Annotated in this window: 56 protein-coding genes (1 of these 56 cut by a window edge); 42 read left to right on the forward strand and 14 right to left on the reverse strand. The window is 38.8% G+C overall.

Annotated elements, in window-relative coordinates:
* Both A6E03_RS04030 and A6E03_RS04035 read left to right on the forward strand, forming a co-directional pair.
* Nucleotides 1–220, forward strand: the 3' portion of a protein-coding gene (locus A6E03_RS04030) for a type VI secretion system PAAR protein (RefSeq protein WP_065593863.1). It extends 65 nt beyond the left edge of the window; 220 of the gene's 285 nt are visible here — the last part of the coding sequence; its start codon lies beyond the left edge, outside the window; the stop codon is at nt 218–220.
* A gap of 165 nt (nt 221–385) precedes the next feature.
* Nucleotides 386–667, forward strand: coding sequence for a helix-turn-helix domain-containing protein (locus A6E03_RS04035; protein ID WP_060991618.1), 282 nt, complete (start codon nt 386–388; stop codon nt 665–667).
* Nucleotides 668–747: 80 nt separating this feature from the next.
* On the opposite strand, the gene A6E03_RS04040 is transcribed toward A6E03_RS04035, so the two are convergent.
* Genes A6E03_RS04040 through narQ form a run of 3 tightly spaced genes read right to left on the reverse strand, consistent with a single transcriptional unit; the run spans nt 748 to nt 3,399 of the window.
* A complete protein-coding gene (locus tag A6E03_RS04040; RefSeq protein WP_065593862.1) occupies nt 748–1,077 on the reverse strand; it encodes a DUF4156 domain-containing protein in 330 nt (109 codons plus the stop codon).
* A 1-nt stretch (nt 1,078) separates the two neighbouring features.
* Nucleotides 1,079–1,690: a response regulator gene (locus A6E03_RS04045; protein WP_065593861.1), complete on the reverse strand. Its 612-nt coding sequence runs from the start codon at nt 1,688–1,690 to the stop codon at nt 1,079–1,081.
* A gap of 17 nt (nt 1,691–1,707) precedes the next feature.
* Entirely contained in the window at nt 1,708–3,399 is a 1,692-nt protein-coding gene (narQ, locus tag A6E03_RS04050; RefSeq protein WP_065593860.1) for a nitrate/nitrite two-component system sensor histidine kinase NarQ, read from the reverse strand.
* 188 nt (nt 3,400–3,587) lie between these two features.
* On the opposite strand from narQ, the gene napF reads away from it, so the two are divergent.
* From napF to A6E03_RS04080, 6 genes are all read left to right on the forward strand, one after another.
* Nucleotides 3,588–4,106, forward strand: a complete 519-nt coding sequence (gene napF, locus A6E03_RS04055; protein ID WP_065593859.1) for a ferredoxin-type protein NapF — start codon at nt 3,588–3,590, stop codon at nt 4,104–4,106.
* A complete protein-coding gene (locus A6E03_RS04060; RefSeq protein WP_065593858.1) occupies nt 4,106–4,390 on the forward strand; it encodes a chaperone NapD in 285 nt (94 codons plus the stop codon). The genes napF and A6E03_RS04060 overlap by 1 nt, the downstream gene beginning before the upstream one ends.
* Nucleotides 4,387–6,876 (forward strand): periplasmic nitrate reductase subunit alpha, encoded by a 2,490-nt coding sequence (gene napA, locus A6E03_RS04065; protein WP_065600215.1) that lies wholly within the window; start codon nt 4,387–4,389, stop codon nt 6,874–6,876. The genes A6E03_RS04060 and napA overlap by 4 nt, the downstream gene beginning before the upstream one ends.
* Before the next feature lie 70 nt (nt 6,877–6,946).
* On the forward strand, nt 6,947–7,435 hold the full coding sequence (locus tag A6E03_RS04070) for a nitrate reductase cytochrome c-type subunit (RefSeq protein WP_065593856.1): 489 nt from the start codon (nt 6,947–6,949) through the stop codon (nt 7,433–7,435).
* 32 nt (nt 7,436–7,467) lie between these two features.
* On the forward strand, nt 7,468–8,043 hold the full coding sequence (locus tag A6E03_RS04075; protein ID WP_060991610.1) for a NapC/NirT family cytochrome c: 576 nt from the start codon (nt 7,468–7,470) through the stop codon (nt 8,041–8,043).
* 10 nt (nt 8,044–8,053) lie between these two features.
* Nucleotides 8,054–8,185, forward strand: coding sequence for a TIGR02808 family protein (locus tag A6E03_RS04080; RefSeq protein ID WP_065593855.1), 132 nt, complete (start codon nt 8,054–8,056; stop codon nt 8,183–8,185).
* 65 nt (nt 8,186–8,250) lie between these two features.
* On the opposite strand, the gene A6E03_RS04085 is transcribed toward A6E03_RS04080, so the two are convergent.
* Complete coding sequence (locus A6E03_RS04085) at nt 8,251–8,610, reverse strand: DUF2956 domain-containing protein (protein WP_065600216.1); 360 nt, start codon at nt 8,608–8,610, stop codon at nt 8,251–8,253.
* Nucleotides 8,611–8,813: 203 nt separating this feature from the next.
* Between A6E03_RS04085 and A6E03_RS04090 the strand changes: the two genes are divergently transcribed.
* The 3 genes from A6E03_RS04090 to A6E03_RS04100 all read left to right on the forward strand — a co-directional run bounded on the left by A6E03_RS04090 (nt 8,814) and on the right by A6E03_RS04100 (nt 10,657).
* A complete protein-coding gene (locus A6E03_RS04090; protein ID WP_065593853.1) occupies nt 8,814–9,263 on the forward strand; it encodes a DUF2919 domain-containing protein in 450 nt (149 codons plus the stop codon).
* 13 nt (nt 9,264–9,276) lie between these two features.
* Nucleotides 9,277–9,669 (forward strand): hypothetical protein, encoded by a 393-nt coding sequence (locus tag A6E03_RS04095; RefSeq protein WP_065593852.1) that lies wholly within the window; start codon nt 9,277–9,279, stop codon nt 9,667–9,669.
* Between the two features lie 82 nt (nt 9,670–9,751).
* Nucleotides 9,752–10,657, forward strand: a complete 906-nt coding sequence (locus A6E03_RS04100; RefSeq protein WP_065593851.1) for a Dyp-type peroxidase — start codon at nt 9,752–9,754, stop codon at nt 10,655–10,657.
* Between the two features lie 329 nt (nt 10,658–10,986).
* Here A6E03_RS04100 and crr read toward each other — a convergent pair whose 3' ends face one another.
* The 5 genes from crr to cysZ form a co-directional block, all read right to left on the reverse strand.
* A complete protein-coding gene (crr, locus tag A6E03_RS04105) occupies nt 10,987–11,496 on the reverse strand; it encodes a PTS glucose transporter subunit IIA (RefSeq protein ID WP_065593850.1) in 510 nt (169 codons plus the stop codon).
* Nucleotides 11,497–11,572: 76 nt separating this feature from the next.
* Nucleotides 11,573–13,297 carry a phosphoenolpyruvate-protein phosphotransferase PtsI gene (gene ptsI / locus A6E03_RS04110; protein WP_065600217.1) on the reverse strand — a complete coding sequence of 575 codons (1,725 nt, stop codon included), beginning with the start codon at nt 13,295–13,297 and terminating at the stop codon, nt 11,573–11,575.
* Between the two features lie 57 nt (nt 13,298–13,354).
* The gene (gene ptsH / locus A6E03_RS04115; RefSeq protein ID WP_005420435.1) at nt 13,355–13,612 is read right to left on the reverse strand and encodes a phosphocarrier protein Hpr; all 258 of its coding nucleotides are present in this window, start codon (nt 13,610–13,612) and stop codon (nt 13,355–13,357) included.
* 319 nt (nt 13,613–13,931) lie between these two features.
* Nucleotides 13,932–14,900, reverse strand: coding sequence for a cysteine synthase A (gene cysK / locus A6E03_RS04120; protein WP_065593848.1), 969 nt, complete (start codon nt 14,898–14,900; stop codon nt 13,932–13,934).
* 163 nt (nt 14,901–15,063) lie between these two features.
* Nucleotides 15,064–15,816 carry a sulfate transporter CysZ gene (cysZ, locus tag A6E03_RS04125; RefSeq protein WP_065600218.1) on the reverse strand — a complete coding sequence of 251 codons (753 nt, stop codon included), beginning with the start codon at nt 15,814–15,816 and terminating at the stop codon, nt 15,064–15,066.
* A gap of 283 nt (nt 15,817–16,099) precedes the next feature.
* Between cysZ and zipA the strand changes: the two genes are divergently transcribed.
* The 7 genes from zipA to gltX all read left to right on the forward strand — a co-directional run bounded on the left by zipA (nt 16,100) and on the right by gltX (nt 25,196).
* Nucleotides 16,100–17,023, forward strand: coding sequence for a cell division protein ZipA (gene zipA, locus A6E03_RS04130; protein WP_065593846.1), 924 nt, complete (start codon nt 16,100–16,102; stop codon nt 17,021–17,023).
* A gap of 88 nt (nt 17,024–17,111) precedes the next feature.
* The gene (gene ligA / locus A6E03_RS04135) at nt 17,112–19,118 is read left to right on the forward strand and encodes an NAD-dependent DNA ligase LigA (RefSeq protein WP_065593845.1); all 2,007 of its coding nucleotides are present in this window, start codon (nt 17,112–17,114) and stop codon (nt 19,116–19,118) included.
* Nucleotides 19,119–19,643: 525 nt separating this feature from the next.
* Complete coding sequence (locus A6E03_RS04145) at nt 19,644–21,041, forward strand: multidrug transporter (protein ID WP_065600220.1); 1,398 nt, start codon at nt 19,644–19,646, stop codon at nt 21,039–21,041.
* A 69-nt stretch (nt 21,042–21,110) separates the two neighbouring features.
* Nucleotides 21,111–21,467 carry a DUF2799 domain-containing protein gene (locus tag A6E03_RS04150; RefSeq protein ID WP_065593843.1) on the forward strand — a complete coding sequence of 119 codons (357 nt, stop codon included), beginning with the start codon at nt 21,111–21,113 and terminating at the stop codon, nt 21,465–21,467.
* A gap of 365 nt (nt 21,468–21,832) precedes the next feature.
* Complete coding sequence (locus A6E03_RS04155) at nt 21,833–22,948, forward strand: porin (protein ID WP_065600221.1); 1,116 nt, start codon at nt 21,833–21,835, stop codon at nt 22,946–22,948.
* Between the two features lie 119 nt (nt 22,949–23,067).
* Nucleotides 23,068–23,673, forward strand: coding sequence for a DUF2057 domain-containing protein (locus A6E03_RS04160; protein ID WP_255310578.1), 606 nt, complete (start codon nt 23,068–23,070; stop codon nt 23,671–23,673).
* Nucleotides 23,674–23,768: 95 nt separating this feature from the next.
* A complete protein-coding gene (gene gltX, locus A6E03_RS04165) occupies nt 23,769–25,196 on the forward strand; it encodes a glutamate--tRNA ligase (RefSeq protein ID WP_065600222.1) in 1,428 nt (475 codons plus the stop codon).
* A gap of 95 nt (nt 25,197–25,291) precedes the next feature.
* On the opposite strand, the gene A6E03_RS04170 is transcribed toward gltX, so the two are convergent.
* Together A6E03_RS04170 and A6E03_RS04175 are read right to left on the reverse strand one after the other, a co-directional pair.
* Nucleotides 25,292–27,157, reverse strand: coding sequence for a GGDEF domain-containing protein (locus A6E03_RS04170; RefSeq protein ID WP_065600223.1), 1,866 nt, complete (start codon nt 27,155–27,157; stop codon nt 25,292–25,294).
* 218 nt (nt 27,158–27,375) lie between these two features.
* Nucleotides 27,376–28,512, reverse strand: a complete 1,137-nt coding sequence (locus A6E03_RS04175) for a flagellar assembly protein FlgT (protein WP_065600224.1) — start codon at nt 28,510–28,512, stop codon at nt 27,376–27,378.
* Between the two features lie 168 nt (nt 28,513–28,680).
* On the opposite strand from A6E03_RS04175, the gene A6E03_RS04180 reads away from it, so the two are divergent.
* Nucleotides 28,681–29,316, forward strand: coding sequence for a FlgO family outer membrane protein (locus tag A6E03_RS04180; RefSeq protein WP_065593837.1), 636 nt, complete (start codon nt 28,681–28,683; stop codon nt 29,314–29,316).
* Nucleotides 29,317–29,324: 8 nt separating this feature from the next.
* Complete coding sequence (locus tag A6E03_RS04185) at nt 29,325–29,759, forward strand: LPP20 family lipoprotein (RefSeq protein WP_065600225.1); 435 nt, start codon at nt 29,325–29,327, stop codon at nt 29,757–29,759.
* Nucleotides 29,760–29,983: 224 nt separating this feature from the next.
* Here the strand turns inward: A6E03_RS04185 and A6E03_RS04190 are convergent, their stop codons facing one another.
* The 3 genes from A6E03_RS04190 to flgA form a co-directional block, all read right to left on the reverse strand.
* Nucleotides 29,984–30,412 (reverse strand): flagella synthesis protein FlgN, encoded by a 429-nt coding sequence (locus A6E03_RS04190; RefSeq protein ID WP_065593835.1) that lies wholly within the window; start codon nt 30,410–30,412, stop codon nt 29,984–29,986.
* Nucleotides 30,413–30,461: 49 nt separating this feature from the next.
* Entirely contained in the window at nt 30,462–30,773 is a 312-nt protein-coding gene (gene flgM / locus A6E03_RS04195) for a flagellar biosynthesis anti-sigma factor FlgM (RefSeq protein WP_065593834.1), read from the reverse strand.
* 218 nt (nt 30,774–30,991) lie between these two features.
* Nucleotides 30,992–31,735: a flagellar basal body P-ring formation chaperone FlgA gene (flgA, locus tag A6E03_RS04200; RefSeq protein ID WP_083190366.1), complete on the reverse strand. Its 744-nt coding sequence runs from the start codon at nt 31,733–31,735 to the stop codon at nt 30,992–30,994.
* A gap of 74 nt (nt 31,736–31,809) precedes the next feature.
* Between flgA and A6E03_RS04205 the strand changes: the two genes are divergently transcribed.
* From A6E03_RS04205 to fliS, 22 genes are all read left to right on the forward strand, one after another.
* Nucleotides 31,810–32,730, forward strand: coding sequence for a chemotaxis protein CheV (locus tag A6E03_RS04205; protein WP_065593833.1), 921 nt, complete (start codon nt 31,810–31,812; stop codon nt 32,728–32,730).
* 68 nt (nt 32,731–32,798) lie between these two features.
* Nucleotides 32,799–33,626, forward strand: coding sequence for a protein-glutamate O-methyltransferase CheR (locus tag A6E03_RS04210; RefSeq protein ID WP_065600226.1), 828 nt, complete (start codon nt 32,799–32,801; stop codon nt 33,624–33,626).
* 193 nt (nt 33,627–33,819) lie between these two features.
* Complete coding sequence (flgB, locus tag A6E03_RS04215; RefSeq protein WP_065593831.1) at nt 33,820–34,215, forward strand: flagellar basal body rod protein FlgB; 396 nt, start codon at nt 33,820–33,822, stop codon at nt 34,213–34,215.
* Between the two features lie 2 nt (nt 34,216–34,217).
* Entirely contained in the window at nt 34,218–34,634 is a 417-nt protein-coding gene (gene flgC, locus A6E03_RS04220; protein WP_065593830.1) for a flagellar basal body rod protein FlgC, read from the forward strand.
* Between the two features lie 15 nt (nt 34,635–34,649).
* Nucleotides 34,650–35,360, forward strand: coding sequence for a flagellar hook assembly protein FlgD (flgD, locus tag A6E03_RS04225; protein ID WP_065593829.1), 711 nt, complete (start codon nt 34,650–34,652; stop codon nt 35,358–35,360).
* Between the two features lie 157 nt (nt 35,361–35,517).
* Nucleotides 35,518–36,816 carry a flagellar hook protein FlgE gene (gene flgE / locus A6E03_RS04230; RefSeq protein WP_065600227.1) on the forward strand — a complete coding sequence of 433 codons (1,299 nt, stop codon included), beginning with the start codon at nt 35,518–35,520 and terminating at the stop codon, nt 36,814–36,816.
* A gap of 213 nt (nt 36,817–37,029) precedes the next feature.
* On the forward strand, nt 37,030–37,779 hold the full coding sequence (locus A6E03_RS04235) for a flagellar basal body rod protein FlgF (RefSeq protein WP_065600228.1): 750 nt from the start codon (nt 37,030–37,032) through the stop codon (nt 37,777–37,779).
* Between the two features lie 54 nt (nt 37,780–37,833).
* Nucleotides 37,834–38,622 carry a flagellar basal-body rod protein FlgG gene (gene flgG, locus A6E03_RS04240; protein WP_065593826.1) on the forward strand — a complete coding sequence of 263 codons (789 nt, stop codon included), beginning with the start codon at nt 37,834–37,836 and terminating at the stop codon, nt 38,620–38,622.
* A 12-nt stretch (nt 38,623–38,634) separates the two neighbouring features.
* The gene (gene flgH / locus A6E03_RS04245; RefSeq protein WP_065593825.1) at nt 38,635–39,426 is read left to right on the forward strand and encodes a flagellar basal body L-ring protein FlgH; all 792 of its coding nucleotides are present in this window, start codon (nt 38,635–38,637) and stop codon (nt 39,424–39,426) included.
* 2 nt (nt 39,427–39,428) lie between these two features.
* Nucleotides 39,429–40,550 (forward strand): flagellar basal body P-ring protein FlgI, encoded by a 1,122-nt coding sequence (locus A6E03_RS04250; RefSeq protein ID WP_065593824.1) that lies wholly within the window; start codon nt 39,429–39,431, stop codon nt 40,548–40,550.
* A 136-nt stretch (nt 40,551–40,686) separates the two neighbouring features.
* Entirely contained in the window at nt 40,687–41,691 is a 1,005-nt protein-coding gene (gene flgJ / locus A6E03_RS04255) for a flagellar assembly peptidoglycan hydrolase FlgJ (RefSeq protein ID WP_065593823.1), read from the forward strand.
* 250 nt (nt 41,692–41,941) lie between these two features.
* Nucleotides 41,942–43,822 carry a flagellar hook-associated protein FlgK gene (gene flgK, locus A6E03_RS04265; RefSeq protein WP_065593821.1) on the forward strand — a complete coding sequence of 627 codons (1,881 nt, stop codon included), beginning with the start codon at nt 41,942–41,944 and terminating at the stop codon, nt 43,820–43,822.
* A gap of 16 nt (nt 43,823–43,838) precedes the next feature.
* The gene (gene flgL / locus A6E03_RS04270) at nt 43,839–45,032 is read left to right on the forward strand and encodes a flagellar hook-associated protein FlgL (RefSeq protein ID WP_065593820.1); all 1,194 of its coding nucleotides are present in this window, start codon (nt 43,839–43,841) and stop codon (nt 45,030–45,032) included.
* A gap of 582 nt (nt 45,033–45,614) precedes the next feature.
* On the forward strand, nt 45,615–46,754 hold the full coding sequence (locus A6E03_RS04275; RefSeq protein ID WP_065593819.1) for a flagellin: 1,140 nt from the start codon (nt 45,615–45,617) through the stop codon (nt 46,752–46,754).
* A gap of 337 nt (nt 46,755–47,091) precedes the next feature.
* On the forward strand, nt 47,092–48,225 hold the full coding sequence (locus tag A6E03_RS04280) for a flagellin (protein ID WP_065593818.1): 1,134 nt from the start codon (nt 47,092–47,094) through the stop codon (nt 48,223–48,225).
* A gap of 384 nt (nt 48,226–48,609) precedes the next feature.
* A complete protein-coding gene (locus A6E03_RS04285; protein WP_065600229.1) occupies nt 48,610–49,743 on the forward strand; it encodes a flagellin in 1,134 nt (377 codons plus the stop codon).
* A gap of 435 nt (nt 49,744–50,178) precedes the next feature.
* Nucleotides 50,179–51,306 (forward strand): flagellin, encoded by a 1,128-nt coding sequence (locus tag A6E03_RS04290; RefSeq protein ID WP_065600230.1) that lies wholly within the window; start codon nt 50,179–50,181, stop codon nt 51,304–51,306.
* 245 nt (nt 51,307–51,551) lie between these two features.
* Nucleotides 51,552–52,688, forward strand: coding sequence for a flagellin (locus tag A6E03_RS04295; protein ID WP_065593815.1), 1,137 nt, complete (start codon nt 51,552–51,554; stop codon nt 52,686–52,688).
* A gap of 124 nt (nt 52,689–52,812) precedes the next feature.
* Nucleotides 52,813–53,232, forward strand: a complete 420-nt coding sequence (locus tag A6E03_RS04300; RefSeq protein ID WP_065593814.1) for a flagellar protein FlaG — start codon at nt 52,813–52,815, stop codon at nt 53,230–53,232.
* A gap of 24 nt (nt 53,233–53,256) precedes the next feature.
* On the forward strand, nt 53,257–55,224 hold the full coding sequence (fliD, locus tag A6E03_RS04305; RefSeq protein WP_065600231.1) for a flagellar filament capping protein FliD: 1,968 nt from the start codon (nt 53,257–53,259) through the stop codon (nt 55,222–55,224).
* Between the two features lie 36 nt (nt 55,225–55,260).
* On the forward strand, nt 55,261–55,548 hold the full coding sequence (locus A6E03_RS04310; protein ID WP_255310579.1) for a hypothetical protein: 288 nt from the start codon (nt 55,261–55,263) through the stop codon (nt 55,546–55,548).
* 15 nt (nt 55,549–55,563) lie between these two features.
* Complete coding sequence (gene fliS, locus A6E03_RS04315) at nt 55,564–55,974, forward strand: flagellar export chaperone FliS (protein WP_065600232.1); 411 nt, start codon at nt 55,564–55,566, stop codon at nt 55,972–55,974.
* The last annotated feature ends 21 nt before the right edge of the window (nt 55,975–55,995 follow it).

The raw sequence follows: 55,995 nt of genomic DNA on the forward strand, positions 1-55,995 counted from the left end.
ATTGGCGGGCTCAGCGACAGTTAAAGTTGATGGTATTCCGGCGGTAAGAAAAGGCGATCCTTTAGCGCCTCATGTGAAGCCAAAGCATCCTCCTCATCCTAGATTTATTTCTGGTGGCTCAAGTAGTGTTTTTATTGATGGACAGCCGGCCGCTCGTGATGGAGATAAAATCGGATGTGGTGGCACAGTTAAAGGTGGTGGTACGGTTAATATTGGCTAATTATTTATATTTCACTAATGATACTTGTGAAAATTAATTACAAAAAATGCATTTTTATGTGTTTTTTAATGTAATTATGCGATTATTTTCGTAATTAGTTGATCAATCTCAACATCATAAATACTGAATGATTAATAATTGTTGTTATTAAATCAGGAGGTACCAATGGAGTTGAATCCAGTGTTCGCCAGACGCTTATATTTAGCGTTGTTGGTGCATAATTTAGAAAGACCTAATGTACCGAAGCTTGTCGAGTTAACTGGATGGCCTCGTCGTACGATTCAAGATGTATTGAAAGCATTACCTGGCATTGGTATTGAGTTGATGTTTATTCAAGATGGCCGTCGCCATAATGATGGCTATTATCGTCTTTCAGATTGGGGACCTTATGATCCTGAATGGGTGTGCTCAAGAGAAGATGAAATTGCATCTACTTTGTATCATTAGCATTACTATTCTGACGAAATTTAAATAAAACCGCCAACAAATATGTTGGCGGTTTTTTATTGCTTGGTGTAAAGGTGCGATTACGGGCAAGAATAGGCAGTACCAAGTAGGGTTATTGATGTGTTAAATGCAACTGGATCTTGAACAATAACGGTATTTGCCCCCAAAGCGTAAGCTTCGTTTTTTATATCATTTACCGCTGAAACCATTAACTCTTTGTTGGGTATAAAAAAGAAGGTATACCAATGCCCCTCGCTACCTGTCACTGTTCCTAATTCAGAGCACTGTTTGCTTCCACTATCATTATAATGAAGAGCGACTGAACTTGAATCATTATCTAGAGGCTGGTTTGTTGATATACAGCCACTTAATAAAAATAAGCTTAGGGTTGCGGTGAGCAATCTTTTCATATTAAGAGTCCAAGTAAAGTAAGGTAGCTGCAACTCGTGATTTTACATTTAGTTTTTTTAATAAACTTTTCATGTGTACTTTTACCGTCGCCTCAGAAATAAATAGCTTATCGGCAACTTGTTTGTTTCTCATGCCCTTTGCTACGTTTTGTAAAATCTCTAGTTCACGAGCAGTTAAGCTTGATAGTGAATCATCGCCATTATTATCTTGTTCTAAACATAGTTTAACTTGTTCAGAATAGGCTTTTCCGCCTCTCATTGCTTCTTTTAATAATGTAATTAGCTCATCAGGTTCACTGTCTTTTAAAAGGTAACCATCAGCACCAGCTTTAACTAATGTTTTTATATCTTGTTTATTATCAGAAACGGTTAAAATTACGATAGGGCAAGTTACCCCTTCATTACGCAGTGCGTGTAATGTATCGAGTCCTGACATTCCTTTCATATTTAGGTCAAGCAAGACTAAGTCAGGCTCATTTTGGGAAATAAGAGCGACAGCATCAGTGCCATTACTTGCTTCGCCTGTTAGGGTGAACTCATCATCAAAAGAGAGTAATTGGCCAATGCCTCGGCGCATTAACGGATGATCATCAACGATAACAACATTCCACATAATTTTTACCTTCTATTTTATTGGTTTAGTGGAAACGTAACGTTCACTGTACAACCGTGTTCAAATTCAGAGGATATAGATAAAGTGCCATGAACGCAGTTAGCGCGTTCCTGCATTATTCTTAATCCATAGTGATTGATCTTTTCTTCTGTAGGATCAAATCCTACTCCATCGTCTTCAATGTTAATGCAGCCTTGCTCACTGTCTTGAAAACACGTAATGATAATATTATCAGCTTTTGAGTGTTTGATGGCATTTAATGTCGCTTCACGTATTAATTGCAATAAATGGACGTGCTGTTGGGCATTGATAGGTAGAGAAGGCAGTTCATTATTTACTCTAATATTTATGTTGGTTTGCGCTGCCAATGTGGTTGTGATTTCTTGTAGAGCCTCTCCAAAATGAGCTTTATTGATGGTTAATCTAAAAGTATTAAGTAATCCTCTTAATTGAGTATAGGCACTTTTAAGTCCTTCATCTAATTCAATTAACGTATTGCCTGTATTTTTACAGTCACACTTCACAAGCTGACGCTTTAATAGGGTCGTTTGAATTTTTAAATAAGATAGCGATTGAGCTAAAGAATCATGAAGTTCACGAGCAATAGCGGATCGCTCTTCTAACAAAATTAACTGATGGGTTTGTTTTTGGGTTTGATTATAAAAAATGCCACGGGCAAGGATATTTGAGATATTAATAATGAGTTTTTGATCAGGGCAAGGTAAAGAGAATTGCCACATTAAATAACCAAGTTGCTCACCATCAATACTCAGTTCTTGTAGGCTCCACGGAGAATCGTTGGATTCGCCACTGGTTATTTCCCAATCACCACCAGAGGCTTCTTCTACTATCAGGCGAGCACTCGTGACGCCTTCAATATGAATGAATATATCAAGAATATTTTTAAAGGTTTGCTCGTCTAGTTGTGATGCTGATAATTGTTGTGAGCATTTATATAACGTAGTCAATGAGCGATTCGCTTGGCTTAATTTCTTCGTTTTATCCTCAACTCTATTTTCTAATTCTCGGTAGTTAAAGTGAATTTGTTTTGCCATATGGTTAAACGAATCACTTAATAGCCCTAATTCATTATCACTTTTTAAGTCTACTTGGACCGAATAATTGCCTTTTGTCATAGCTTTACTCGCTTGGACAAGTCGATGTAATGGACTAACGATTTGTCGTTGAGTAAAAAAGATAATAAAAACACTTAAAAAAACGATTAAAGATAATCCAAGAGCCCCGATAATCGATAGTGTGATTAATTTTCGTTCTGAAAATTGTTGTAACCTGAAAACAAAGTGATCGATTTGATCTACAAATAAAGACACTTTATTTAAATAAATTTGTTTGTTGTCACTGAGTAATGCTGGCTTTAAGGAGTGCCATTGTAAACGAATGTCTTGATAAGAAAGTTCAATATCATCAGGAACAAACCACTGCTCTAATGCTTGAAAAGAGGGGGAGTCAATAGAGTCAGAAAACTTATTTAAATGACTGACTATTTCTGGGGAATTAGTTTCAATATCATAGGCTAACCGATAACTTTGCATACGTAGTGAGCCAGATATATTAACCGCCTCAGCATCTTTCAAACTAGAAGATAAAGTCATTAAAGCAAAGCTAGTAGTGATGATAGAAATAAGGACTATCCACAACATTACTTGAGCAATGGTTTTTGTTAGTATTGAGGTCTTTGTTTGTTTCATCTTTGTTAAATCTGACCTATAGTTAATTAGAGTTAAATAAACTCTATTTTGTTGTTTTTATTTGTTTTAAAAATTGATCTAAAACAAATACACCCCTCGTTTAGCCATTATGGGGTATATCAATAAATATAACAAAATTTAAAATCCAACGTATAAAATTGTGAATAAACGATGGGAGTTGTGAATAGATGAGTCAAAATAATCTAATTGATCATTCTAAGCGTGGTATTTTTCATCGTTTTTCAAGTAAGAATAAGATACATCCTTTAATACAACAACGATTACCTTGGGTTAATAACGAAGCTGATTTCGTGTCTAAATGTACTCAATGTGAAAAGTGTATTAAAGCGTGCGAAGAAAATATAATTGTTAAAGGCGATGGTGGTTTTCCTATTGTCGATTTTACTAAAGGGGAGTGCACTTTTTGCGAAGGATGTGCACAAAATTGCCCTGAAAACCTATTTGATTTAACTATTGTGCCAACTTTCTCTCATAAAATATCTATAAATGAAAGTTGTTTAGCAAAGCACTCAGTTGAATGTCGTAGTTGTAGTGATATGTGTGAAACACAAGCTATCCGCTTTCAACTTGTGCTGGGTAACGTTGCTCAGCCTCAAATTAACTTAGATGTTTGTAATGGATGTGGAGGCTGCGTAGCCGTTTGCCCTACTTCTGCTATCAGCATGACACTGGAAGAGCAAAAATAATGCTAGAAAATTTGCCTGAGAACGAAGTTCATATTTCAAGTTTAGTGGTTCATGTTAAACCTGAATTTTTAAAGCAGACAAAAGAAAAAATACTGGCACTACCGAATACGGAAATCCATGGAGAAAGTGAAGAGGGCAAGTTAATTGTTGTACTTGAAACTGAGAATCAAGGATATATCACCGATTCAATCGATAAAATAAATGACTTCGAAGGAATTCTAAATGTCGCTTTAGTTTTCCACCAAATCGAGCACTTTGATTCGCAATGTGAGGATGAATCATGAAAATGACAAGACGTGCGTTTGTTAAAGCAAACGCCGCAGCATCAGCTGCAGCTGTTGCAGGTATTACATTGCCTGCATCTGCAACTAATTTAATCGTTAGTTCTGACGAAACAAAAATTAAATGGGATAAAGCGCCTTGTCGTTTTTGTGGTACTGGCTGTTCTGTACTTGTGGGCACTCAAAATGGTCGTGTTGTTGCGACTCAAGGTGATCCAGAAGCGCCAGTAAATAAAGGTCTTAACTGTATTAAAGGTTATTTCCTTTCTAAAATTATGTACGGGAAAGATCGTCTTCAAACGCCAATGTTGCGTATGACTGATGGTCAATACGATAAAGAAGGTGATTTTGCTCCTGTATCTTGGGATGTTGCGTTCGATACAATGGCAGAAAAATGGAAAGCGGCTCTGAAAAAACACGGTCCAACAGGTGTTGGTATGTTTGGTTCAGGTCAGTGGACTGTAATGGAAGGTTATGCCGCGGTTAAGCTGATGAAAGCCGGTTTCCGTTCAAATAACATCGACCCGAACGCTCGTCACTGTATGGCTTCTGCGGTAGGTGCGTTTATGCGTACTTTTGGTATTGATGAGCCAATGGGTTGTTACGATGATTTTGAACACGCAGATTCTTTTGTATTGTGGGGCTCAAATATGGCTGAAATGCACCCAGTATTATGGACTCGTATTTCAGATCGTCGTTTAAGTAATCCACACGTTAAAGTGAACGTATTATCGACTTACTACCATCGTTCATTTGAATTAGCAGACAAAGGGTACATTTTTGAACCTCAATCTGACCTTGCAATTGCTAACTTCATCGCTAACTACATCATTCAAAACGATGCAGTGAACTGGGATTTCGTTAATAAACATACGAACTTCAAGCAAGCAACGACTGACATCGGTTATGGTCTTCGTGATACTGACCCGCTTCAAATGGAAGCTGAGAATCCTAACTCTGGGGCGATGAGCTCGATCAGTTTTGAGGAATATAAAGCGTCAGTTGCACCATACACAGCAGAAAAAGCCTCTGAAATGTCAGGTGTATCAGAAGAAGATCTGATCACATTAGCGAAGCAATACGCGGATCCAAAAACGAAAGTAATGTCTTTATGGACAATGGGTATGAACCAGCACACTCGTGGTGTTTGGATGAACAGTCTTGTCTATAACATTCACTTGTTAACGGGTAAGATTTCAACGCCGGGTAACAGTCCATTCTCATTGACTGGTCAGCCTTCTGCATGTGGTACGGCTCGTGAAGTAGGTACATTCTCACATCGTCTACCTGCAGATATGGTTGTTGCTAATCCTAAGCACCGTGCAATTTCAGAAAAAATCTGGAAGCTGCCAGAAGGTACATTGAATGGTACACCTGGTGCTCACGCTGTTGTTCAAGATCGCATGCTTAAAGACGGCAAGATTAATGCTTACTGGGTTATGTGTAACAACAACATGCAAGCGGGCCCAAATATTAATGGTGAGCGTCTTCCGGGTTATCGGAATCCAGAAAACTTCATTGTGTGCTCTGACCCGTACCCAACAGTAACTGCTCAAGCATCTGATTTGATTCTTCCTACAGCAATGTGGGTAGAGAAAGAAGGGGCTTACGGTAATGCAGAGCGTCGTACTCAAGCTTGGTACCAACAAGTACAAGCAAAAGGCGAAGCAAAATCTGATTTATGGCAAATCATGGAATTCTCAAAACGCTTCACAGTAGAAGAAGTGTGGGGCGAAGAGCTATTAGCTAAAGCACCTGAATTCCGCGGTAAAACTATGTACGACGTACTTTACAAAAATGGCAACGTAGATGCCTTCCCATTATCTGAAGCTCAAGAGCTAAATGATGACGCGAAAGATCAAGGCTTCTATGTTCAAAAAGGCCTATTTGAAGAGTATGCAACGTTTGGTCGTGGTCATGGTCATGATTTAGCACCATACGATACTTACCACCAAGTACGTGGCTTACGTTGGCCTGTTGTTGATGGTAAAGAAACATTATGGCGCTTTAAAGAAGGCTCAGATCCATACGCTAAAAAAGGATCTGATTGGGACTTCTATGGCAAGCCTGATGGTAAAGCTCTGATTATTTCCGCACCTTATGAAGCGCCTCCAGAAGTTCCTGGTGAAGAGTTTGATATGTGGTTATGTACTGGCCGAGTTCTTGAGCATTGGCATACAGGAACAATGACTCGTCGTGTTCCTGAACTGTATAAAGCCGTTCCAGATGCACTTTGTTATATTCATCCAGCGGATGCGAAAAAACGTGATTTACGCCGTGGTGAAGAAGTATTAATTTCAAACAAGCGTGGTGAAGTTCGCGTTCGTGTTGAAACTCGTGGCCGTAACCGTCCGCCAGAAGGATTGGTCTTTGTACCATTCTTTGATGCTCGCATCTTAATTAACAAGTTGATTTTGGACGCAACCGATCCGCTTTCTAAGCAAACGGATTACAAAAAATGCCCAGTTAAAATCACTAAAATTGCTTAATTAATAATTGATAGACCATCTGATGTGGTGGTCTATTTCAAAGAGTTTGCCTTAAGGCGGAGAAAGTAGAATGAAAAAATTCATTATAACGCTTCTATCAATTGGACTGTTGTTTGCAGGTGCAGTACAAGCAGAATCAGAACAAACTACCGAATCACCATCCACGGAATTAAATAACCCTGGTGGCATCGGTGGCGTTGAATCATTACGTGGGGCTTCAGAGTTAGAAACGACACGCCCAGCGGATGACTTTAAACGTTTCCCTCGTGACCATGCGTTAGAAAGTGATTACGTTTATCAACCACCATTGGTTCCTCATACCATTCGCAACTATGAAGTATCATTAAACGCAAATAAGTGTTTATCGTGCCATAGCTGGAAGAATGCAAAAGAAATGGGTGCAACTAAGATCAGTGTAACGCACTATGTAAACCGTGAAGATGCTGTTCTTTCAGATGTATCACCTCGACGTTACTTCTGTCTACAATGTCACGTCCCTCAAGCTGATGCAAAACCATTAGTTGAAAATGAATTTGAACGTGTGGACTCATTGCGCTAGTTAATAGCCAATACAGTTAAGAGAGGCTATACATGAAACTATTAAAAGCATTTTGGAAGCGTTTTTCTTCTCCAAGTAAAGCAGCAGTAGGTATTGTCCTATTTATGGGCTTTATGGGTGGTTTGCTTTTCTGGGGCGCATTTAACACGGGTATGGAAGCAACCAATACAGAAGAGTTTTGTTCTGGTTGCCATGCACCAATCGTTAAAGAGATCCAAGAAACCATTCACTATTCAAACCGTTCTGGTGTTCGAGCAATCTGTTCTGATTGTCACGTACCTCATAACTGGACAGATAAAATTGTACGTAAAGTTCAAGCATCAAAAGAATTGTTTGCTCATTACGTAACAAAAACGATTGATACTGAAGAGAAATTTAAAGAGCGTCGAGGTCATCTGGCAGAGCGAGAGTGGCATCGAATGAAAGAAAATAACTCTCAGGAATGTCGTAATTGTCATGAATTTAATTATATGGATTTCTCTGAGCAAGGCCCTCGTAGTGCGAAGCAGCATTCAACGGCACTAGCATCAGGTGATAAAACATGTGTTGATTGTCATAAAGGTATCGCACATAAGCTGCCTGATATGTCTGGCGTTGAAGGGTGGTAAGGAGCTTACTATGAGTACGTTAGAATCGGTTATTTGGCATACGTTAGGTTATATAGCGATGCCTTCAATCATCCTTGGAGGCTTTGCTGTTGTTGCAGTATTGTCTATTTGGGTACTGTCAATTAAAGCTGACAAAGAATAACTTTAGACCTTATTAAAATAATAAAAAAGAGATGACGCTTAATTGCGACATCTCTTTTTTTATGATTAAAAGCCAGATGTAGAATAATAAATAAATCCTACCCAACTTAGAGCCAGTAATACCCATGGTAACGCTTTGTTTGATTTTGGCTTGGCATTATCTTTTAGTATTGCTTTATCTTCTATTTCAGGTTGATCAGTATTGTGTTGTTTTGTACGTAATGTTTTTTTCTTTAGCTTATCCGCTTCTCTTGCCTTTTCTTTTTGCTGTTTTTTATAAAGAGTAATACCTTTCTCTATTCCTTGTGCAATCAATTTAGTTTGCTCTTTTGTTTGAGCTGGTTTTTGTGTAGCTTTAGCTATCTTCATAGCTTCTTGTTGTGACTCAACAGAAATCGTTTCTTTTGCTTTTTTATTATTAGTCATAGATAGTCTTTATTTTTAATATTTGAGAGTATTTTTATGTATATTTAAACAGTAACTGATACAAAGTGTGACGGCAACATTGCTTTTGAATTTTGAGTTGGTTTTAGCTCAAAGTTTTAATTTTATCCAATCGTTATTTTTAATTATTTCAGTAAGCTGACTAAGTCTACTGAGAAAGTTGTTAGTTTATTTGAAGGTAGAGAATGCACTATTCATTTGATGAATATGACGAGCATGGCTGGTTGAAGCCACCAATGTGGTTATGGTTTGGTTGGGCAATTTTAATTCGTTCTGTTGTTGTTTTTGTAATGGCTGGAGCGAGTCGTGAGCAAGGAACAGATTTACTTGCATTGTTTTACCCTAATCATACGCACCTTTATACTAGTTTGTATTTAAGCTTACCCATTGTATTTTTTATGTGGTTAAGTAATTTTAAAAAGCCGACACGGCCTCTTATGCTCACCCTTTGGAAGCAAGGTCGATGGCTTACCATTATTATGGTTCTTATTGATCTCACCATGCTAATACAATCAGTCGTGGTGAATCGTGGAGAGTTTCAGTTAGGAAGCGCGGTAATTATCCTATTTCTTAGCTGGTTTTTAATATTTTTGTTCCGAAGTAAACGAGTGAAAATATGTTTTAGTCTGACTTAAAAGGGGGCAGACAATGGATTTATCAACAAGCGCATTATTATTTAGTGCATTATTAAGCCCACTAGTAATGGCGGATTGGCAATTGGATTTGGGGTTAGAGATTAATCGCCCGAATATGCAACGCATAACGAACTCATCAGCGTCATTAGTGTTGGGTGAAGAAACGTTAGTTTTTAATTCAATCGATAAACAATCCCAAGTACAAGCGTGGGCTGAGCTTAAAAATATCGACGCTGAAAATGTTGAAATTGCTTTTCGTGTCACTGAAGAAGAAGGTGAAGGGAACATCAGAATATTATGTGCTCCAACAATTATTACCAAATTAAATAATTTAGAGTCTTATATGGTGTCAGATTCTTCAGCAAATGAAACAGTAAAACTTTCGGTTGAGGTAATTTCTTCATAAACTCTTATTTTTTATCAAACACTCCCATGGTTTATTACATATAATGAGCTCAGTTAATTCAAAATAGAAAGGAACTGAGTTCATGTCACATACTCCTCAAAATGCATTACTGCCAGAACCAGATCGATTTGCATTATACGTAACGTTAAATATCAAAACTAACGCTCAGCTTGTATTAGAGCAACTGCAAGCACTTCCCTCATTAATTACTGAACTAAATGAAAGTCAGCCTGATGCGAACTTAAGTAGCGCAATCTCTTTTGGTGCTGATTTTTGGGCTACGTTATCTTCTCCAATGCCCCCTGAATTGGCAAAGTTTACGCAATTAGGTAAAGGCGATATTATCGCACCAGCAACACATGGTGACGTATTAATTCATATTCACTCAAATCGACATGATTTGCATTTCTATATTTTACGTAAACTAATGAATGTAATTTCTGAGTACGTAGAAATTCAAGAAGAGACTTCAGGATATCGCTTCCTAGATTCTCGTGATATGACTGATTTTGTTGATGGGACAGAAAACCCTAAAAATGAAGCGCGCGCTGAAGTGGCATTAATTAAAGACGGTGAATTTGCGGGTGGAAGCTACATGATGTGTCAACGTTTCGTGCATAAGATCCCTGCATGGAATCGTTTATCTGTTGCGGCACAAGAAAAAGTCATTGGTCGTACTAAGCCTGATTCAATAGAGCTAGAAGACGTTCCAGCAGCTTCTCACGTAGGTCGAGTTGATATTAAAGAAAATGGTAAAGGCGTTAAGATTTTACGCCATAGCTTGCCATACGGCTCGGTATCGGGTGATCATGGTTTACTGTTTATCGCATATTGCCATTCTGTTCATAATTTCCAGGTCATGTTGGATAATATGTACGGTGAAATCGATGGTAAAACAGATCAATTGTTACGTTTTACGGATGCTGTTACTGGTGGCTACTTCTTCGCACCATCACAAGAAATGTTCGCTGAGCTAAAGGTTAAATAATACGGTTCTAAAGCTAAAGTAGGTGCCATTAGAAATAATGGTATTTGCTTAATGCCAATGTAATTATTTATGTTAGAGCAGATACAAAAAGGCCGCTGTTTTCTCTTAGAGAGAACAGCGGCCTTTTTAATGTCTTCTGTAAACTAATACCAATGCCATTAATTATCTGATCATTCTTACTGGTTAAATCACTTAATAGTTGCGTTAAAAATTAGTATTGTAGAATAACTACAGATAAGAATTTTTGCCTTACTCTTAAGTGGTTTCCCTGCGTAATAAATAGAATATCTAATTAGTTACATTGGTATAAATCAATCGATTAGGAAAGATTATTTAGTTACTTTAAGAACTGGAGATTCACCAACAGTAACAGCACCAGAAAGCTTAGTAAGCTCTTTGATTTCGTCCATGTTAGAGATAACAACAGGAGTTAACGTTGATTTAGCGTGCTCTTCTAGGTACGCAAGATCGAATTCGATTACAGTGTCGCCAGCTTTAACTTCTTGGCCTTCTTCAGCGATACGAGTAAAGCCTTTGCCTTTTAGTTCAACAGTATCGATACCGAAGTGAACAAAAAGCTCGATGCCATCGTTAGATTCGATAGAGAAAGCGTGGTTAGTTTCGAAGATTTTACCGATTGTACCGTTTACTGGAGCAACCATTTTGTTGCCAGCAGGTTTGATAGCAATACCATCACCAACGATTTTTTCAGCGAATACTACGTCTGGCACATCTTCGATGTTTACAATTTCACCAGAAAGAGGTGCGATGATGTCGATAGCACCAACGTTAGCGCTTTCAGAAGAAAATGCGCTTTTAATTTTGTCAAACAGACCCATTGTGTAGCTCCCTAAAGTTTATATTAAATAGCCACTAAAACTTAGTGGCTATATTTAATTCTTTGCAACTATACTATTACTTAGTATTTTCTGCGATAAATTTTTCAACGTGAGCTTCAATTTCTGCTGCTGTAGGCATTTGAAGTGCTTCATCTGCCATTGCTTTTACTGCTGCAAAGTTTGAGTTACGAACGATTTTCTTAACAAGAGGGATAGAAATACCGCTCATGCTGAATTCGTCTAAGCCCATACCAAGAAGAAGTAAGCTTGCACGATCATCACCCGCTAACTCGCCACACATACCTGTCCATTTGCCTTCTTTGTGAGAAGCATCGATTACTTGCTTAATTACAAGCAGAACCGCTGGAGATAGTGGGTTGTACAGATGAGAAATCATTTCGTTACCACGGTCAACAGCAAGAGTATATTGCGTTAAATCGTTAGTACCGATAGAGAAGAAGCTAACTTCTTTCGCTAAGTGATGTGCAATTGCAGCGGCAGCAGGCGTTTCAACCATAACACCGATCTCGATGCTTTCGTCAAACGCTAGGCCTTCAGCTCGAAGTTCTACTTTGTATTCTTCGATTGCTTTTTTCAGCTCACGGATTTCTTCAACAGAAATGATCATTGGGAACATGATACGCAGTTTACCGTGTGCAGAGGCACGTAAAATACCACGTAATTGATCACGTAGAATTTCACGACGGTCTAAACTGATACGGATTGCACGCCATCCTAAGAATGGGTTCATTTCTTCAGGAAGATCCATGTATGGTAGATCTTTATCACCACCGATATCCATAGTACGGATGATCACTGGCTCACCATGCATCGCTTCTGCTACTTCTTTATAAGCAACATACTGCTCTTCTTCAGTAGGAAGTGCATCACGATCCATGAATAGGAATTCTGTACGATACAGACCAACACCTTCGCCGCCGTTACGGATGATACCGTCACAGTCTTTAACTGTACCGATGTTACCGCAAATTTCAACTTGGTGGCCATCTAGAGTGATAGCTGGTAGGTCTTTAAGTTTTGCTAGTTCTTCTTTTTCTGCAACTAAAGTGTCACGGATTTTTTTAGATTCAGCTAGCTCTGCTTCTGATGGGTTGATAACAATTCTGTTGTTAACCGCATCAAGAATTAACATGTCGCCATTTTTCACTTGCTTAGTGATATCGTTTGTACCAACGATAGCTGGAAGTTCAAGAGAACGCGCCATGATAGAGGTGTGAGAAGTACGACCGCCGATGTCACAAGCAAAACCAAGAACGTAGTCTAGATTTATTTGTGCCGTTTCAGACGGTGTTAAATCTTTAGCAACTAGGATAACTTCTTCATTGATATTACTCAGTGAAACAATGTTGATACCTAATGCATTTTTAACAAAGCGGCTACCGATATCACGGATATCTGTAGCGCGCTCTTTTAGATAATCATCATCTAAAGATTCAAGTGCACACGCTTGCTCTTCAATTACAGAGTAAATTGCAAAATCAGCAGCAAGCTTTTCGTCTTTGATAAGTGCTAAGATTTCTTCTTCTAGCTCTTCATCTTCAAGAAGCATAATGTGCCCCTCAAAAATTGCTTCTTTTTCTTCGCCGAATGTTGCTAGCGCTTTCGCTTTAACCGCTTCTAATTGCTCAGAAGACTTAGCTCTAGCGTCAAAGAAACATTTAACTTCTGCTTCTATTTGAGATTCAGAGATTGGAGTTTTGTTTAGGACAATTTCATCTTCCTGAAGTAATAATGCTTTACCAAAAGCAATACCTGGAGATGCTAGAATGCCTGAAATCATAGCTTTACCTTAACATTGATCAAATTAGAGAATGAGAATAATTAAAGAAAAAGCTGATTAATGCAGCTCGTCCATTAGTTTAACTAGGTGGTCTACTGCTTCTTTCTCTTGAGCGCCTTCAGCAGAGATAGTTACGTTAGTACCTTTAGTTAGACCTAAAGTTTGTAGTTTGAAAAGGCTAGTAGCACTTGCGCTTTTACCGTTAGAAGTAACAGTGATTTTTGCATCAAAACCTTTCGCTTCTTTAACGAACTGAGCCGCTGGACGAGTGTGAAGGCCGTTTTCTGCAGTGATTACTACGTCTTGTGAATACATTGTGTATACCCCGATTTATATTTTATGTTGAATTAATGTCGTTAACCAATTCTGTTTATGACCGTACTTTCGCACATCATTGCTTCAGAAACAATCCGTCTTAATGTAAATAAGTTAACGACAGTAATTTATACATTCTGTCTTATTTAGTCATACTAAGATGACTTGGTGTTGATACATTATATTAGATTGTAATTATTTTACACCTAAAAATAAAGTGGCTAGATTATTACTAAGGAGTGAAATGAAATCAACAAAAAAACCCCATAAGGGGCTTTTTTGGATGAAAAATTGATTTGAACACGTGAAATTTGTATGTTTATTGCTCGTTTTCTTGTTCTGTAAACAATCCAGCAAAAAGTGCGGTACTTAGGTAACGCTCACCTGAACTTGGTAATACAACAACAATTTGTTTTCCTGCAAACTCAGGAAGGTCAGCAATACGGTTTGCGGCAACGACAGCGGCACCTGAAGATATACCGGCAAGAATACCTTCTTCTTCCATTAAGCGACGTGTCATTGCAATAGCATCTTCAGACGTTACCGCTTCAACACGGTCAATAAGAGATAAATCTAAATTCCCAGGAATGAAACCAGCACCGATGCCTTGGATCTTATGAGGTGATGGTTTTAATTCTTGTCCAGCAAGTGCTTGTGCAATTACAGGAGATTCTGCAGGTTCAACAGCAACTGACAGTACCGCTTTATTTTGAGTGTGTTTTAGATAACGGCTTGTTCCTGTTAGCGTGCCACCAGTGCCGACACCTGCAACAAATACATCTATATTACCTTCAGTAGCTTCCCAAATTTCAGGGCCTGTTGTTTTTTCATGGATAGCAGGGTTTGCTGGATTATTAAATTGTTGTAGCAATAGATACTTGCTTGGGTCACTTGCAACAATTTCTTCAGCTTTTGCGATTGCGCCACCCATGCCTTTTGGTGCTTCAGTTAGAACCAAATTAGCACCAAGCGCTTTAAGCAGTTTACGGCGCTCTAAACTCATTGATGCAGGCATTGTTAGGGTTAACTTATAACCACGAGCTGCTGCTACAAAGGCCAGAGCGATACCTGTATTACCAGAGGTTGGTTCTACGAGTTCAATCCCTTCTTTTAATGTGCCCGCTTTTTCTGCTTCCCAGATCATGTTTGCACCAATACGGCACTTAACACTAAAGCTTGGATTACGAGCTTCGACTTTAGCTAATACGTTACCATTACTTACACGGTTTAAACGTACAAGAGGAGTGTTACCAATAGTTTGAGAATTATCTTCGTAAATCTTTGTCATGATCTGTTCCTTCATTTCACGTAGCGCGTGATTCGTTTTAGAGTAAATATTTGGCAACTCATTTGAGTAACTCGACCTATCTAGAATACGAAGAGTTATTCAAATGAGAAAGGATCTAAAGGTTATAAGATATAGATGAACTTATGCTATGTAGATTTAAGTCTTAAGAATTAGAGTGCTTATCGCGGTAAACATCGACCCACATTGCTGTTGCACCACATACCGCAATAGGCATGACAAATAAATTAAGAATAGGAGTCATAGTGAAAAGTGTAACTAAAGAGCCAAAAGATAAGCACTTACCGCGCTTGGTTTTTAAATCGTCTCTCATTACTTCAAATGGAACTTTATGATTATCAAATGGGTAATCACAATATTGAATAGCCATCATCCAAGCGGTAAATAGAAACCATAGTATTGGGGCGACACTTTGACCTATAGCGGGAATGAAAAAAAGGATAAACAACCCAAGGGCCTTGGGTAGATAATATTTCAATTTTTGCCATTCACGTTTAAAAATACGAGGTAGATCTTTTAATGCATCAATAACGCCACCGTTTGGTGCTGGCTGATTTGTTAGTTTTGCTTCTAAATGCTCCGCTAATAAACCGTTAAAAGGTGCTGCTATCCAATTGGCTAGGGTACTAAAAAAATAAGAAAATACAGCTAAGATACTGATAACAATTAATGGCCATAATAAATAAGAGATCCAATCTAACCAACTTGGGATTTGGTCTAGGATTTGATCAATCCACCCCCCAATTTGATTATATAAATAGAAGAATGATCCTCCTAATAATACAAAGTTTATTAGCAAGGGAATAAAGACGAAGCGACGGATGCCTGGTGTCAACGCTAGTGATATACCTTTCAAAAAGTATTGAACACCAGATTGGGTTTGTTTTAATGAACTCATAATATATTTACGTTTTGTGTATCATGCATTCACTATACTCAAAAATACGCACAAAGAAATGGAATTAGAGTAAATAAAGGCGGTGTAAATTGTTCAATTGTAAGATTTATGTCACCACTTTCATTTTGTTATTCAACAATAGGCCTATTATTTGGTACATTACTAATAAGTAGTGGTAGATTAACTTTTATAGTTGAGCTATTTTCATGGTAGTCGAGGTAAACTTTCCTTTGTTTTTTATAAGAAGGGAGGTTCAATAAAGCAGAAGAGCAGAGAGTTAGCGATGCAAGAATTGCGATTAGTATTGATACTTGTTGGGGCATTAGCCATTGCGGCGTTATTGTTTCATGGCTTATGGACGAGTCGTAAAGAAACGAGCTCAAAATTTGGAAAAAAAATAGATATAGATTTTGATTCAGATGCTGATAGTGAGCAGCCAGCTCCTATGCGTGCTTTTGATCAAGCAAAAGAAGATATTATACCTAAAGAGAGAAAAGAACCTGCGTTTGTAAGAGAAGACTCTTCATTTTCTAAAGATCCTCTTTTTGATGGTGAACATGATGATGTAATACCAGAACCAATAGAAAAGATTAAGGAACAACCAATAGAAATACCGGCGGAAGCAATAAGACAACAATCGTCACATGATATAAAGATTGAGCAAGAACCAATAATGTCATTTTCAGCGATTGATGAAGCCGTTATCCCTCCTGAAGAGATACCTCAGCCGTTAGTTCAAGTTGAAAAGCCTAATATAGTCGTTGAACCGGTTGCGGTAATGCAAGAAGAACCAGAAGAAGACGTCATTGTTATTAATGTTCATGGGATGGGAAGTGAACGTTTTAATGGTAATCGTTTATTCAATAGTTTAGAGCAAAATGGTTTACTGTTCGGTGATATGGGTATTTATCATCGCCATTCTGATTTGTCTGGTAGTGGGGCTGTATTATTTAGTACCGCAAACATGGTTGCTCCGGGACATTTTCAAGTGCCAGAAGGCGAAGAATTTTCAACACCAGGTATCTCATTTTTCTTGCCGCTCCCGTGCTACGGTGATGCAGAGCATAATTTTAAATTAATGCTGCAAACCGCTCAGCTAGTTAGCTCTGAATTAGGTGGCAATATTTTAGATGAAAAACGAGATATGCTGACACCAAATAAGATAGATGAATATAAACAACGAGCAAAAGTGTTTTGTCATAAGTAGATCGTCTATCATTATAGTTAATTGAGAAAGGCTCCTTGTGAGCCTTTTTTTTATTTTTTGTAAAAACAGAAAAAGAAGTTGATGAGCCATGAGTACTGAACAGACATTGGATGAGTTGAAACAACAGCTAAACTATCACGCTTATCGTTATTATGTAGAAGACAGCCCTGAGCTGCCTGATGCTGAGTACGATCGAATGATGCAACAATTGCTTTCTATTGAATCTGAACACCCTGAATTAGTAACGATAGATTCGCCAAGTCAACGAGTGGGTGGTAAGGCTCTTGATGGGTTTACTCAAGTTCAGCATGAAATAGCAATGCTCTCTTTAGATAATGCATTTAATGATACAGAACTAGAAGCTTTTGAAAAAAGAATGAATGATCGCCTTATTGCTAAGTCGATATCACTTTTCTGTTGTGAGCCAAAGTTAGATGGCTTAGCTGTTAGCCTTTTATACGTAAATGGTAGATTAGTTCAAGCAGGTACTCGAGGTGATGGTTCAACGGGTGAAAATATAACAGAGAACGTAAGAACTATCCGTTGCATACCTTTAACTTTACAAGGTGAGGGCTGGCCTGCACGTTTAGAAGTTCGTGGTGAAGTCTTTATGCCAAAAGCCGGTTTTGAGGCATTAAATGAACGTGCATTTAAACGAGGAGAGAAGCCATTTGCTAACCCTCGTAATGCGGCTGCTGGGAGTTTACGTCAATTAGATTCTAAGATTACCGCAACTCGACCTCTGAGCTTTTATGCTTATAGTGTTGGAGTGATTGATGGCGGTGAATTGGAATCAAGTCATTATCAACGCTTTGTACAGTTAAAACGTTGGGGACTTCCAATGTGTGAAGAAACCAAACAATGTACATCTTTAAGTGAAGTGAAAGAGTACTATAAAGATATTCTTGAACGTAGAGATGCATTGAAATATGAAATTGATGGTGTTGTTATTAAAGTTGATGATATCGAGCTGCAAGAGCAACTTGGTTTCGTTGCGAGAGCTCCTCGTTGGGCGATAGCTTATAAGTTTCCCGCACAAGAAGAGTTAACAATACTGAAGGGGGTTGAATTTCAAGTTGGGCGTACTGGAGCAATTACCCCTGTCGCAAAACTAGAGCCAGTATTTGTTGGTGGGGTAACGGTAAGCAATGCAACACTACATAATGCAGATGAAATCGCACGTTTAGGCGTTCATATTGGCGATACAGTGATCATTCGTCGTGCAGGTGATGTTATCCCTCAAATTGTGTCTGTTGTGGAGGCCCGTCGTCCTGAAAATAGTACAGCTATTATATACCCAACTGCGTGTCCTGTATGTGATTCGCAGTTAGAGCGAATACAGGGTGAGGTAGTTACTCGTTGTGGTGCTGGGTTAGTCTGTGCGGCACAGCGTAAAGAAGCATTAAAACACTTTGTGTCTCGTAAAGCACTTGATGTTGATGGGTTGGGAGATAAGGTTGTCGAGCAGTTAGTGGATAAAGAAATGGTAGAAACGCCAGCCGATTTATTTAAACTTTCTGCTGGAGTGATTACTGTATTAGAGCGAATGGGACCTAAATCAGCTCAAAATGTTGTTGATGCATTAAATAAAGCCAAAGCAACGACCTTACCTCGATTTTTATATTCTTTAGGGATCCGAGAGGTGGGTGAAGCAACGGCTGCGAATTTAGCACTACATTTTTCAACATTAGAAGCCGTTCAGGTTGCTAGTTTTGAACAGCTTATAGAAGTAAGTGATGTCGGTGACATTGTCGCAAAGCATGTATTAAACTTTTTTGCTGAACCACATAATCAAGCAGTTATAGATGATTTACGAGGAATGGGAGTCCATTGGCCTGAAATTAAAGCGCTTGATGAATCAGTACCGCAACCATTAGCGGGTAAAGTGGTGGTTCTTACCGGTACGCTTCATAAATTAAAACGTAATGAAGCCAAAGCAGCATTGCAAGAGTTAGGCGCAAAGGTTACTGGTAGCGTATCTAAAAAAACCGATATTCTTTTTGCAGGTGAAGCGGCAGGATCCAAATTAACCAAAGCGGAAGAGCTTGGAATCGAAGTAATGAATGAAGAACAGTTAATTGAGTTGCTAAATTAACAATTAAATAGCCACTTATTAAATGAAAGGAGCCTAGAGCTCCTTTTTTTATGCCTGAAATAAATGGCTTTAATTGTTTGGTATAACTTAAACATTTGTATCGATACTTGTTGTGATTATTTATATGAAACAAATAACCGCTTGCAAGGTAACTGTGATCTTCGTCGCATTGAGTCTTTTTTTATATTTATAACGTGCTGTTTTAACTTAAAAAGATGTTTCTTGATGATTTTTGATCTATTTAATTTGATCTTAATCACTAATGCGAAAGAAGTTTGCGCTCGCTCATATTTTTTTTATAGAAAATTAAGTTTTTGTTTTATGTTTTTTTTGAACGGTTTAGTATTTATCTCATGGATGCACAGCGTGTATGCAGGAAAAATATAAGGTAATTACAATTTTTAAATTCCCCTTTTCTTATTTAAAAATTGTGTGAATTAGGAGATTTATTTACTGCTTTCGGCGGCCAACTTAAAGCCAGTAAATAATGAACACAGCTATATCCATTTTTAGGAGCTTTATTCCATGGAAAACAAATTTTTTAAAGTATCAGCAATTGCAGCTGCGCTTACTGGAGCTTTAGTTGCTCCTCAGGCAATGGCTGAAGAAGTTGTTTCTGAGCAATATACTAGTGAAGTGTCAGAATTCTTTTCTGAATCGACAATCAGCGGTAATGTTAACTTTTTTATGCGTGCTCGTGATCGTGGCGATGTTGATGCTAACGGTAATGATACGAAGAAAACAACGAACTTAGATCATGGTTCTATTTTCGTAAATCTTGGTTTTAACTCTGGTTATGCTGGTGATGTTGTTGGTACTGATATTGTTGTTTATTCAACATTTGATATGTGGCAAAACGGTGGACCAGATCATGAGATGAACTTTTGGGGTGTAAATAACCCGTACGATAAGACTCCAAATGATAGTAACTGTTCTGGTAGATGGGCTGCGGATTGTACTGATAATGGTGTTTCTTTTGCAACAGCCAATGCTAAATTTAAATTTGGTGAAAATGTAACTGCAAAATTAGGTTATTTCCAACCATCAGTACCTAGTTCATTAGGGGTTAACTGGTCGTTTGCTCCTGGTACATATCGTGGTGGTGAAGTAGGCGCGAATCTAGGTAACCTTTCATTAGGTTTAGTGGTTGCTGATGAATATAAAGCACCGTGGTTTAAAGAAACGTATGAATTCCAAGATGGTCAAGGAAACGATGCCGGTGAGGTTATTTCTCTAGGTGCTCGTTATGTATTAAATAATGGGATTTCATTTGATGCAGGTTACGGTACGCTAACAGATGGCGACCGTTCAAACATGCATTTTAAAGTTAAAGGTACAACTGACGGTGGTTTCTACTGGTCTCCACAAGTATATATCGTAAGTGATAAAAATCAGTATGATGACGATATTGCAGCACAGTTAGCTTTCCTATCGGCATTTAGCTCTGGTCAATACTCATTCCGTGCAGAAGCAACCATGACAATGGCTGATTCTACAGAAACTCGTGGCAATGTAGGTAACATGTCTTACCGTTTGACTGAGCAATACGGTGGTTCAAACGGAGCATATGATATTTGGTGGAATAACCGTTCTGACTTTAACCATGATGGCGAACTTGCAGGTTTTGTTTCAGCGACTCGAGACTTTTCAGATATCGGTGGAACAGGGTTTAGTGCTGGTTTAAGTGCGGCAGCTGGTGGCGGTGCTTCATCTCCAGGTTATGATGATTTAGTTGAATATGCTTACAGTGCATTTGCAAATTATGCAATTCAAGCTGGAGCATTAAAAGATGCAAATGTTAGCTTCTACTATACTGAATACTTTAATGATTCAGATGCAGGTGACTGGGCTCCATATAGTAATGCCTTCCAAGACGAAACTGACTTTAAACTGATGTTAACTATTCCGTTTTCAGTTAAATAAAATAAGATTGTAGTAATTACTTATATTTAAGCTGAGCCTAGTGCTCAGCTTTTTTATTGAGGATAGAAAATGAAGATAACATTATTGTTTTTCCCTTTATTATTGACAGCTTGCTCTTCATCACCTAAAACGGCAGAGGAATATTGGTTTGGACAGGGAGAGCGTTTTGGAAGTCGTGGTTATAATGTTGAAACTGATACGCTAGAAAGCATCAAGGAAAAAGTGCCTTTTAGTGAAACGGCTTACCTTAATGGGTATAAAAAAGGAATAAATGATTATTGTGATCCTTTTCAGGCTTTTGATAAAGGAGTCAGCGGGGTTCGCTATACAGGACAGTGTGACTCCCAAAAAGAAGTGATTATGATTAAAGCTGAATGGGAAAGAGGATGGCAAGCTTTTATTGCTTGGGATTTTAATATGAGATAAATGAGTGCGACTTAGTTCGCACTTTTTTTTTAATTAAAATAAATAGATCTAATTGATGCTAAAAATGATGTGATCTAGGTTCGTATATCTCATGTTAAAGTGAGTTATTTTTGGGATTTCGATCTCTTTTGTTTTATTTTTAGTTGTAGTTGTTTTTTGTTTTATTTTTTAAGTTGTTGATTTTTTTTGTTTATGTTTTTTTATGATTTGCGTAATTTGAACTTCGTCACTCAAAAAACATAACTATATTTTCTTTGTGAAAAAACATTGTCATAGTCTGCTCCAGACAACAAATCTAGTGCATGGTTCATTTCGGCGACCACTTAAATATCCATGCATTACTACATAAGTTAAATGAAGGAATTATGACTATGTTCAAAAAAACACTTTTAGGTGCAGCCGTTTCTGCACTATTACTTAGCGTTACTCCTGCAATGGCTGCTGATGCTGATGCGATTAATCAAGATGATTTAAAAGAAAGTGCAAGTTATGAAGTCTACGGTATTATTGCAATGCAAGCTGCATACCGTGCTTACGACTCTGGTACTGATGCCACTGATGACAATTTAGGCGGAATGCAATTCAACAATGAATCACGTATTGGTTTCCGTGGTAAAAAGCAATTTGCTAACTTTGGCCCAACATTTATTTGGCAAATTGAAGGGGGTTATGTTGACCCAAGCTTTGGTGGTGAAGGTGCTGGTTTAGGTGAGCGTGATACATTCGTCGGTTTTGAAAGTGATTCATTAGGCCAAATTCGAGTTGGTCGCGTATTAACGCCTATGTATGAACTAGTTGATTGGCCTGCATCTAACCCTGGTTTAGGTGATGTTTACGATTGGGGTGGCGCTATTGGTGGAGCTAAATATCAAGATCGCCAATCAAATACTGTTCGCTGGGATACGCCAATGTATGCTGAAGCTCTTTCTTTTGATGTGGCTGCTGGTGCTGGTGATAAAGCGGGACTTGGCGAAGGCGAAGATTTCTGGGCAGGTGTCGCTGGTCATTATAAATTAGGTCCAATTCAATTTGACGCTGCTTATGAAGGTAACCGTAACATCCAAAGTGAATCAACAACATGGGATAATGATACTTATTTAGTTGGGCTACAAGGCTGGTTTGAAAATGGTATTTCTTTCTTTGCTCAGTATAAAATGATGGAAGCAACATCGGCTACTGGTGTTGATGAATCTCAAGATGCAGTATCTGCGGGTGTTATGTATACCACTGGTGATTGGCAATATAAATTAGGTTATGCTGCTAACTTTGAATTAGAACGTGATGGTAAAACTATTAATGATACTGATGATAATGTGATTTCAGCTCAAATTATGTATTTTGTTGACCCGTCTGCAGTTCTTTATGCTCGTGCCCGTACTCTTGATTTTGGTGATGGAGCTGCTGCTATAGATGCTTCAGGAGCCCGTTGGAAATCTGCTGATTATGATGAGTTTTCTGTTGGTGTAGAATATTATTTCTAGTAATTAGTAACGATTGAACTTATTTAAGGGTATGTGAAAACATACCCTTTTCAGTTTTATATAATAGCGATATAAGTATAAATGTTCAGATTATTGAATTAATTATTAAAGGTGAAGTTGTGTTTTTTAAAAAAAAATTATTTATTGCTTTTGCACTGTTTTCTTCGTACGGATTAGCGAATCCAATGCTAACTCTTCCATCAGAAATGGTACCTCAGGTTCTTAATGGGGAAAGGGTGGTCAGCGTTCATTATCACACGAAAAATACTCTGAATTTAAAAGAGGGTGAAAATCAATTGGCAATTACTGTCGGTCAAATTGTATCGGAAGATGGAAAACGTCGGAAATTTGATTCCCAGCCATTATTAATATCTTTTATGGTTAAAAATAATGAAGCGCTATCTATTAGTTATAATAAATTTCGAACTATGGATGAGGCGAAAGCATTTGAAATAAATCCTGTACTTAGTTTTACCGAGAGTAATGGAAAGGAGAAAGAGTATCAGTGGGTGCAATTGAATAAAGGGGGATTACAAGGTTTTCGAGATTATGAAAGAGAAGTTGCGGATTATAATGCCCAACAAGACAAAGTATTTTACGTGAAAAATATAAGTGACACTTCCCCTGTTCAGCGTCATACAACAGAGCTTCAAAATACGTTTTTACAATTAACCGCAGAGCAGCAACAGGAATTCATGCAATGGGCAATGCGTAACTTAAAGTAACTCAATCATTGTAGATTTACCTTATGGTGCTAAAATAGCGCATAAATTATGTGGTGCTGACAGATTCAGCGCAACCTCTTTAAAAGGTAATAACAATGACGGTTAAAACTCGTTTTGCTCCAAGCCCAACAGGTTATCTTCACGTTGGTGGTGCACGAACTGCACTTTATTCATGGCTTTTTGCTAAAAACCAAGGTGGCGAATTTGTTCTTCGTATTGAAGATACAGACCTTGAGCGTAACTCTCAAGAAGCGGTAGACGCTATTATTGAAGGTATGCACTGGATGGGAATGGAATGGGATGAAGGTCCTTATTACCAATCTAAGCGTTTTGACCGTTATAACGAAGTTGTAGATCAACTGCTTGCAGAAGATAAAGCTTACAAATGTTATGCATCAAAAGAATTACTTGATGAAATTCGTGCAGAACAAGAAGCTAACAAAGAAATGGCTCGTTATGATGCAAACCACCCTAAAGTTGTTGCAGCAAATGCAGCAGCAACAGAAGGTGATGATTGTGTTATTCGTTTCCGTAACCCTAAAGAAGGTTCGGTAGTATTTGATGATCAAATTCGTGGCCGTATCGAAATTTCAAACAGCCAAATGGATGATTTAATTATCCGTCGTACTGATGGCGCTCCTACATATAACTTCGTAGTAGTTGTTGATGACTGGGACATGGGTATTACTCAAGTTATCCGTGGTGAAGATCACATCAACAATACACCTCGTCAAATTAACATCTATGAAGCATTAGGTGCTCCAGTACCTAAATTTGCACACTGTGCAATGATCCTTGGTGATGATGGCGCAAAACTGTCTAAGCGTCATGGCGCGGTATCAGTTATGCAATACCGTGATGAAGGTTATCTACCAAATGCACTAAACAACTATTTAGTACGTTTAGGCTGGTCTCATGGTGATCAAGAGATTTTCTCTCAAGAAGAGATGATTAACTTATTCAGCTTAAATGCCGTAAGTAAATCAGCATCTGCTTTCAACACTGATAAGCTGCTATGGTTAAACAACCATTACATTAAAACATCAGAACCAGAGTACGTTGCAAAATACCTACAATGGCACCTAGATCAAAAAGAGATATCTCTTGAAAATGGTCCAGCAATTACTGATGTAATCACTTTAGTTGGTGAGCGTTGTAATACGCTAATCGAATTAGCAGAGCAATCTCGCTACTTCTACCAAGATTTTGAAGAGTTCGAAGCGGGTGCAGCGAAGAAACACCTACGTGGCGTTGCTAAAGGCCCACTAGAGCTTGCTCTTGCTAAAGTTGAAGCTCTAGAAGAGTGGACTACTGAAAACCTTCACAATGTGATTGAAGAAGTCTGTGCAGAGCTTGAAATTGGTATGGGTAAAATTGGTATGCCACTACGTGTAGCGGTAACTGGCGGCGGTCAATCTCCATCAGTAGATGCTGTTATGCAATTGATTGGTAAAGATCGAGTTGTTGCTCGTATCAAAATGGCACTAGCATTTATTACTGAGCGTGAAGCTAACGCTCAATAATATTAAGTATAAAATTCAGCTTTAACTGTATATTTAAAGTCTAATAAAAATCCGTTGAATAGTTTATTATTCAGCGGATTTTTGTTTAAAGTAAGCTAAGTTATTTCATCTACTAATGCATCAACAATGCAGTTTTTCCCATTTTGTTTTGCTTGATAAAGCCCTTCATCTAATATGAAATATATTTGTTCAACATCTTTCATTTCTCGCTCAAGATAGACCCAAGAAAAACTGGCGGTAATAGATAGATTTTTTCCATCTAGCGTAGTGAAACTGCTTTTTTCTAAAGTGGAGCGAGCAGATTCAATCATTTCAAAACATGCATTTTTTGTCTCATTAGAAAGTAAGATTAAAAACTCTTCTCCACCAATACGGCCTATTTGATGAGGTGGTGGCATTGCCTTTTCTAAAATTGAATAGAGATGCTTCAGCCCTAAGTCACCATTTGGATGACCGTGTAGGTCATTTAATTGTTTAAAATTATCAATATCCAGCATGACTAACGCTGTTTGATCATGAAAATTCGTTAATGTTTCATTTATGATTTCAAATATAGAGTGTCGATTATTCGCATTAGTTAATACGTCTTTATGCGCCAAAGTATTGAGTCTTTTTCTTGAACGTAAAATAAAATAGATTGTAATACTTAGAAGAACGATGATTATTTGAAATAATAATCGATATTTCTTTTCTATGTTTATTTCAAGTTGTTTCTGATGCATTGTCTTCAAATTATTGAGTTGTTCTTCTTTCTGTTCAATAAGAGATTTACGCAGTTGCAAGGTAGTGTAAGCCTCTTGATTATCAATAGAATGGATTTTGTCTATAATGCCTTCGTATTGTTTTCGAGAACTTAATGCTAATTCAAAGTTACCGATAAATTCATGTATTTGAGATTGAATTAAGTAGGAGGAAGATAAGGCTTGTTGGTTTTGTGATTTCTCTGATTTCTCTACTGCGATAGTAATATAGTTTAATGCTTTATTTACGTTCTCATTTTTCAAGTAAACCTGACTGAGAGCTTGGTATATTTCGATATTTAGATCTGAATTTGAATTGAGATCAAGTTGTTTAAGAGCAAGTAACAGGTACTCAATACCGTCATCATAATAACCTTGGGCGTTAAGAACACAGCCAAAGGTTAAGTAAGCTTGGCTTAATGACTTGGCGTTATGACTGTTTTGTAGGTGTTCTATGGCTAATGTCGCTGAAACCTTAGCTTGGGCGTAATTTGATGATTGTAAATATATTCTTGCTAGAATAAGGTGCGATTGCGCTATTTTTTGCGGTATTTTTCGCTCAGTTCGTATGTCTAGTGCTTTAATAGCATATTCTTTTGCTGAGTTTATTTTACCCATACTCAACAGTAAGGTGCTTATATTATTGTAAGCGGTATCGTTAATTTCATAAGGTTTTGTAAGAGAAAGGGCTTTTTCACTCGCAATTAATGCCGATTGATAATTTGTAACGCCTTGATAGCTTAACGCTAATAAGCGATATCCCCATTTTATGTCAATATAATGGTCTGGTTTTTTTTCTAAATGTTTTAGTGCCGATTGGCAGTAAAACTCAGCCATATAGTGGTTTCCTAATGCTAAATTAGCTCGACATTGTTTGAGTTGAATGAAACTATTTAAATCTAAATTATTAAGGCTCTTTGATTTATTTTTCGCCGTTTTAATATAATGCAGGGATTTTTCATATTGCCCCTCATCTTCTAAGTCCATTGATTTTAAAATCAAATGCTCAATATTTTCATAAAGATCAGTACTGTAGTTATTTGTTTGATGAGAATAAATATCACCTCTACGAGTGACAAAACCATGAATACGGGCTGCTGTATAGATACGTTCAGCCGAAGGGGGTAATGATGAATAGACGTCATTAAGCATCGATAAGGCTTTGCTTTGATCCTGAATTCGATAGTGGTGGTATTGTTTTTGCCACGATTCTTCTGACATCACTGAACTTGCAGATGAAGTGGAACTTATCAGTAATAATATACTACTAATAATGAGGAGGAACGATCCTAGCATGATGGCTCAATTGGAATGTTGTTCTAATTATAGTAGGAAGAGTATCTTAAGATTGAAAGTAAAACGAGGATAAGTCTCATAAAAAAAAGAGAAACTACCATTATTGATAATTTCTCTTAGATATTAATGATCTACATCTATTTTTATTGTATTACAGTTTTATGCATTACATCGCCAATTTGAACACTATTAATAAGCTGTGGTTGATTTATTACCAACTCAGCATTCTGCTCATAGACGCGTTCAACGGTTAATGTGATGTCGGTTTTTGCCACTTTATTACGTGGCAGACCATTTTGATCAATAAATGAACCGGTATGCCAAAGATCTAATTTATCACCTTTGTTAACGCCATGAATACGACCAAGATCCATTGTGATGCGATTGTTATTAATGCTGACAACTTGTGGGAGAGTAATCTTACAAGCAAATTGGTTTTCAAGATCCAGCATCATATCGCGATTTACTCGAAGAACCATTTCTCCATAAGCTGAAGTCCAAAAACGAGCACTCTGAGTGTCGACTTCGCTTGTTTTTGGAAAATCCCACAGGGCAACTTCACGGTAATTATTGTTATAAATCGTTTGCCCTGTTTTACCATCTAATACAGCCACATCGATAGCGAATTGACGATTTATCGTATCTTTTTTCAATAAATTTTGATCAATCGTTGCACTTAGGTCTGTAATATTCCCAGAGAAAATATATTGAGCGCCATGATCTTCTGCGATCATTTTTGCCACTTCTGGTTGACGTTTTTCAATTCGTATATGGGAGGTACCAACAGAAATAAAGCTTTGTGATTCTTTATCTAATTGGCGAGAAAAAACGGTACTTAGATCTTCGCCTAATTTGTAAACTTTTCCCATTACTGCTTGTTGTGGGGAGTCTACCGTTATTTCACTTGTCATTATTGTTTTCTTGTATTGACCAACATGGCAACTGTTTGCCGAAGGGTAAATATCAATACGAGCAGTGATGTATAACTTCCCGTTTTTTTTCTTCTCTTTTACTACTTCAATGCTGCGAATTTCACTACCACTAAATTGATAGCGCTTTTCATCATTCTCAAAGAAGACTTTAAGATCATTTAAACGGCTAATGTCCGCCCCTGAAAATAGCATAGCTTGATAAGCGGCATCTTCTAGTGCATGAGGTCTTGCCGCATTTTTGCTGGTTAAGACACTTGCTGAGCCAGTTACTTCAAACCACTCAGCATTAGCTGGTGATGTGTAACTTATTGTTAATATTGATGTAAGTAAAAAAAATATTCTTTTCATTGTTGCTATCTGCCAAGTAGGTATGAAATTTGCTAACTAATATTTGTTGATTGATAAAAGTACTTACAAATTGCGTTTCCTAAACTACTGCAATTTTTGTTCCTAGTTTAAATTTGACGCTTAAATCAAATGAGTAAGTACATAAAAACATTATCTGGAGATAATAGAATGAGAGTATTAGTTGTAATTTTGCTGTCTATGGTGATAAGTGCCTGTGCATATTCACCTATTTATAATGGTAAAGAACCTTATAACGGCAGCCCATTTATGTTGGCCGATACACCTCGACATACAATGGATTACTTTGTTGAAAGTTTAACTGAACAATTGGTCACATCGAATACGACATTGTCGGCACGATCACCTATTGCTATCACATCTTTTGTTGATTTACAGCAGATGGATCAAACCAACTGGTTAGGTAACTCAGTAACCGAAGGATTTATGTTTCAGTTACAACGCCGTGGTTTTAAGGTGATTGATTATAAAACAACGGGTAATATTCGCGTCACTCAACAGGGTGATTTTGCGTTTAGTCGTGATTGGAAAGAGTTAGTACAAGAACAGCAGGTTGATTACGTATTAACAGGCACCATGCTTCGCCAAGATGGTGGTGTGTTAATTAATGCTCGTATTATCGGCATGCAAACACGAATTGTTGTTGCATCGGCACAAGGTTTCCTTCCAGCGGATCGAATTGGCCGTGATTTAGACACACTAAACACCATGCGTATGGAAGATGGTGTTCTTATTCGTTCTGATGTAAAAAAAGCAGAGCGTAATACCATTATTTTACGCCCATAGGAGATCTAATGATGAAACATTGGTTTTTAGTTGCATTATTAATCTTAGTTGGTTGCCAGCCTTTAGGTGTTATGCGTGAAAGTGACCATTTAAGTGCTATCGGATATGCGAGTATTAGTGAGCAGTCTGGTCAGAATATTGATGAAAAACGCATTCGTGCCATGCGAGCGTCAAAGGTTGATGCTTATCGTGAACTCGCAGAGCAAGTGTATGGAATGCGTATTAGTGGTAAGGTTGAAATGAATGATCAACAATTGGGTGAAGAAACCACCAGTGCAGGGGTTGATGGTATTATTCGCGGTGCGGAAGTAGTTCGAACATACCCTGTTGGAGATAGCTACGTAACAGAATTAAAATTAGATTTAAAGAAAATGGAACGTATGAAAAATCAAGGTCAGGTTTATGACGTACCATCAACACAGAGAAAAACAACGTTATTCTAATTAGTAAATAAATACTCTCATTCGACATATTTGCCCTTGGCGCTTTTAGCTCCGAGGGCTTTTTTATGGGGGAGATAAGGGCTAGAGTTTACCCTAACTACATAAGTTATGGGTGAGTAAGAGATAGGAACAGCAGGAGTTAGGTTTTAGTCAAAGGTAAAAGGGCAGATAGTACTGTGCCGTATATCGAGGCTCATTATTGATACTTGGGAAAGTTGAGAAGGTTAGGCTTTTATGTTGGTGCCTAGCGTTGTGATATTGCGAGTTTGGCCTTCTGCTGTATATGTCATGCCATTTTTACCGCGGCTTTGCTGCATTAAGTTGTTTAACTTATTGAAACTTAGTTGTGCGCGTTGAAGTGCTTCACCATTGATCACATTTTCTTCTTTGCAGTCGTGAATGATAGATTTAATCTCAATCACTTTTTCATTTAATGCATTGTCTTCAGAAAGAAGTTGTCTTTCCGCATGGCTGCCTAATAGTTGGTCATATTGGCGTAATTGGTTTAGTAACCCCAATTTATCGTGAGCGATATTCTCCATTTCTGTTGGTTTTCTACTTGCAATTGCCACCTTCTCTCGGCTAAGAACTGTCGAAAGCGATAATGCAACACTGCGTTGTAGATCCAATAATTCAGTTAATGTTTGAGCCATGTTGTCTCTATATTAAAATGTACACAAAGAAAAAAGTAACCAGCCTAGGTTATAGGCCGGCTAATTCATCTTCAAATTTAATCATGTTGTCTGCTAGACGCTCAGGATCAACAGAATAAGAGCCATTTGCAATTGCGGCTTTAATTGCGGCTACTTTATCTTCATTAAAAGAAGGTTCAGTGGCCAGTTGTTGGTGCATCTTGCCAATTTCTTTTCCTTGATTGCTCAAAGACACAGCATCCATTTTTGCAGGCACAGTCGATGTTGGATTCGTTGGTGTTTTATCACCGGAATCGACACGACTCTGATTACGTAATGTTGCCATCGCTTGGCTAGCACGTAGTTGGTCAATACTTGTCATATATTCAAGCCTTTTAGCCGGTTAATACATTTTCATAATCTATCTATCGGCTGTCAAAAAATTAACTTAAGCAAATAATGAAGTTTTTTGACGCTTTTCCCATTATTTTTAAACTTTAGTAAACTAAGCATAAATAATGCCACAATAATCATATCGGCGCTAAGTAAAAGAAGTTTAGGGAAATATCTAATAGTTAACTAACAATTACGTATTATTTTTTAAAAACGAATACTAATCTCACCTACCGCGGTAACGATGCCGCTAACGATGCGTTTAGATTTGTCATTTTTAACATTTACTTTATCACCAAGAGCCCCATCACCCAGTGCGGTTCCCTTAGTTAAGATGCTTAATTCACCTTTCTCAGCTTTAATTATAACACTGTCGTTACGACACACCATACAGATGTCGTTTTTTTCGACAACGTCGCCAGCTCTTACACTGCGTTTAATTCTTGAACCGATAAGTTCATTAGGATTAGCATAGCCGCCACGTCGATAAGTTCGACTATTTACAAGAGTTAAGGTTAAATCGTTACTTGATATTGAGTGCCCTTTAGATAAAGAGGACAGAGCAGTAACTAATGGCATCATTAATTCTGTTTTTACAGGAACATACACTTTCCAATCGTCTGGTTGGCATTCAATTAAAACGGACGTATTACCACTTGTATTTAATCGGCCAGGCAAAGAGGCGCTCAATGGTATTGGGCAATCTGTTGCGTAAATTCGGCTGTCAATTCGAGCAGCTTCGATAGTCATAGTTCCACTTTTAGGGAGTTCAATTTGCGCTTGAATGAACGATTCTGCCGTGTGTTTTATGCTGCTTAATTGATCGTCCGTGGCTGCATACGCAATAGTATTAAAGAAACTTATAAATAGGCCGATAAGACTTATAAGTCGATAAAAAGTGGTTCTGGAATCACGTATTTTTATTATCATATTTTTATTATAAAATGCCATAGGGTATATCGTGTTCTTAATGGGGTTATGTTAGGCTCACGGTTCATTGATAATGGCACAAGATGGAGTCATATATGACAGGTATACTGGATTCGGTGAATCAGCGCACACAACTTGTTGGACAAAACCGCTTAGAACTACTTACTTTCCGTCTTATGGGACGTCAACGTTATGGTATTAACGTTTTTAAAGTAAAAGAAGTATTACAGTGTCCGAGATTGACTTCAATACCAAATTTAAATCCCTTAGTAAAAGGAATTGCTCACATTCGAGGTCAAACGATCTCTGTGATTGATTTAAGTCTTGCTACTGGTGGGCGAGCAACAACCGATATCGATAAATGTTTTATTATCATTTCAGAATTCAACCGTACTATTCAGGGCTTTCTTGTTAAGTCAGTCGAACGTATCGTTAATATGCATTGGGAAGCTATCTTGCCACCACCGCAGGGTACCGGGCGCGCAAATTATTTAACCGCAGTAACCAACATTGATGATGAATTAGTTGAAATTTTAGATGTAGAGAAGATTTTATCTGAAATTGCACCTATTGATGAAACGATTAGCGAAGAATTAGTTGAAGAAATGGCAGTAATTAGCCCTGAAATTGTACGTAGAGTATTAATTGCAGATGATTCAAGTGTTGCTCGTAAACAAGTGCAACGAGCTGTTCAATCGATTGGTTTTGAAACCATAATGGTAAAAGACGGTAAAGAAGCACTAAATAGATTAGTTGACATGGCCAATGAAGGCAGTATTTATGAGCAAATTGGTCTGGTAATATCTGACGTAGAAATGCCAGAGATGGACGGTTATACACTAACGGCAGAAATTCGTCGTGAACCCGCACTGAAAGACTTGCATGTTATATTGCATACCTCTTTAAGTGGTGTATTTAACCAAGCCATGGTTGAGCGTGTAGGTGCAAACCAATTTATTGCAAAATTTAATCCAGATGAACTGGGTGCCGCTGTGAAAAGAGCGGTTGAAAAATAAAGTTTACCTGTTATTTTGTCACCTATAACTAAAGTGACATTCATTTTTATGTGGAAATTTATTCGTTAATGACAACTATAACTATCAACGAACAAGAATATCGTGATTTTAGCCGATTTCTTGAGTCTCAATGTGGCATTGTTCTTGGTGACAGTAAGCAATATTTAGTGAGAAGCCGACTGAGCCCTTTGGTTGCTAAGTTTTCATTAGCTTCATTGTCTGATTTATTAAAGCTGGTTGTTTCTGGTCGTAATCGTGAATTACGCGTTGCAGCAGTTGATGCAATGACAACAAATGAAACGTTATGGTTTAGAGACGGTTACCCGTTTACGGTATTGTCTGATAAATTACTGCCTGAATTAGCGGCAAACCGTCGCCCATTAAAAATTTGGTCAGCGGCAAGTTCATCTGGTCAAGAACCTTACTCGATGGGCATGATTATTTCTGAAATTCAAGCACGTAAGCCGGGGTTTCTTCCAAACATTAGCATTACAGCAACTGATATTTCACCATCAATGCTAGAAAGCTGCAAAGCAGGCGTTTACGATAATCTGGCATTAAGTCGTGGTTTATCGCCTGAGCGTCGTCGTGCTTTTTTTGAAGATTCAGGTGATGGAAAAATGAAAATTAACGATAAAATTAAACGTATGGTTAATTTCCGCCCTCAAAATTTAATGGACAGCTATAGCTTACTTGGTAAATTTGACATTATTTTCTGTCGCAACGTGTTGATCTATTTTGCTCCAGATATGAAAGCGAAAGTGTTAAATCAGATGGCGGCAAGTCTTAACCCTGGTGGGTATTTATTGCTTGGTGCGTCAGAGTCACTAACGGGTTTGACCGATAAATTTGAAATGGTTCGCTGTAATCCAGGAATTATTTATAAGCTTAAATAATTACATTTGAGTATTTTATGAACAAAAAGCGGCTTAGGTCGCTTTTTTTGTGCCTAAAACTCAGGTTCGGCATGTTAATTGCTATATTTTCATTAGTAGTACGTCAATCTGCTTGTTGAATAACAAAGTTGGCATACAGGTTGCTATATAGAAATTATATATACTGCTAGTCAGTTCTTGTGGAGGGTTTGAAATGGCAATTTCTTTTGATAACGCATTAGGTATTCATCAGTACACGGTAGGAGTTCGCTCTGAACGTGCTGAAATGCTAGCGACCAACATCGCTCAAGCAAATACACCTGGCTATAAAGCAAAAGGGATGGATTTTCAAAAAGCAATGCAGTCGGCAACATCGAAGGCAAGCATGGGGCTTAGCCGTACCGATGGTCGGCACATCAATGCCTCAACACGAGTGGCAGGGGAGATTCAATACCGTGTACCAACTCAACCAGATACAGGAGATGGCAACACGGTAGATGTGGATTTGGAGCGTAATTTATTTATGCAAAACCAACTTCGTCATCAAGCATCATTGGAATTTTTAGGTAGCAAATTCAAAAACCTAACCAAAGCAATTAAAGGGGAATAGAGATGAGCTTATTTAATGTTTTTAACGTTACAGGTTCTGCCATGAGTGCAGAGTCAGTTCGTCTTAATACCACTTCAAGTAATATGGCAAATGCCGACAGTGTAAGTAGCTCTGCTGCTGAAACGTATAAGGCTCGCCAAGCTGTCTTTGGTGCGGAATTGAGTAAAGCGAAATACAACCAAGATCATACTGTTCCAGTAAAAGTTCTTGGTATTGTAGAAAGCCAAAAACCGTTGCGTGCAGAATATAATCCTGACCACCCTATGGCAAATGACGATGGTTATATTTTTAAACCAAACGTTAATGTGATGGAAGAAATGGCAAATATGATCTCTGCTTCTCGTTCATACCAAACGAATGTTCAAGTAGCAGATGCGAGTAAACAAATGTTGCAGAGTACTCTGCGAATGGGTCAATAAGGATAGGAGGTAGCTATGACTGGAATCAATAACGTTGGTCAAAACGGCTTGTCCTACATCGACCAGCTTAAAAGTCTTCAAGAGGCAAATAAGCCTGAAAAGACCACTGGTGGTAAAAATGAACTGAAGCAAGAAGACTTCCTTTCATTATTAACCAAACAGTTGTCTCAACAAGACCCGTTTAAGCCGGTTGAAAACGATCAAATGATTGCTCAAATGGCATCATTTGCAACCGTTGATGGTATTGGCAAGATGAATACACAGTTTGATAGCTTGAATTCATCAATGACATCTAACCAAGCATTACAAGCGTCTTCGCTTGTAGGCCGTGATGTTCTAGTACCTGGCGCTAAAGGCTTAAAAGAAGCAGATAAAAGTATGGCGGCAATGGTTAAATTGCCACAATCAATTAATAACCTAATGGTTCGTGTTGAAAACGAGCAAGGTCAATTAATTCGTACTTTAGATGTGGGCGCTAAACCTGCTGGCGACACTCGTGTTGAGTGGGACGGCAAAGATGAAAAAGGCAATGCAATGCCTGCTGGTCGCTACAGTATTAAAGCGGCGGGCGTGCTTGATGGAGAAAACAAAGAATTTGGCGTATCAACATACGCTAACGTCAACAGTGTTCTTCTAGGCAAAGGCGATGGCAATGTTCTGCTTAATCTTGCTGGCTTTACCTCACCTATGAAACTAGCAGAAGTGTTAGAAGTAGGTAAGGCGTAAAAGGGCGAATATTCAGTGCAGCATTTTAGCTGCCTGAATACTCCCATTTATAGTGAAATTCATTAAATAGAGCTATGCCAATTCCTTTAACATTCCCAATGACGGTGATCGTTAATGGAATTGGAAATCATCAGCGTAGCTAGATAGGAGATATCAAATGTCATACGTAGCATTAAGTGGTCTAGCCGCTGCTCAAAAAGACTTAAACACAACATCAAACAACTTGGCGAATGCCAATACATTTGGCTTTAAAGAATCTCGTGCAGAGTTTGGTGATGTGTATTCCTCATCATTATTTTCTAATGCAAAAACCACAACTGGTGGTGGTGCACAAACCACAAAAATTGCTCAGCAATTCCATGAAGGTTCTAGTATTTATACGAATAATCCAATGGATTTACGTATTTCTGGTCAAGGTTTTTTTGCGGTGGCAAAAGATCGTTTGCAACCAGCGACAAATGAATTAAGCCGTAATGGTGCGTTTCACTTAGATAATGAAAACTATATGACGACATCAAATGATGAGTTTTTATTAGGTTATTCAGTTGATCCTGAATCAGGAAACGTATCGTCTTATGAGCCAAAAGCACTTAAGATCCCAGATCAATTTGGTAAACCAAAAGCAACTGAAAATGTACAAATTGGAATGAACTTACCAGCGACAGAAGTACCAAAAGACCCCGCTCTTTTTGATATGAACGATCCAGATACTTATAATAAAGCAACGTCAGTAACGACGTATGATTCATTAGGTCAACCATACAAAATGACGACGTATTACGTAAAAGATGCAACACAACCAAATCGCTGGAATGTGTTTTATTCTTCAACGGATACTGAAGGTGAAAAAGCCGTAAACATTAATGCGGGTGATGCAACAAATGCGGCTGGTCAAGTTGGTCATTCTATTATCTTTAATAATGATGGTACGACTCAAAGTGTGAATGCTGGACAACCTGTCACGACAACAACATTAGGTTCTAATGGTTTGAACTTAAATGGCGCAGATACAGAACAAACGTTAACCATGGAATTTGATAATCCAACTCAATTCTCCGCCCCGTTTGAAATACGTCGTTTCAGTGAAGACGGTGCAACAACGGGTTACTTATCAAAAGTAGATATTGATAAGAGCGGTAACATTGTAGGGTCTTATTCAAACGGAAAAGACGTGACTCTTGGTCGTGTGGCAATGGTTCGTGTTACTAACCAGCAAGGCCTTGCACAAAATGGTGGTACGCAGTGGTCTACGACACAAGCGTCTGGTGCTGCAATTTGGGGTGAAGCAAACCAAGGTTCATTTGGTGATATTCAAAGTGGTACGTTAGAGCAATCAAACATCGATATGACTCAAGAGTTAGTTGATTTGATTTCTGCACAGCGTAACTTCCAAGCGAACTCTCGTTCACTGGATGTACATAACCAACTGCAACAAAACATCCTACAAATTCGTTAATTTAAACGAAATTATCTTTACAGAATTGCCGTCAGCCTTGACGGCAATTTTTTACCCAGATTATTTGCCTCTTATTCTCGTTTCCTTTCCTCTTTATTTATTTAAACGCTATATATCTCACTTAATAATTAATTAACTGTATGAAAATAAAGGTTAATTAAAGTTGGCACACTCATTGCTATTATAACTTCAGATAGATTATTGGAGTTCATTATGGATCGCGCATTATTTTTAGCCATGAGTGGCGCAAAGCAAAACATGCAAGCTATGCAGCTTAGCTCAAACAACCTTGCTAACGTAAGCACTACAGGCTTTCGTGCGGATTTAGAGCAAGCGCGTTCAATGCAAGCGTATGGCGAAGGTTTGCCTACTCGTGTATTTAGTATGACTGAGCGTCCAGGCAGCAGTTTTTCTCAAGGCTCAGTGATTACTACTGGTCGTGATTTAGATTTAACTATCGAGGGTGATGGTTGGATTTCGGTTATGGATAACACAGGCCGTGAAGGCTTAACTCGTGCCGGTAATCTAAAAATTGATGAAACGGGTTTATTAATGAATGGCAGCGGCCACCTAGTATTAGGTGAGAATGACGCGCCAATTACGTTACCGCTTCCGATCTCAAAAATTCAAATTGCAAAGGACGGCACTATCTCTGTTCTTGAGCAAGGCGCCCCAGCCGAAGCAATGGCTGAAGTTGACCGCATTAAATTAGTTCGTACCGATAATCGCGATTTATTTAAAGACACGAATGGTTTGTTCCGTTCAAAAAATCCTAATAATGCATTTCAAGCGGATGCGGGTGTCACCGTATTAAAAGGCGCATTAGAAGGCAGTAACGTTAATGCCGTAGGTGAGATGACCAATTTAATTGATTTGCAGCGTCAGTTTGAAATGCAAGTCAAGATGATGAGTACCGCTGAAGAGATGGATAAAGCTTCAGACTCATTATTACGTATGGGTTAATTGACCAATTAACTTGATTAACTTAATACATTAAAGAATTTAGAGGAATACACAATGAATCCAGCATTATGGGTAAGTAAAACAGGGTTAGACGCACAACAAACGAATATTGCGACTATTTCAAATAACTTGGCGAATGCCTCTACGGTTGGTTTTAAAAAGAGCCGTGCCGTATTTGAAGATCTGTTTTACCAAAACGTCAACCAAGCCGGTGCTCAATCAACGCAAAATACTGAGCTACCAACAGGTTTAATGCTTGGTTCTGGTTCTAAAGTTGTGGCAACACAAAAAGTATTTACGAACGGCAATGCACAAACCACCTCGAACGGCATGGATATGATGATCGAAGGTAAAGGCTTTTTCCAAGTAACGATGCCAGATGGCAACATTGGTTACTCTCGTAATGGTCAATTTACCTTAAATGATGAGGGCGCAATCGTAACAACGGGCGCTGGCTATCGTTTAGAACCTGAGATTGTTGTTCCTGAAGATGCAATCAACGTGACAGTGGGTACTGATGGTGAAGTGTCTGTTCGTCTGCGTGGACAACAAGATAACCAAGTTATTGGTCAAATCACAACGGTTGATTTCATTAACCCAGGCGGACTAGAGCCTGTAGGTCAAAACCTTTACTTACCAACAGGCGCAAGTGGTGATCCACAAGAAGGTACTCCCGGTCTAGAAGGTTTAGGTGCAATTCGTCAATCTATGCTTGAAGCATCAAACGTAAACGTAACTGAAGAACTAGTAAACATGATTGAAGCACAACGTGTTTATGAAATGAACTCTAAAGTAATCTCTGCTGTTGATAAGATGGCAAGCTTTGTTAACCAACAATTGTAATTGGTGATTAAGATGAAACGTCTTCTTTGTTTATTGATGCTAACCGCTTTAACTGGCTGTGAATCATTATTGGTACGAAACCCAAGCTTACAAGAAAGTGAAGTGACTTCAGCGACCACAAATGTAGATGCTGTGGAAGGTGACAAAGCAAAAGAAGAAAGTGGTGGCATTATTGATACCCTTCGTGGTCGTAATGATCCCATCTCTGGTGATCCAGCATGGGCTCCGATTCATCCTAAAGAAAAACCAGAACATTACGCAGCAGCGACAGGATCATTATTTAACACAGATCATGCTCAAGACATGTACGATGACACTAAGCCTCGTGGTTTAGGTGATATTGTTACTGTCACGCTTGCTGAGAATACCAAAGCGGCAAAAAGTGCCGATGCCGAATTATCAAAAAAAAATGACTCAAGTATGGATCCACTGCAAGTCGGTGGGCAAGAGCTACAAATGGGTGGCCAATATAACTTCTCTTACGAATTATCAAACGATAATAACTTTACGGGTAATACCTCTGCAAACCAAAGCAACAGCTTAAGTGGCTCAATTACGGTAGAAGTGATTGAAGTATTATCAAATGGTAACTTATTGATCCGCGGTGAGAAGTGGCTAACACTTAATACGGGAGATGAATATATTCGTTTGAGTGGCACTATTCGTCCTGAAGACATTAATTTTGATAACACCATCGCATCAACCCGAATTTCAAACGCACGTATCCAATATTCTGGTACGGGTGATCAACAAGATATGCAAGAACCTGGATTCTTGGCACGATTCTTTAATGTAGCACTGTAATAATGACGAATCGTTGGAGTTTTGACGTGAAGAAAAACCTAGTTACCTTAATTCTTACTTGGTTATGCCTAAGTATCTCTACTGCACAAGCGGCACGTATTAAAGACGTGTCAGAAGTAGCGGGAGTTCGTAGTAACCAATTAATCGGCTATGGTTTGGTTTCTGGTTTGCCGGGAACGGGTGAATCAACCCCATTTACCGATCAAAGCTTTAATGCCATGTTGCAAAACTTCGGTATTCAATTGCCACCAGGCACAAAGCCAAAAACAAAAAACGTAGCGGCCGTAATGGTCACCGCGACATTGCCAGCCTTTTCAAAACAAGGCCAAGTGGTTGATGTTACGGTTTCTTCTGTTGGTTCAGCAAAGAGTTTACGTGGTGGTACTTTACTGCAAACGTTCTTAAAAGGTTTAGATGGTAAGACCTACGCCATTGCACAAGGTAATCTAATCGTAAGTGGCTTTAGTGCAACGGGTGCGGATGGTTCTAAAATTGTTGGTAATAACCCAACAGTAGGCCGTATCTCTGGTGGCGCAATGGTTGAACGTGAAGTTCCCTCTCCATTTGGACGTGGTGATTTCATTACTTTCAATTTATTAGAGTCTGATTTTACGACGGCTCAGCGCATGGCTGATGCAGTAAATAATTTCTTAGGGCCAAATATGGCGTCAGCGATTGATGCGACATCAGTGCGAGTTCGTGCTCCGCGTGATATCAGCCAACGCGTGGCTTTCTTATCAGCCGTTGAGAATGTCGATTTCGATCCAGCCGATGGTTCTGCAAAAATTATCGTTAACTCACGTACAGGCACTATTGTTGTAGGCAAGCACGTTAAATTAAAAGCGGCGGCAGTCACTCACGGTGGTATGACCGTGGCGATTAAAGAAAATCTACAAGTGAGCCAACCGGGGCCATTTAGCGATGGCCAGACAGTCGTTACGCCAGATTCAGACATCGAAGTAACGGAAGAACAAGGTAAAATGTTTAAGTTTGAACCGGGTTTAACGTTAGATGATTTAGTTCGAGCGGTGAATGAAGTGGGGGCAGCGCCTTCTGATTTAATGGCGATTCTTCAAGCATTAAAACAAGCCGGTGCAATTGAAGGCCAATTGATCATTATTTAATGTTCTTGATACATAGTTAAATAATTACAGGAAACGCACTTCTTCGGAGGTGCGTTTTTTTTGGCATTAAACTTGCTCTGTTAGTAATGTAGAGAGAGTCGATTTATTACCCTGATTAAAAAGAGTAAGCGTAAAGATGAATAATTCAGTAAATATGACAGACGTAGGTTTTATCCATGATGTGGGTGGCCTAGATAAATTACGTAAAAGTGCGGTTAATGGCGATCAAGAAAGCCAAGACAAAGCGCTGCGTGCTGCGGCTGAGCAATTTGAATCCATCTTTACACAAATGCTTTTTAAATCAATGCGTAATGCGAATAGTTCATTTAAATCAGATATGATGAGCAGTGATAATCAGCAGTTTTTTGAACAAATGCGAGATGATCAAATGTCGACTGAATTATCGAAAAAAGGATCGCTGGGTTTAGCCGATATGATCGTGGCTCAACTTGGTGCATCACTGAATCAAGAGCCTCCAGTACATAACGGCAAGAATTTAGAGCAAGATGCACGCATGGCAATGCGCAAAGCGGCAACAGATGAAACGTTACGTTTACCGGTTGATTATTCATATCCCAAGGGATCTGAAGCGAAACAAGCATCGCAAGTGGAATCACCAGCCATTACACAGTTAGAAAAAGCATTGGCAGCAAGACCTGTGCAACAACCACAGAAATTTGATTCTCCTCAACAGTTTGTTGAGACCATGAAACCGTATGCAGAAAAAGCCGCAAAAGCGTTAGGTGTTGATTCAAATGTTCTTATTGCTCAAGCCGCATTAGAAACTGGCTGGGGTAAGAAAGTGATTCAAAATTCGGTGGACTCAAGTCATAACTTATTCAACATTAAAGCGGATAGAAGCTGGCAGGGTGATAAGATCGCTAAAAACACCTTGGAGTATCACGATAATATCGCAGTGACAGAGAATGCCGCCTTCCGTTCATACGATAATTATGAAGAAAGTTTCAGTGATTTTGTTCGTTTCTTAAATCAAAACCCACGTTATGAACGTGCACTGCAGCAGACTCAAAGCTCTGAAAGCTTTATTAAAGGCATTCACAGTGCGGGTTATGCAACAGACCCAAATTATTCAGATAAAGTAATGAGTGTAATGAAAACGGTAGAAAGTCTCACTAAATAACGTTAATTACCTTATAAAAATCCTGCCTCTTATAATAAGCTGCAGGATTTTTTTGTTCTTGCCGCTTAAATAAAGGAAAGAGGCAAAGAAAGGCAATAAAATAGACTAGGAAGAGGCAATAAGGCGTCGTAATGATTGTTTTATCTTCTATTTTATTGATATTAAATAAAATAAAAGTTGGCACATTGATTGCTATATTAGATTCGTTAGGAAATATTTATCGCATCTTTTATAGAGTTTTGGAGGCTACATGGGACTTGATATGCTACATCTGGGTACACAAGGTGTGCTTACGGCGCAGCGTCAACTGAATACGACCAGTCACAATATTAACAACGTTAATACTGAAGGCTTTAGTCGTCAATCGGTTGTTCAAGAAACCAATATGCCTCATTGGATGTCAGGTGGAAACCTCGGCGCAGGCGTGCACGTTGCCGCTGTGCGACGTTCGTTTGATCAGTTCGCAATAAATGAACTGAATTTATCGACAACCAATTTAAACTACTCTATGGATACAGAAGCAAATCTTGATGTTCTAACGAATATGATGTCGTCTATTGGCGCTAAACGTATTCCAGAAAACATCAATGATTGGTTTGATGCCGTAAAAACCCTTGCTGATAGCCCTAACGAAATCGGTGCGCGTAAAGTAGTCCTAGAAAAATCACGTCTTGTTTCACAAAGCTTAAATGACTTTTATGAAAACGTACGTCAACAAAACTCAGACGTAAATAAAAAGATGGATCTAACGGTAGAGCGTATGAATGGTATCGCTCTCGAGTTAAAAGAAATTAACCAAATGATGGTCAAGACCCCAGGTCCGCACAATGACCTAATGGATCGTCATGAAAAGTTAATTAAAGAACTGTCTCAATACACAAAAGTGACCATTACTAAGCGTGATAACGAGAATTCATTCAATGTCTTAATTGGTGGTGGACACATGTTAGTGTCTGGTACTCATGCAAGTGAATTGAAAATGATAGCAGGGACTCCTGACCCATTACAGCGTCGACTAGCGATGATTGAAGGTAAGGGGATGAAAGCGATTCAGCATGACAGTATTGGCGGTAAATTATCGTCGCTATTTGAATTGCGTGATAGCACAATCCCAACAATGATGGATGAATTAGGCCGAGTTGCTGTTGGTTTTAGCAGTGAAGTTAATCGCCTACAAAGCCAAGCTATTGATTTGCGAGGTCAAATTGGTGCAAATATTTTCTCTGATGTGAACTCAGAACAAGCCGCTTTTAGCCGTGCAATTGTTGAAGGTGATTCATCTGCTGAAGTCGGTGTATTTATTGATGATATTAGTCAATTAAAAGCCGGTGATTATGCTCTGAAGTATGACGGAAGCCAATATACCGTGACCCGACCTACTGGCGACGTACAGCGCTTAGACCCAACCGGTAACCCATCGACTTTTTTCTTAGACGGTATGCGAGTGGAAATTCGTGAACCACTCACTGCAGGTGAGCGTGTGTTACTTCGCCCAACGCGTACTGCGGCTGGTAACATGAAGCTTGAAATGAATGAAGCAGAAAAAATAGCCGCACAAAGCTATGCAAGCTCAGCAACATTTGCAACAGGTAATGCCAAATTTAAAGTATTACAATCGGGTGATTTAAAAGAGTTTCAAGTAGTCATTTCTCCTGCCGCAAATCAATTTGCAGTATTGGATATGAAAGGAAAGATGTTACTTGAACCACAAACGTATCCGCCAAAAGGTCCGGTAACCGTTGGTGGAACAACATTTGAATTGTCTGGTGGCGCAGCCGCAAATGATAAATTTGCAGCAAACCTCGTTCCATCAGAAGGTGATAACGGTAACTTACTGTTAATGCAAGGTCTTCAAACGCGTAAAGTGATGGATGAAGGTCGTTCAACGGTGATCGATTTATACCAAAACATGAATACAGAAGTTGGCCTTAAAAAAGCAACGGCATCTCGCTTATCTGAAGTTTCTCGTGTTGAAAATGAAGCCGCGCAAAGTCGTGTAGCTTCGGTTGCTGGCGTAAACTTAGATGAAGAAGCGGCAAATATGATGAAGTTTCAACAAGCGTACATGGCCTCTTCTCGGATCATGAAAGCGGCAGATGAGACGTTTAATACTATTTTGCAATTATCGTAACTAAGAGGCATTAGATATGTTAACTCGTATTTCAAGCTTTCATAATTACCAATCTGTACAGAATGATATTTCTCGTCAAGAAGCGAAAGTACATCAAAATAGTGCTCAATTAGCATCAGGTAAAAAGCTATTAACCGCAGGTGACGACCCCGTAGCTGCATTATACGCCCAAAACCTAACGCAAAAGAAAGAAGAATTACGCCAATACAGCGATACCATTATTTTAGCGCGTAACCGTTTAGAGCGTCATGAAGTTGCGATAGCTAATGCAGAGCAATTTGCTGATGATGCAAAACGCAGTGTTATGGAAATGATTAACGGTTCTCTTGCACCAGAAGACCGTTATGCTCATGCGCAAGACATTAAAGGTATAGCTGATAACTTTTTAAACCTAACCAATATGTTAGATGAATCAGGGAATTATTTATTCTCTGGTACCAAATCAAAAACACAACCATTTTTCCGTTCGAATGATGGAACCGTTGCTTATGCTGGTGATGAATATCAGCGTAGTTTGAAAGTGTCAGGTTCAATAGAAGTGGCTGTTAATGACTCGGGCAGTAAATTATTTACAGAAATTAAAAACCCATTTGGTGATTACGACCCACAATATTCATTGAAAGAAGGGTCTGAATTACTGCTGTCTAAAGCGACAAATACAAATTATACCGATCCTGCAACGTATGAAATCAGTTTTAATGCAGGTGCTGATGGTAAATATAATTACCAATTATCTAAAGATGGCAGTGCAGTGAAAACCGCTCAGTTTGATCCTGCTGATGGGATTAAGTATGAAGGGGTAGATATACAGATCCGTGGCCAGCTAAAAGCAGGCGATACGATTACTCTTGAACCAAAGAAAACGATTAGCGTTTTTGATTCTTTCAAAAAAGCACAAGAACTGGCATTAAATGATGTGTCTGATGCATCAAGTACGGCAGAGTTACATCAAGTGACGGATGAGTTTCATGCGGCATTTATTCACTTAAGCCAAGCACAGGCTGAAGTGGGAACAAGGCAAAATACACTTGATCAACAAGAAATGCAGCACCAAGATTTTGATTTAACGATATCTAAATCGTTAAGCTCTATCGAAGACTTGGATTATGCTCAAGCCGTGATTGAATTTAGCGAGAATACACGAGCTCTTCAGGCTTCTCAGCAAGCCTTTGGTAAAGTAAAAGACATTACTTTATTTAATTACGTGTAAATAAATAAGTTTGATAAAAAGCCTAGCTGTGAAGTTAGGCTTTTTTTATATGTTAGCCCTATGAATTATCAATATTCATAGGGGAAGTTCATTGCCGTTTTTTTGTTTTTTGCTTGAATAAAGTCAGAGAGATAAAAAGAAAAAACAGAGAGGCAAGGGCGGCAAATTAGCTTTTAAAGCGGCAATAAAATAAATGATATAAAAAATATCGATGAGGAATAAGGGTAATGCCCATATTTAACTTATTGATATTATATGCTTTAGTTGTTTTTTTTATTTAATGGCTATTTTTATTAAAGTTGGCACACCTTATGCTAATTATATAACTATGACTGAGACGCTCACAGTTTGCCAATGGTGAATAGTGGCATGGCAGGGGCAAGTGGGGTTCATCCCTTTGTTCTTTGTATGTCAGTCATTAATTTATGTATCCGTCTTGTCTTGGCATGAGATTTGATAGGTAAATTACATGACATTGAAAAACATTGGCCAATTGTGGCTGATATTTAACTATGAATTTTAAATATTTCTGAATAGAGCAGAAAGTAGATTTCGTGAAAACGAAGCTAAAGGAGAGCAACGATGGCTGTAAATGTAAATACTAACGTATCTGCGATGACTGCGCAGCGTTACCTAAATAACGCAACAAACGATCTAAATAACTCAATGGAGCGTTTGTCTTCAGGTACTAAAATCAACAGCGCAAAAGATGACGCTGCTGGTCTACAAATTTCTAATCGCTTAACAGCGCAGACTCGTGGTCTTGACGTTGCTATGCGTAATGCGAACGATGGTATCTCTATCGCTCAAACGGCTGAAGGTGCTATGGGCGAATCGACCAATATCCTTCAACGTATGCGTGATTTATCATTGCAAGCGGCAAACGGTTCAAACACAGATCAAGATCGCTCTTCAATTCAAGAAGAAGTGCATGCGCTTTCTGATGAACTAAACCGTATTGCAGAAACAACCTCTTTTGGTGGTCGTCGTCTACTTAACGGTACGTTCGGTGAATCTGCATTCCAAATCGGCGCAAACGCGGGTGAAGCCATTCTTATCGAATTAACGTCTGTACGTGCTGATGATAGCCGTATGGGTGGTCAACGTTTTGTTTCTGAAAACGGTAAAGGCGCTGATTGGGGTGTTGAAACTGGTAAAAATGACTTGAAATTAGAGTTCACTACTAAAAAAGGTGAAGCCGTTTCTATCGATATCAGTGCAAAAACTGGCGATGATATTGAAGAGCTAGCGACCTACATCAACGGTCAATCAGACAAGATATCTGCGTCTGTTGGTGATGACGGTAAACTTCAGCTGTTTGCTGCTGAACCCTCTATTCAAGGTGAGTTAACCGTGTCTGGTAACCTTGCTTCTGAGTTAGGTTTAACTGGCGGTGTTGGTACTAAAGCAACGGTTGATAAACTAGACGTAACATCAGTAGGTGATGCGCAAGTGTCTATCGGTGTTATCGATTCAGCATTAGCTTATATCGACCGTGAACGTGCGGATTTAGGTGCAAAACAAAACCGTTTAGGTCACAGCATCAATAACTTGTCTAACATTCAAGAGAATGTGTCTGCTTCTAATAGCCGAATCAAAGATACTGATTTTGCCAAAGAAACAACAAACATGACAAAAGCACAAATCCTTCAGCAGTCTAGTACGTCTATTCTTGCTCAAGCGAAACAGTTACCAAACGCTGCACTAACTTTACTGCAGTAATAGAGTAACTAGCAACAGTCATCTGAGTGAACAAGAGGTGCTCTCATCTCTCATCAACCTCTTGTTCATTTGATTGTTGTGCAAGTTTTAGGTAACTGGTTTTTTGTGTTCTTCTCACAGATCTCCTCATAAAAAACCAACCTAGCTTTATGCCCCTTTAATGGGGCTACCCTTTTCTATTTCTCCCTTTCGTGTTTTCTTATCTTTTTCTAGTTCCTTTATTTTTAGTTCCTTTCTTTCTATTTTCCTCTTAAGTTTATTTTTTCAGCGCCGATAAAGTCTTATAAGAGTCTATTTTGCTATATCAGTGAACCGCTATTTTAATTAAGAGGTCATTATGACAGTGACAGTAAACACCAATGTGTCTGCCATGACGGCACAGCGATATTTGAATCAAGCAACAGAACAGTTAAATCAATCGATGGAACGTCTTTCTTCTGGTAAGCGCATTAATAGTGCCAAAGATGATGCGGCAGGATTGCAAATTTCTAATCGACTACAAGCTCAAATGAGCGGGTTAAATGTTGCTGTGCGTAATGCCAATGATGGTATTTCTATTGCTCAAACGGCGGAAGGTGCGATGAATGAAAGCACCAATATCCTTCAGCGTATGCGTGATTTAGCGTTGCAATCATCAAATGGTTCAAATGCTTCACAAGATAGACAAGCGATCCAAGAAGAAGCCGATGCGCTAAATGATGAATTAAATCGTATTGCTGAAACAACCTCTTTTGGTGGACGTCGTTTATTGAATGGTCAATTTGGGACATCAACTTTCCAGATTGGTGCCAATGCAGGTGAGGCGGTACAACTCACGTTAGGCAGTATGCGTTCTGATACCTTAGCGATGGGCGGTTTTCATTACACCTCTCAAAATCAGCTAAATAAAGGTTGGACTGTCCCAGAAGGCGGCCAAACCTTAACCATGTCATTTGCTGATGAAAATGGTAAAGCTCAAGAGATCACGATAGAAGCGAAAGCGGGTGATGATATTGAAGAGTTAGCAACTTATATCAATGGACAGAATGACACGGTTCAAGCGTCAGTGGATGAAAAAGGCCAGTTGCAGTTATTTACTGCCGGTGATTTAGTTTCAAGTGCGGTGACCTTTGGTGGCTCGTTATCAGCGGAACTTGCGATTGGTGGTGCGGTATTTGATACCGTCAATGATTTAGATTTAACCAGTGTGGGTGGTTCTCAAAAAGCGATTGCTACGTTAGATGCCGCATTAGGATTTGTTGATAAAGAACGTGCCACTTTAGGGGCTTTTCAAAATCGTTTTGGTCATGCAATTAATAATTTAAATAATATTAATGAGAACATCTCTACATCGAACAGTCGAATTGAAGATACTGATTTTGCTAAAGAAACGGTCGAAATGATGAAGGCTCAAATATTACAACAAGTGAGCTCAACAATATTAGCTCAAGCAAAGCAATCACCAGACATTGCATTAAAATTACTAGGCTAATGAGAGAGTGAATGTATGTTCTCTTTTTATTAAACCAGCGTTGAGCTGGTTTTTTTTCGCCTAGAAAAAATAAGCGGCGTTATAAGGAGAGAGAATTTGCTTTTGTTGACGAAAGACTCAAAGGTTATTTTATATCAATAAGATACCGCTTACTTGGTGGGTTCGCTTAAAACTTGAGCTATTTTTCTGTCAGATTGTAAAAACTTTGAAGCATGATCATAGTTCATAAAGTAATCAGTCGTTTTATAAATAAATCAATAAAGGTTTATTTTTAACCGTCGCTACATTAAGTATCAGGCGCTAATAGCAATATTGTTAGTACCAAATAATAAAGCTCAGTTTCTGAACACGGAAACCATCGGCAAATTAAACGGAGATACAACAATGTCAATTACAGTAAATACGAACGTATCAGCAATGACAGCTCAGCGTTACCTGAATAGTGCAACGGATGGCGTCAATAAATCAATGGAGCGCTTATCTTCTGGCTTTAAAATTAATAGCGCGAAAGACGATGCGGCAGGTCTGCAAATTTCAAATCGTTTAACGTCCCAGTCTCGTGGATTAGAAGTTGCTGTACGTAATGCGAATGATGGTATTTCAATGGCACAGACAGCAGAGGGTGCAATGAATGAGTCGACCAACATCCTTCAACGTATGCGTGATTTATCACTGCAATCATCAAATGGTTCAAACACAACAGCGGATCGCGAAGCGATCCAGCAAGAAGTTGGCGCTTTAAATGATGAGCTAAACCGCATTGCAGAAACAACCTCATTTGGTGGTTCTCGCCTTCTAAATGGTCAGTTTGGTACAAAGTCATTTCAAATTGGGGCAGATTCGGGTGAAGCCGTCATGCTTAGCTTAAATAACATGCGCTCAGATTCTGCATCAATGGGCGGGACGAGTTATAAAGCAGAAGCTGGACGTGATGCTAATTGGATGGTTAACGCTGAAAATTCGGAACTTACTGTATCGTTTTTAAATAAAGCCGGTGAAGAAAAAGAGCTAACGATTAATGCAAAAAATGGTGATGATATTGAACAGGTAGCGACGTACATTAATGGCCAAACAGATTCAATTAATGCATCAGTGTCTGAAAACGGTGAACTGCAAATCGTCACCTCTAATGACAAGGTACAAGGTGAAGTTACATTTGGTGGCTCATTAGCAAACGAGCTAAACATGGGTAAAGCTCAAGCTGAAACCGTAAAAAATATTGATGTAACCACAGTTGGAGGCTCACAGAAGGCCGTTGCTATACTTGATGCAGCAATGCAGTTTGTTGACTCTAACCGTGCAGATCTAGGTGCATTTCAAAACCGCTTTAATCATGCCATTTCTAATTTAGATAACATTAATGAAAATGTATCAGCGTCAAATAGCCGTATTAAAGATGTCGATTTTGCCAAAGAAACGACAGAGATGACGAAAGCTCAAATTCTTCAACAAGCAAGTTCATCCATCTTAGCTCAAGCTAAGCAAGCACCTAATGCTGCGCTTGGGTTACTACAATAATGTAATTAAACTTTTAAGGTAATTGTGCTCTCACACTATATATAAAAGCTGAGGTTTTCCTCGGCTTTTTTTTATATATCATTATTTTTAGAATGGCATTTCATAATGGCTAAAAATAATTCTGAACAATAATTAATCTAATTATCTTTTAAATTTTCTATATATAGAGATGTCCTTCACGTTTTATCTCTTATTTAAGTTAATTTCATTTTTTTTATCTTTTTTCCTAAAGAGTTTTTGATCTTGAGCGATAACCTAATTACAAGACAGAACGATGTTAAATACTTAATCTTCTTTAAAAAGAAAAGCTTAAAAAAATAAAAAGTTTTTCTAAAGTAATTCAAAGTTAGGTCGTTAAGTTATGTATCAACGATGATTAATACGGTTTCCAATCCAGGAGCGGAGTGATTCGGAACCAAAGCGGAGAAATAAATTATGGCTATCAATGTAAACACAAACGTATCAGCAATGACTGCGCAGCGTTATTTAAATAATGCAACTAATGACCTAAATAGCTCAATGGAGCGTTTGTCTTCAGGTCTTAAGATTAACAGTGCAAAAGACGATGCGGCTGGCCTACAAATTTCAAACCGTCTAACTTCTCAAACTCGCGGCTTAGATGTTGCAGTTCGAAATGCAAACGATGGTATCTCAATGGCGCAAACTGCTGAAGGAGCGATGAACGAAACAACGAACATCCTTCAACGTATGCGTGATTTATCACTTCAATCTTCTAACGGTTCAAATACATCAGCTGACCGTGGTGCAATTCAAGAAGAAGTGGTTGCTTTGAATGACGAATTAAACCGTATTGCAGAAACAACATCGTTTGGTGGTACAAACCTATTAAACGGTCAGTTTGGAACTAAGTCTTTCCAAATCGGTGCAGATTCAGGTGAAGCGGTAATGCTAACACTGAACAACATGCGCTCAGATACAACAGCGATGGGTGGTCACACTTACTCTGCGACGGAAGGTAAAGACGCAAGCTGGTCAGTAAATACAGAAAAAACAGAATTAACAATGAACTTTGTCGATAAAGAAGGCAAAGAGCAAAATATCTCAATCAATGCAAAAGCAGGCGATGATATTGAAGAAGTTGCGACTTACATCAATGGTCAAAGCAATGCGATAAACGCATCTGTTACCGGTGAAGGCAAACTGCAAATATTTGCATCTGCTGACGCGAGTGAGATTAAATTTGGTGGTTCACTAAGCAATGAATTAGGTATGGGTAACAAGGTTGCCGATACAGTAAAAAGCATCGATGTAACGACCGTAGGTGGCTCACAAAAAGCCGTTGCGATTCTTGATTCAGCAATGCAATACGTTGATTCAAACCGTGCAGACCTTGGTGCTTTCCAAAACCGCTTTGGTCACGCTATCAGTAACTTAGAAAATATTAATGAGAACGTTAATGCGTCTAACAGCCAAATCAAAGATGTTGATTTTGCTAAAGAAACGACAGCAATGACGAAAGCTCAAATCCTGCAACAAGCGAGCTCGTCTATTCTAGCTCAAGCTAAGCAGGCACCAAATGCAGCATTAGGCCTGTTGGGCTAATCAGCATCGTAAATACTTGTGAGTATGGGGATTTATGCGACACGCTGAGTTCCTTCCCAACAGGTCATAAGTGAGTCTGACTTACTTTTTTAAATTAACCTAGGCTATCCCGTATGTATTTTGTAGAGGTGAGAGTCTACAAAGTGCATTGAGATACGCTTTATTAAATATATGTGAGAATCAATGGCTGGTTTGGAGGATGAGACCAAACCACTGTTGTACAATTTTCCTTAGGAGATCTATTTATGTCTATTACAGTAAATACTAACGTATCAGCAATGACAGCACAGCGTTACTTAAACAGCGCAACATCTGACGTAAACCAATCAATGGAACGTCTGTCTTCTGGTAGCAAAATCAACAGTGCTAAAGATGATGCAGCTGGCCTACAAATCTCTAACCGTCTAAACACGCAAACACGTGGTCTAGACGTAGCGGTTCGTAACGCAAACGACGGCATCTCTATGATGCAAACTGCTGAAGGCGCAATGAAAGAGACGTCAAACATCCTTTCTCGCGTACGTGACCTTGCACTGCAATCGTCAAATGGTTCAAACACTGATGCTGACCGTGGCGCGATCCAACAAGAAGTAACGGCGCTTTCTGATGAAATGAACCGTATTGCTGAAACAACGTCTTTTGGTGGTACTCGTCTACTAAACGGTAGCTTCGGTACTAAATCTTTCCAAGTTGGTGCTGATTCTGGTGAAGCAGTAATGCTTACTCTGAACAACCTACGTGCTGACGAGTCAAACATGGGTGGCCAATCTTTCACTGCGAAAGAAGGTGTTGCTGCGGGTTGGACTGCTGGTAAAGACGCAAACATGACTATCTCTTTCACAGACAAAGCGGGCGAAGAGCAATCTGTTTCTATCAACGCTAAAGCTGGTGACGATATCGAAGAAGTAGCAACATACATCAACGGCCAAACTGACAAAGTTAGCGCATCTGTTGGTGAAGATGGCAAACTGCAAGTATTCGCAGCTAAAGGCACAATTGAAGGCGAAATCGAATTCTCTGGCGCTCTAGCTAACGAAACTGGTATGTCTGACGCTGTTCAAGCTCAAAAAACAGTAGGTAACATCGATGTTACTTCTGTTGGTGGCTCTCAAGATGCTATCGCAGTTGTTGATGCAGCAATGAAATTTGTTGATAGCCACCGTTCTGAGCTAGGTGCTGCTCAAAACCGTATGGGTCACACAATCAACAACTTAGACAACATTAACGAAAATGTTTCTTCTGCTAAGAGTCAAATCAAAGACGTTGATTTCGCGAAAGAAACAACGGAAATGACGAAAGCACAAATCCTACAGCAAGCAAGCTCTTCTATCTTAGCGCAAGCTAAGCAAGCGCCTAACGCTGCTCTAGGTCTATTACGTTAATCCACGCGATTAATTGATAATACCTAAATAGGTAGGTGGGCGGCTTCATCGTCAACCCACTTACTGAAATATGACAGCAGGGCCGCTCTCCTGCTGTCTTTTTTCGTATTAGGAGGAAAGAGTTATGAACCCCTCATTTGTGTCTTCAGTAACCCCTGCATCCACGCCTTCCAATAACGGCACGCAAATTGCTTATTCTAATCTGCAACCGACATCATCTGTGAATACTATAAATAAAATAGCAGCAAGCGAATCGTCTGAAACATTGACGCCAAGCCAAGCGATTGTAGTAGAAGCAGAACAAAAGCTTGAAACGAAAAAGAAAGAAGAACTTCATAAAGCAGTAAAAGAGCTGAATGAATACGTGAAAAGCATGGATCGAGGATTATCATTTCATTTAGACAGCGAATCAGGGCGGCAGGTTATTACCGTTCGTGAAGTTAGTTCTGGTGAGATTATTCGTCAAATCCCTGATGAAAAAATGTTGGACGTTGCTAGAGAATTAGCTGCCAGTGCATCTGGATTGATAGCTGAGAGGATATAAAACGTTAATTGAGGAAAGCGCTTCATGAGTATGAGCCCGATGGGGATGGGTGGTGGCCTAGATATTAATTCTATGGTGAGCAAAATAGTTGAAAGCGAGCGCTTACCAAAGCAGCAGCGCATCGATCGTGATCGCTCAGATATAGATATGAATATCAGTGGTTACGGCCGTCTGCAAGAATCGTTAGATACCATGAAAAACCTAATGTCGACGTTTCGCCAAGAGGATACGTTTGCATCTCGAACTATCTCAAGCAGTGATGATGAAGTCGTCAGCGCAACCGCGACACCTGATGCCTTAGCTGGCCGATACAGTATCGACGTTTTACAATTGGCTCAAGCTCAAAAATTAGCATCGTCTCCAATTCGTGATGATGCTAAATTTGGTCCAGGAAAACTTGATATATCGCTCGGTGATAAAAATTTCACTATCGATGTTATTGGTAAAAACAATAAAATTACCGATTTATTAAGACAAATTAATGGCGCACCGTCCAACCCTGGTGTGCAAGCTTCTATCGTAAAAGATGATGGCGGATCTCGTCTTATCTTAGCCTCAGACAAACCAGGTGAAAGCCACAAAGTAAAAATTGAAGTTGATGCAGAATATAATGATCAGCTCCATCGTCTTGCTTTTAATCCAAACTTTGATCCCGTGGTATCGACTAAATTCGATATTCCAACCCTTCTTCAATACCAAAATAATCCAGAAATAGCAGCTCAACAAGTAGGTGAACCGTTAACTCAAGAACAAGTTCCAGAATTGAGTGATGATGAAAAATACGCTTACTTTAAACCATTAATCGATGTTGCGAATAGAGATCTTGCGCGTGAAGAAAAAGCGGCGAAAGAAATTCTAGTTCAACAAGAGGCGACGGCTGCATTATCAACACTTGAAGACCCAAGCGATCCTACTTCAGGGATGTCTGGTTGGAGTGAACGTACAGCCGGTACATTACAAGCTGCACTGCCAAATGAAAGTGAAAAAATAGAATTAGCGAAAGCGGCAAAACAAGGTGATAAATCCGCGGCAGAGGCGCTGGCAGAAATTGGTCAAACACCTGATACGGTATTTCAAGCCGCAGGGATTACTTATGAACCGTCTCAACCTGCACCAAAAAAAGAGTTGGTTGATATAGCAAAAGAGAAAATTGAGCAATTACCACCGACAATAAAAGAAATAGCAAAAGAAAAATTAGAACCGATAGAAGAAGTCGTAGAGGCGATTAAGCCTGAAGGCCCACGGAAACCACTGTATTCAGGTCTTCAAGAAGTTCAAACTGCGAGCAGTGCAAAAGTCGTACTTGATGGTATTGCGAGAATTAGTAGTGACACTAATGTAATCCAAGATGCGGTGCATGGTGTTGATATCACGCTTAAAGGAACGACAGTAGAAAACAGCAAGCGTATTGATTTAGACGTTCAGTTTGATAGAGAGGGTGTAAAAGCCGCTATTCAGCAGTTTGTTTCTACTTATAATCAGTTTTATGAAACCACGCAAGCCTTAAGTGGTTTTGACCCAGCGACTGGACAAAGTGGCCCATTGGCAGGAGACAGCGTAGTTCGTTCGGCCGAGTCTCGATTAAAATCTGTTTTCGTTTCGCAAGTAGAGTCCGCCCCTAAAGACATTAAAACATTAATTGAGCTTGGGATATCGACGACGCGTCAAGGGACATTAGAAATAAACGATACGATGCTTGACCGTCAGTTGAATGAAAACTTTGGTCAACTGCATACTTTCTTTGGTGGCTCAAAAGGGTTTGCCAAGAAAGTGGAGGATGTGATCCAAAGCATGACTGGAGTGACGGGGCCAATTCGAACCAGAATGAATACTATGCGAGATCAAAATTACCGTTTGAATGATCAACAAATGGATTTAGATCGTCGAATGGAGAGTATGCAAGAACGTACTCGTAATAAATTTGCCAATATGCAGGACGTTACAGGAAAGATGAAAGCGCAGTTATCTGGCATGATGAACGCATTAGGTTAAAAGAATAGTAAAACCATATATTAGGTGTTTTCGCTGATGTTATTACAACAATTAGAAAAATTAGACCATGAATTACAAAGATTATATCAACGAGATGATATTAATTTTGAACAGTTGGCGGTTGTTTTATTAAATCGGGAACAACTCTTGCATCAATGCATGCAAGTGTCAGAAATAGTGCACTCCACTGAATGGCAAGCTGCAATTGAAAGAACTCAGTTAATTATCCTAGAGATGAATAACTTAGGACAAAAATTTGCTTTAGATTATCAAAAATTGAATCATGGAAAAAAATCGATTCAGTTATATAGAAAATTTCAATAACACTGAGGAAATACGATGAGAGGCTCACTACAAGCATATAAGAAGGTATCGATTGATAGCCAATTAAGTGCTGCATCACCTCATAAGGTCATTCAAATGCTAATGGCAGGTGCTATTGAGCGCTTAATCCAAGGAAAAGCAGCAATGCAGCAAGGTAATATCGCTGTAAAAGGTGAGCGTCTTGGTAAAGCATTGGATATCGTGATCAGTTTACGTACCTGTCTTTCAATGGATGATGGTGGTGACATTGCAAGTAATCTTGATTCTTTGTATGACTTCATGATCCGTCAGATTTCACAAGCAAATCAAAATAATGAACCTCAGTCAATTGATGATGTGGTTGAGATTTTACGTGAAATAAAATCCGCTTGGGACCAGATCCCAGTAGAATTTCATAACCTTACGGCTGATAAAGTTGGCATATAATAAATATATTTTATAAATCAA

The sequence above is a fragment of the Aliivibrio sp. 1S128 genome (genome assembly GCF_001691065.1).
GTDB lineage: Bacteria > Pseudomonadota > Gammaproteobacteria > Enterobacterales > Vibrionaceae > Aliivibrio.

Excerpts from the sequence above, each read along its gene's own strand:
- A6E03_RS04035 (WP_060991618.1), top strand. The coding sequence starts at position 386 with ATGGAGTTGAATCCAGTGTTCGCCAGACGCTTATATTTAGCGTTGTTG.
- A6E03_RS04040 (WP_065593862.1), bottom strand. The coding sequence starts at position 1,077 with ATGAAAAGATTGCTCACCGCAACCCTAAGCTTATTTTTATTAAGTGGC.
- A6E03_RS04045 (WP_065593861.1), bottom strand. The coding sequence starts at position 1,690 with ATGTGGAATGTTGTTATCGTTGATGATCATCCGTTAATGCGCCGAGGC.
- narQ (WP_065593860.1), bottom strand. The coding sequence starts at position 3,399 with ATGAAACAAACAAAGACCTCAATACTAACAAAAACCATTGCTCAAGTA.
- napF (WP_065593859.1), top strand. The coding sequence starts at position 3,588 with ATGAGTCAAAATAATCTAATTGATCATTCTAAGCGTGGTATTTTTCAT.
- A6E03_RS04060 (WP_065593858.1), top strand. The coding sequence starts at position 4,106 with ATGCTAGAAAATTTGCCTGAGAACGAAGTTCATATTTCAAGTTTAGTG.
- napA (WP_065600215.1), top strand. The coding sequence starts at position 4,387 with ATGAAAATGACAAGACGTGCGTTTGTTAAAGCAAACGCCGCAGCATCA.
- A6E03_RS04070 (WP_065593856.1), top strand. The coding sequence starts at position 6,947 with ATGAAAAAATTCATTATAACGCTTCTATCAATTGGACTGTTGTTTGCA.
- A6E03_RS04075 (WP_060991610.1), top strand. The coding sequence starts at position 7,468 with ATGAAACTATTAAAAGCATTTTGGAAGCGTTTTTCTTCTCCAAGTAAA.
- A6E03_RS04080 (WP_065593855.1), top strand. The coding sequence starts at position 8,054 with ATGAGTACGTTAGAATCGGTTATTTGGCATACGTTAGGTTATATAGCG.
- A6E03_RS04085 (WP_065600216.1), bottom strand. The coding sequence starts at position 8,610 with ATGACTAATAATAAAAAAGCAAAAGAAACGATTTCTGTTGAGTCACAA.
- A6E03_RS04090 (WP_065593853.1), top strand. The coding sequence starts at position 8,814 with ATGCACTATTCATTTGATGAATATGACGAGCATGGCTGGTTGAAGCCA.
- A6E03_RS04095 (WP_065593852.1), top strand. The coding sequence starts at position 9,277 with ATGGATTTATCAACAAGCGCATTATTATTTAGTGCATTATTAAGCCCA.
- A6E03_RS04100 (WP_065593851.1), top strand. The coding sequence starts at position 9,752 with ATGTCACATACTCCTCAAAATGCATTACTGCCAGAACCAGATCGATTT.
- crr (WP_065593850.1), bottom strand. The coding sequence starts at position 11,496 with ATGGGTCTGTTTGACAAAATTAAAAGCGCATTTTCTTCTGAAAGCGCT.
- ptsI (WP_065600217.1), bottom strand. The coding sequence starts at position 13,297 with ATGATTTCAGGCATTCTAGCATCTCCAGGTATTGCTTTTGGTAAAGCA.
- ptsH (WP_005420435.1), bottom strand. The coding sequence starts at position 13,612 with ATGTATTCACAAGACGTAGTAATCACTGCAGAAAACGGCCTTCACACT.
- cysK (WP_065593848.1), bottom strand. The coding sequence starts at position 14,900 with ATGACAAAGATTTACGAAGATAATTCTCAAACTATTGGTAACACTCCT.
- cysZ (WP_065600218.1), bottom strand. The coding sequence starts at position 15,816 with ATGAGTTCATTAAAACAAACCCAATCTGGTGTTCAATACTTTTTGAAA.
- zipA (WP_065593846.1), top strand. The coding sequence starts at position 16,100 with ATGCAAGAATTGCGATTAGTATTGATACTTGTTGGGGCATTAGCCATT.
- ligA (WP_065593845.1), top strand. The coding sequence starts at position 17,112 with ATGAGTACTGAACAGACATTGGATGAGTTGAAACAACAGCTAAACTAT.
- A6E03_RS04145 (WP_065600220.1), top strand. The coding sequence starts at position 19,644 with ATGGAAAACAAATTTTTTAAAGTATCAGCAATTGCAGCTGCGCTTACT.
- A6E03_RS04150 (WP_065593843.1), top strand. The coding sequence starts at position 21,111 with ATGAAGATAACATTATTGTTTTTCCCTTTATTATTGACAGCTTGCTCT.
- A6E03_RS04155 (WP_065600221.1), top strand. The coding sequence starts at position 21,833 with ATGACTATGTTCAAAAAAACACTTTTAGGTGCAGCCGTTTCTGCACTA.
- gltX (WP_065600222.1), top strand. The coding sequence starts at position 23,769 with ATGACGGTTAAAACTCGTTTTGCTCCAAGCCCAACAGGTTATCTTCAC.
- A6E03_RS04170 (WP_065600223.1), bottom strand. The coding sequence starts at position 27,157 with ATGTCAGAAGAATCGTGGCAAAAACAATACCACCACTATCGAATTCAG.
- A6E03_RS04175 (WP_065600224.1), bottom strand. The coding sequence starts at position 28,512 with ATGAAAAGAATATTTTTTTTACTTACATCAATATTAACAATAAGTTAC.
- A6E03_RS04180 (WP_065593837.1), top strand. The coding sequence starts at position 28,681 with ATGAGAGTATTAGTTGTAATTTTGCTGTCTATGGTGATAAGTGCCTGT.
- A6E03_RS04185 (WP_065600225.1), top strand. The coding sequence starts at position 29,325 with ATGATGAAACATTGGTTTTTAGTTGCATTATTAATCTTAGTTGGTTGC.
- A6E03_RS04190 (WP_065593835.1), bottom strand. The coding sequence starts at position 30,412 with ATGGCTCAAACATTAACTGAATTATTGGATCTACAACGCAGTGTTGCA.
- flgM (WP_065593834.1), bottom strand. The coding sequence starts at position 30,773 with ATGACAAGTATTGACCAACTACGTGCTAGCCAAGCGATGGCAACATTA.
- flgA (WP_083190366.1), bottom strand. The coding sequence starts at position 31,735 with ATGGCATTTTATAATAAAAATATGATAATAAAAATACGTGATTCCAGA.
- A6E03_RS04205 (WP_065593833.1), top strand. The coding sequence starts at position 31,810 with ATGACAGGTATACTGGATTCGGTGAATCAGCGCACACAACTTGTTGGA.
- A6E03_RS04210 (WP_065600226.1), top strand. The coding sequence starts at position 32,799 with ATGACAACTATAACTATCAACGAACAAGAATATCGTGATTTTAGCCGA.
- flgB (WP_065593831.1), top strand. The coding sequence starts at position 33,820 with ATGGCAATTTCTTTTGATAACGCATTAGGTATTCATCAGTACACGGTA.
- flgC (WP_065593830.1), top strand. The coding sequence starts at position 34,218 with ATGAGCTTATTTAATGTTTTTAACGTTACAGGTTCTGCCATGAGTGCA.
- flgD (WP_065593829.1), top strand. The coding sequence starts at position 34,650 with ATGACTGGAATCAATAACGTTGGTCAAAACGGCTTGTCCTACATCGAC.
- flgE (WP_065600227.1), top strand. The coding sequence starts at position 35,518 with ATGTCATACGTAGCATTAAGTGGTCTAGCCGCTGCTCAAAAAGACTTA.
- A6E03_RS04235 (WP_065600228.1), top strand. The coding sequence starts at position 37,030 with ATGGATCGCGCATTATTTTTAGCCATGAGTGGCGCAAAGCAAAACATG.
- flgG (WP_065593826.1), top strand. The coding sequence starts at position 37,834 with ATGAATCCAGCATTATGGGTAAGTAAAACAGGGTTAGACGCACAACAA.
- flgH (WP_065593825.1), top strand. The coding sequence starts at position 38,635 with ATGAAACGTCTTCTTTGTTTATTGATGCTAACCGCTTTAACTGGCTGT.
- A6E03_RS04250 (WP_065593824.1), top strand. The coding sequence starts at position 39,429 with ATGACGAATCGTTGGAGTTTTGACGTGAAGAAAAACCTAGTTACCTTA.
- flgJ (WP_065593823.1), top strand. The coding sequence starts at position 40,687 with ATGAATAATTCAGTAAATATGACAGACGTAGGTTTTATCCATGATGTG.
- flgK (WP_065593821.1), top strand. The coding sequence starts at position 41,942 with ATGGGACTTGATATGCTACATCTGGGTACACAAGGTGTGCTTACGGCG.
- flgL (WP_065593820.1), top strand. The coding sequence starts at position 43,839 with ATGTTAACTCGTATTTCAAGCTTTCATAATTACCAATCTGTACAGAAT.
- A6E03_RS04275 (WP_065593819.1), top strand. The coding sequence starts at position 45,615 with ATGGCTGTAAATGTAAATACTAACGTATCTGCGATGACTGCGCAGCGT.
- A6E03_RS04280 (WP_065593818.1), top strand. The coding sequence starts at position 47,092 with ATGACAGTGACAGTAAACACCAATGTGTCTGCCATGACGGCACAGCGA.
- A6E03_RS04285 (WP_065600229.1), top strand. The coding sequence starts at position 48,610 with ATGTCAATTACAGTAAATACGAACGTATCAGCAATGACAGCTCAGCGT.
- A6E03_RS04290 (WP_065600230.1), top strand. The coding sequence starts at position 50,179 with ATGGCTATCAATGTAAACACAAACGTATCAGCAATGACTGCGCAGCGT.
- A6E03_RS04295 (WP_065593815.1), top strand. The coding sequence starts at position 51,552 with ATGTCTATTACAGTAAATACTAACGTATCAGCAATGACAGCACAGCGT.
- A6E03_RS04300 (WP_065593814.1), top strand. The coding sequence starts at position 52,813 with ATGAACCCCTCATTTGTGTCTTCAGTAACCCCTGCATCCACGCCTTCC.
- fliD (WP_065600231.1), top strand. The coding sequence starts at position 53,257 with ATGAGTATGAGCCCGATGGGGATGGGTGGTGGCCTAGATATTAATTCT.
- A6E03_RS04310 (WP_255310579.1), top strand. The coding sequence starts at position 55,261 with ATGTTATTACAACAATTAGAAAAATTAGACCATGAATTACAAAGATTA.
- fliS (WP_065600232.1), top strand. The coding sequence starts at position 55,564 with ATGAGAGGCTCACTACAAGCATATAAGAAGGTATCGATTGATAGCCAA.